Annotated in this window: 50 protein-coding genes and 1 riboswitch (1 of these 51 running past the window's edge); of the genes, 28 read left to right on the forward strand and 22 right to left on the reverse strand. The window is 71.2% G+C overall.

Annotated features, from left to right (window positions below; all coding sequences use genetic code 11):
* Positions 1-114: 114 nt before the first annotated feature.
* Complete coding sequence (gene glnA, locus ACV7NM_RS22765) at positions 115-1,524, forward strand: type I glutamate--ammonia ligase (RefSeq protein WP_463412007.1); 1,410 nt, start codon at positions 115-117, stop codon at positions 1,522-1,524.
* Positions 1,525-1,598: 74 nt separating this feature from the next.
* Positions 1,599-1,916, forward strand: coding sequence for a MazG-like family protein (locus tag ACV7NM_RS22770; RefSeq protein WP_463412008.1), 318 nt, complete (start codon positions 1,599-1,601; stop codon positions 1,914-1,916).
* A 13-nt stretch (positions 1,917-1,929) separates the two neighbouring features.
* Here ACV7NM_RS22770 and ACV7NM_RS22775 read toward each other — a convergent pair whose 3' ends face one another.
* Positions 1,930-2,583 carry a TetR/AcrR family transcriptional regulator gene (locus tag ACV7NM_RS22775; RefSeq protein ID WP_463412009.1) on the reverse strand — a complete coding sequence of 218 codons (654 nt, stop codon included), beginning with the start codon at positions 2,581-2,583 and terminating at the stop codon, positions 1,930-1,932.
* A gap of 88 nt (positions 2,584-2,671) precedes the next feature.
* On the opposite strand from ACV7NM_RS22775, the gene ACV7NM_RS22780 reads away from it, so the two are divergent.
* Positions 2,672-3,442 (forward strand): SDR family NAD(P)-dependent oxidoreductase, encoded by a 771-nt coding sequence (locus ACV7NM_RS22780; protein WP_463412010.1) that lies wholly within the window; start codon positions 2,672-2,674, stop codon positions 3,440-3,442.
* Between the two features lie 3 nt (positions 3,443-3,445).
* Here the strand turns inward: ACV7NM_RS22780 and ACV7NM_RS22785 are convergent, their stop codons facing one another.
* From ACV7NM_RS22785 to ACV7NM_RS22810, 6 genes are all read right to left on the reverse strand, one after another.
* Positions 3,446-3,964, reverse strand: coding sequence for a DUF4240 domain-containing protein (locus ACV7NM_RS22785; RefSeq protein ID WP_463414032.1), 519 nt, complete (start codon positions 3,962-3,964; stop codon positions 3,446-3,448).
* 160 nt (positions 3,965-4,124) lie between these two features.
* Positions 4,125-6,809, reverse strand: coding sequence for a pyruvate dehydrogenase (acetyl-transferring), homodimeric type (gene aceE / locus ACV7NM_RS22790; protein WP_463412011.1), 2,685 nt, complete (start codon positions 6,807-6,809; stop codon positions 4,125-4,127).
* 229 nt (positions 6,810-7,038) lie between these two features.
* On the reverse strand, positions 7,039-7,662 hold the full coding sequence (locus tag ACV7NM_RS22795) for a GntR family transcriptional regulator (RefSeq protein WP_136215598.1): 624 nt from the start codon (positions 7,660-7,662) through the stop codon (positions 7,039-7,041).
* Positions 7,663-7,876: 214 nt separating this feature from the next.
* Positions 7,877-9,661 carry a 2-oxoglutarate dehydrogenase, E2 component, dihydrolipoamide succinyltransferase gene (gene sucB / locus ACV7NM_RS22800; RefSeq protein ID WP_463412012.1) on the reverse strand — a complete coding sequence of 595 codons (1,785 nt, stop codon included), beginning with the start codon at positions 9,659-9,661 and terminating at the stop codon, positions 7,877-7,879.
* 54 nt (positions 9,662-9,715) lie between these two features.
* Complete coding sequence (gene lpdA / locus ACV7NM_RS22805; RefSeq protein ID WP_463412013.1) at positions 9,716-11,104, reverse strand: dihydrolipoyl dehydrogenase; 1,389 nt, start codon at positions 11,102-11,104, stop codon at positions 9,716-9,718.
* 295 nt (positions 11,105-11,399) lie between these two features.
* Positions 11,400-12,941, reverse strand: coding sequence for a leucyl aminopeptidase (locus tag ACV7NM_RS22810; RefSeq protein ID WP_463412014.1), 1,542 nt, complete (start codon positions 12,939-12,941; stop codon positions 11,400-11,402).
* 351 nt (positions 12,942-13,292) lie between these two features.
* On the opposite strand from ACV7NM_RS22810, the gene ACV7NM_RS22815 reads away from it, so the two are divergent.
* From ACV7NM_RS22815 to ACV7NM_RS22835, 5 genes are all read left to right on the forward strand, one after another.
* Positions 13,293-15,344, forward strand: a complete 2,052-nt coding sequence (locus ACV7NM_RS22815; protein WP_463412015.1) for a hypothetical protein — start codon at positions 13,293-13,295, stop codon at positions 15,342-15,344.
* 124 nt (positions 15,345-15,468) lie between these two features.
* Positions 15,469-17,034: a GT4 family glycosyltransferase PelF gene (pelF, locus tag ACV7NM_RS22820; RefSeq protein ID WP_463412016.1), complete on the forward strand. Its 1,566-nt coding sequence runs from the start codon at positions 15,469-15,471 to the stop codon at positions 17,032-17,034.
* Positions 17,031-18,557 carry a hypothetical protein gene (locus ACV7NM_RS22825; RefSeq protein ID WP_463412017.1) on the forward strand — a complete coding sequence of 509 codons (1,527 nt, stop codon included), beginning with the start codon at positions 17,031-17,033 and terminating at the stop codon, positions 18,555-18,557. Before pelF ends, ACV7NM_RS22825 begins: the two co-directional genes overlap by 4 nt.
* A gap of 67 nt (positions 18,558-18,624) precedes the next feature.
* Positions 18,625-19,275 (forward strand): spherulation-specific family 4 protein, encoded by a 651-nt coding sequence (locus tag ACV7NM_RS22830; RefSeq protein ID WP_463414033.1) that lies wholly within the window; start codon positions 18,625-18,627, stop codon positions 19,273-19,275.
* A complete protein-coding gene (locus ACV7NM_RS22835) occupies positions 19,272-20,105 on the forward strand; it encodes an endo alpha-1,4 polygalactosaminidase (RefSeq protein ID WP_463412018.1) in 834 nt (277 codons plus the stop codon). Before ACV7NM_RS22830 ends, ACV7NM_RS22835 begins: the two co-directional genes overlap by 4 nt.
* A gap of 39 nt (positions 20,106-20,144) precedes the next feature.
* Here ACV7NM_RS22835 and ACV7NM_RS22840 read toward each other — a convergent pair whose 3' ends face one another.
* From ACV7NM_RS22840 to ACV7NM_RS22860, 5 genes are all read right to left on the reverse strand, one after another.
* Entirely contained in the window at positions 20,145-21,371 is a 1,227-nt protein-coding gene (locus ACV7NM_RS22840) for a sensor histidine kinase (RefSeq protein WP_463412019.1), read from the reverse strand.
* 37 nt (positions 21,372-21,408) lie between these two features.
* Complete coding sequence (locus ACV7NM_RS22845; protein WP_463412020.1) at positions 21,409-22,137, reverse strand: hypothetical protein; 729 nt, start codon at positions 22,135-22,137, stop codon at positions 21,409-21,411.
* Complete coding sequence (locus ACV7NM_RS22850) at positions 22,134-23,993, reverse strand: phosphatidylglycerol lysyltransferase domain-containing protein (protein WP_463412021.1); 1,860 nt, start codon at positions 23,991-23,993, stop codon at positions 22,134-22,136. Before ACV7NM_RS22850 ends, ACV7NM_RS22845 begins: the two co-directional genes overlap by 4 nt.
* An 80-nt stretch (positions 23,994-24,073) precedes the next feature.
* Positions 24,074-25,138 (reverse strand): nicotinate-nucleotide--dimethylbenzimidazole phosphoribosyltransferase, encoded by a 1,065-nt coding sequence (cobT, locus tag ACV7NM_RS22855; RefSeq protein WP_463412022.1) that lies wholly within the window; start codon positions 25,136-25,138, stop codon positions 24,074-24,076.
* A 106-nt stretch (positions 25,139-25,244) separates the two neighbouring features.
* Positions 25,245-26,456, reverse strand: a complete 1,212-nt coding sequence (locus tag ACV7NM_RS22860; RefSeq protein WP_463412023.1) for a bifunctional adenosylcobinamide kinase/adenosylcobinamide-phosphate guanylyltransferase — start codon at positions 26,454-26,456, stop codon at positions 25,245-25,247.
* A gap of 117 nt (positions 26,457-26,573) precedes the next feature.
* Between ACV7NM_RS22860 and ACV7NM_RS22865 the strand changes: the two genes are divergently transcribed.
* Positions 26,574-26,786, forward strand: coding sequence for a hypothetical protein (locus ACV7NM_RS22865; RefSeq protein WP_361316079.1), 213 nt, complete (start codon positions 26,574-26,576; stop codon positions 26,784-26,786).
* A gap of 200 nt (positions 26,787-26,986) precedes the next feature.
* On the opposite strand, the gene ACV7NM_RS22870 is transcribed toward ACV7NM_RS22865, so the two are convergent.
* Positions 26,987-27,694: a class I SAM-dependent methyltransferase gene (locus ACV7NM_RS22870; RefSeq protein ID WP_463412024.1), complete on the reverse strand. Its 708-nt coding sequence runs from the start codon at positions 27,692-27,694 to the stop codon at positions 26,987-26,989.
* A 116-nt stretch (positions 27,695-27,810) separates the two neighbouring features.
* On the reverse strand, positions 27,811-28,419 hold the full coding sequence (locus tag ACV7NM_RS22875; RefSeq protein ID WP_401526461.1) for a DUF3043 domain-containing protein: 609 nt from the start codon (positions 28,417-28,419) through the stop codon (positions 27,811-27,813).
* A 349-nt stretch (positions 28,420-28,768) separates the two neighbouring features.
* Between ACV7NM_RS22875 and ACV7NM_RS22880 the strand changes: the two genes are divergently transcribed.
* A complete protein-coding gene (locus ACV7NM_RS22880) occupies positions 28,769-29,563 on the forward strand; it encodes a PspA/IM30 family protein (RefSeq protein WP_463412025.1) in 795 nt (264 codons plus the stop codon).
* 13 nt (positions 29,564-29,576) lie between these two features.
* Complete coding sequence (gene pspAA / locus ACV7NM_RS22885) at positions 29,577-29,855, forward strand: PspA-associated protein PspAA (RefSeq protein ID WP_463412026.1); 279 nt, start codon at positions 29,577-29,579, stop codon at positions 29,853-29,855.
* Between the two features lie 48 nt (positions 29,856-29,903).
* Here pspAA and ACV7NM_RS22890 read toward each other — a convergent pair whose 3' ends face one another.
* Positions 29,904-30,674, reverse strand: a complete 771-nt coding sequence (locus ACV7NM_RS22890) for a hypothetical protein (protein ID WP_463412027.1) — start codon at positions 30,672-30,674, stop codon at positions 29,904-29,906.
* Between the two features lie 123 nt (positions 30,675-30,797).
* Between ACV7NM_RS22890 and cobS the strand changes: the two genes are divergently transcribed.
* From cobS to ACV7NM_RS22905, 3 genes are all read left to right on the forward strand, one after another.
* Positions 30,798-31,619 (forward strand): adenosylcobinamide-GDP ribazoletransferase, encoded by an 822-nt coding sequence (cobS, locus tag ACV7NM_RS22895; RefSeq protein WP_463412028.1) that lies wholly within the window; start codon positions 30,798-30,800, stop codon positions 31,617-31,619.
* A gap of 26 nt (positions 31,620-31,645) precedes the next feature.
* Entirely contained in the window at positions 31,646-32,347 is a 702-nt protein-coding gene (locus tag ACV7NM_RS22900; protein WP_463412029.1) for a response regulator, read from the forward strand.
* A gap of 143 nt (positions 32,348-32,490) precedes the next feature.
* Positions 32,491-35,616, forward strand: coding sequence for an efflux RND transporter permease subunit (locus tag ACV7NM_RS22905; RefSeq protein WP_463412030.1), 3,126 nt, complete (start codon positions 32,491-32,493; stop codon positions 35,614-35,616).
* A gap of 124 nt (positions 35,617-35,740) precedes the next feature.
* On the opposite strand, the gene nadA is transcribed toward ACV7NM_RS22905, so the two are convergent.
* Positions 35,741-36,943: a quinolinate synthase NadA gene (gene nadA, locus ACV7NM_RS22910; RefSeq protein WP_463412031.1), complete on the reverse strand. Its 1,203-nt coding sequence runs from the start codon at positions 36,941-36,943 to the stop codon at positions 35,741-35,743.
* A 311-nt stretch (positions 36,944-37,254) separates the two neighbouring features.
* On the opposite strand from nadA, the gene erpA reads away from it, so the two are divergent.
* Positions 37,255-37,611: an iron-sulfur cluster insertion protein ErpA gene (gene erpA / locus ACV7NM_RS22915; protein WP_136217385.1), complete on the forward strand. Its 357-nt coding sequence runs from the start codon at positions 37,255-37,257 to the stop codon at positions 37,609-37,611.
* Between the two features lie 92 nt (positions 37,612-37,703).
* Here erpA and ACV7NM_RS22920 read toward each other — a convergent pair whose 3' ends face one another.
* Positions 37,704-39,167, reverse strand: a complete 1,464-nt coding sequence (locus ACV7NM_RS22920; protein WP_463412032.1) for a hypothetical protein — start codon at positions 39,165-39,167, stop codon at positions 37,704-37,706.
* A 128-nt stretch (positions 39,168-39,295) separates the two neighbouring features.
* Positions 39,296-39,511, reverse strand: coding sequence for a hypothetical protein (locus ACV7NM_RS22925; protein ID WP_463412033.1), 216 nt, complete (start codon positions 39,509-39,511; stop codon positions 39,296-39,298).
* A gap of 132 nt (positions 39,512-39,643) precedes the next feature.
* Here ACV7NM_RS22925 and ACV7NM_RS22930 point away from each other — a divergent pair, with 132 nt between their 5' ends.
* Complete coding sequence (locus ACV7NM_RS22930; protein ID WP_463412034.1) at positions 39,644-40,618, forward strand: carbohydrate kinase family protein; 975 nt, start codon at positions 39,644-39,646, stop codon at positions 40,616-40,618.
* Positions 40,619-41,573: 955 nt separating this feature from the next.
* Here the strand turns inward: ACV7NM_RS22930 and ACV7NM_RS22935 are convergent.
* Positions 41,574-42,953: an aminotransferase class V-fold PLP-dependent enzyme gene (locus ACV7NM_RS22935; protein ID WP_463412035.1), complete on the reverse strand. Its 1,380-nt coding sequence runs from the start codon at positions 42,951-42,953 to the stop codon at positions 41,574-41,576.
* Between the two features lie 282 nt (positions 42,954-43,235).
* Here ACV7NM_RS22935 and ctaC point away from each other — a divergent pair, with 282 nt between their 5' ends.
* From ctaC to ACV7NM_RS22955, 4 genes are all read left to right on the forward strand, one after another.
* The gene (gene ctaC / locus ACV7NM_RS22940; RefSeq protein ID WP_463412036.1) at positions 43,236-44,210 is read left to right on the forward strand and encodes an aa3-type cytochrome oxidase subunit II; all 975 of its coding nucleotides are present in this window, start codon (positions 43,236-43,238) and stop codon (positions 44,208-44,210) included.
* Positions 44,207-45,943, forward strand: a complete 1,737-nt coding sequence (ctaD, locus tag ACV7NM_RS22945; RefSeq protein WP_463412037.1) for an aa3-type cytochrome oxidase subunit I — start codon at positions 44,207-44,209, stop codon at positions 45,941-45,943. The genes ctaC and ctaD overlap by 4 nt, the downstream gene beginning before the upstream one ends.
* Positions 45,940-46,338: a cytochrome c oxidase subunit 4 gene (locus ACV7NM_RS22950; protein ID WP_136215173.1), complete on the forward strand. Its 399-nt coding sequence runs from the start codon at positions 45,940-45,942 to the stop codon at positions 46,336-46,338. Before ctaD ends, ACV7NM_RS22950 begins: the two co-directional genes overlap by 4 nt.
* 124 nt (positions 46,339-46,462) lie before the next feature.
* Positions 46,463-47,710: a L,D-transpeptidase gene (locus ACV7NM_RS22955; protein ID WP_463412038.1), complete on the forward strand. Its 1,248-nt coding sequence runs from the start codon at positions 46,463-46,465 to the stop codon at positions 47,708-47,710.
* 91 nt (positions 47,711-47,801) lie between these two features.
* On the opposite strand, the gene ACV7NM_RS22960 is transcribed toward ACV7NM_RS22955, so the two are convergent.
* Positions 47,802-48,203 (reverse strand): hypothetical protein, encoded by a 402-nt coding sequence (locus tag ACV7NM_RS22960; protein ID WP_463412039.1) that lies wholly within the window; start codon positions 48,201-48,203, stop codon positions 47,802-47,804.
* A 201-nt stretch (positions 48,204-48,404) separates the two neighbouring features.
* Here ACV7NM_RS22960 and ctaE point away from each other — a divergent pair, with 201 nt between their 5' ends.
* From ctaE to ACV7NM_RS22990, 6 genes are all read left to right on the forward strand, one after another.
* Complete coding sequence (ctaE, locus tag ACV7NM_RS22965) at positions 48,405-49,025, forward strand: aa3-type cytochrome oxidase subunit III (RefSeq protein ID WP_463412040.1); 621 nt, start codon at positions 48,405-48,407, stop codon at positions 49,023-49,025.
* Between the two features lie 75 nt (positions 49,026-49,100).
* Positions 49,101-49,910: a cytochrome bc1 complex diheme cytochrome c subunit gene (gene qcrC / locus ACV7NM_RS22970; protein WP_361135647.1), complete on the forward strand. Its 810-nt coding sequence runs from the start codon at positions 49,101-49,103 to the stop codon at positions 49,908-49,910.
* The gene (qcrA, locus tag ACV7NM_RS22975; protein WP_463412041.1) at positions 49,907-50,965 is read left to right on the forward strand and encodes a cytochrome bc1 complex Rieske iron-sulfur subunit; all 1,059 of its coding nucleotides are present in this window, start codon (positions 49,907-49,909) and stop codon (positions 50,963-50,965) included. The genes qcrC and qcrA overlap by 4 nt, the downstream gene beginning before the upstream one ends.
* Positions 50,962-52,593, forward strand: coding sequence for a cytochrome bc1 complex cytochrome b subunit (qcrB, locus tag ACV7NM_RS22980; RefSeq protein WP_463412042.1), 1,632 nt, complete (start codon positions 50,962-50,964; stop codon positions 52,591-52,593). The genes qcrA and qcrB overlap by 4 nt, the downstream gene beginning before the upstream one ends.
* Positions 52,594-52,758: 165 nt before the next feature.
* Positions 52,759-53,823, forward strand: coding sequence for an anthranilate phosphoribosyltransferase (gene trpD / locus ACV7NM_RS22985; RefSeq protein ID WP_463412043.1), 1,065 nt, complete (start codon positions 52,759-52,761; stop codon positions 53,821-53,823).
* A gap of 189 nt (positions 53,824-54,012) precedes the next feature.
* Positions 54,013-54,129: riboswitch (SAM riboswitch) on the forward strand.
* Positions 54,130-54,341: 212 nt separating this feature from the next.
* On the forward strand, positions 54,342-55,748 hold the full coding sequence (locus ACV7NM_RS22990; protein ID WP_463412044.1) for an aminotransferase class V-fold PLP-dependent enzyme: 1,407 nt from the start codon (positions 54,342-54,344) through the stop codon (positions 55,746-55,748).
* A 412-nt stretch (positions 55,749-56,160) separates the two neighbouring features.
* Here ACV7NM_RS22990 and ACV7NM_RS22995 read toward each other — a convergent pair whose 3' ends face one another.
* Both ACV7NM_RS22995 and ACV7NM_RS23000 read right to left on the reverse strand, forming a co-directional pair.
* A complete protein-coding gene (locus ACV7NM_RS22995; protein ID WP_007263678.1) occupies positions 56,161-56,442 on the reverse strand; it encodes an Lrp/AsnC family transcriptional regulator in 282 nt (93 codons plus the stop codon).
* Positions 56,439-57,164, reverse strand: a complete 726-nt coding sequence (locus ACV7NM_RS23000) for a rhomboid family intramembrane serine protease (protein WP_463412045.1) — start codon at positions 57,162-57,164, stop codon at positions 56,439-56,441. Before ACV7NM_RS23000 ends, ACV7NM_RS22995 begins: the two co-directional genes overlap by 4 nt.
* Before the next feature lie 149 nt (positions 57,165-57,313).
* Here ACV7NM_RS23000 and ACV7NM_RS23005 point away from each other — a divergent pair, with 149 nt between their 5' ends.
* Entirely contained in the window at positions 57,314-57,553 is a 240-nt protein-coding gene (locus ACV7NM_RS23005) for a hypothetical protein (protein WP_136215182.1), read from the forward strand.
* A gap of 40 nt (positions 57,554-57,593) precedes the next feature.
* A protein-coding gene (locus tag ACV7NM_RS23010; protein WP_463414034.1) for an NYN domain-containing protein crosses the window boundary here: on the forward strand, positions 57,594-57,671 show its start. Its footprint extends 1,287 nt past the window's final position; 78 of the gene's 1,365 nt are visible here — the first part of the coding sequence; the start codon lies at positions 57,594-57,596; its stop codon lies beyond the right edge, outside the window.

Below are 57,671 nucleotides of genomic sequence, written 5' to 3' on the forward strand. Positions count from 1 at the left end.
TCATGCTTGAGAAATCCCGTCTGCTTATGGTCGGGTCAGCGTGCGGCACCGCACTGACGCACCACGAGCTATACAGCCCGTCCCTGCCCCGGGGTCGGGAGTAGGAGGAGTTGGATGTTCCAGAACGCCGACGAAGTGAAGCAGTACATCGAGGAGAACGACGTCAAGTTCGTCGACGTCCGCTTCTGCGACCTGCCTGGTGTGATGCAGCACTTCACCATCCCGGCTCGGGCGTTCGACCCGGCCGAGGAGCTCGCCTTCGACGGCTCCTCGATCCGCGGGTTCCAGGCCATCCACGAGTCCGACATGGCTCTGCGTGCCGACATCACCACCGCGCGTCTGGACCCGTTCCGCAAGGACAAGACGCTCAACATCAACTTCTTCATCCACGACCCGATCACGGGTGAGGCCTACAGCCGCGACCCGCGCAACATCGCGAAGAAGGCCGAGGCGTACCTCGCCTCCACCGGCATCGCCGACACCGCGTACTTCGGGCCCGAGGCCGAGTTCTACGTCTTCGACAGCGTCCGCTTCGCGACCACCGCGAACGAGTCCTTCTACCACATCGACTCCGAGGCCGGCGCCTGGAACACCGGCTCCGAGGAGAACAACCGCGGCTACAAGGTCCGCTACAAGGGCGGCTACTTCCCGGTCGCCCCGGTCGACCACTTCGCGGACCTGCGCGCCGAGATCTCCCTGGAGCTCGACGCCCAGGGCCTCCAGGTCGAGCGCCAGCACCACGAGGTCGGCACCGGTGGCCAGGCCGAGATCAACTACAAGTTCAACACGCTGCTGGCCGCGGCCGACGACCTGATGCTCTTCAAGTACGTCGTGAAGAACGTCGCCTGGCGCAACGGCAAGACCGCGACCTTCATGCCGAAGCCGATCTTCGGTGACAACGGTTCGGGCATGCACGTCCACCAGTCCCTGTGGGCCGGCGGCGAGCCGCTGTTCTACGACGAGGCCGGCTACGCGGGCCTGTCGGACACCGCCCGCTACTACATCGGCGGCATCCTCAAGCACGCCCCGTCGCTGCTGGCGTTCACCAACCCGACGGTGAACTCCTACCACCGCCTGGTGCCCGGCTTCGAGGCCCCGGTCAACATGGTGTACTCGCAGCGCAACCGCTCCGCGGCCATGCGCATCCCGATCACCGGCTCGAACCCGAAGGCCAAGCGCGTCGAGTTCCGCGCCCCGGACCCGTCCTCGAACCCGTACCTGGCGTTCTCGGCCCTGCTGCTGGCCGGCCTCGACGGCGTCAAGAACAAGATCGAGCCGATGGAGCCGATCGACAAGGACCTCTACGAGCTCTCGCCCGACGAGCACGCGAGCGTCCCGCAGGTCCCGACCAGCCTGGACGCGGTCCTCAAGGCCCTCGAAGAGGACCACGAGTACCTCCTCGCCGGTGGTGTCTTCACCCCCGACCTGATCGAGACCTGGATCGACTACAAGCGCACGCACGAGATCGCCCCGATCGCCCTGCGTCCGCACCCCCACGAGTTCGAGATGTACTTCGACCTCTAAGCCGTGCCGCCGAAGCCCCGGCCTTCTCCACGGAGAAGGCCGGGGCTTCGCCGTTTCCGGGCTAGGTTCGGCGCATGGACGATTCCTGGAAGACCGTCGCCGCCCTGGCGGCCCGCTTCGACGAGCACGACCGGGCGCGCGGGGTGGCCCGCGAGGAGAGCGTCACGGTGCAGATCCTCAAGATCGGCGAGGAGTTCGGCGAGGCCGCGCAGGCCGTCATCGGGGCCAAGGGCAGCAACCCGCGCAAGGGGAACTCGCACACCTGGGACGACGTGGAGGCGGAGGTCGCGGACGTGATCGTCACGGCCATGGTCGCCCTCGCGCGGATGCGGCCCGACGCCCCGGCGTTCTTCGCCGCCCAGCTGCGGGAGAAGTCCGCCCGGTTCCTGTGAGGCGGCGCGGGCCTCAGCGCAGGAGGGGGGCGGTGCCGGTGAGGGCGTGGAGGCAGCGCAGGGCCAGTTCGGCCGGCGAGCCCGGTCCGGAGGTGGGGGCGTCGCTCGCCGACCAGAGTTCCAGGGCGATCCGGATCGAGTCGGTCGCGGCCGCGGCCAGCAGGCGGATGTCGACGGGGTCGGCGTCCGGGCCGGCGAGCCGGGCGATGACCGGGACCAGCCGCTCCTCGGAGTCCTGGTTGACCCGGTACCAGACCCCGCGCAGGGCCTCGTCGGTCGCCGCCGCCCGGAGCAGGCCGCGGGTGACCTCCAAGCCCTCCTCGACGGACTCCAGGTCGCTGAGCGAGCGGGTCACGGCGCGGTCCAGCGCCTCCGCGAGCGGGGTACCGGGTGCCTCCTCGGCGAGCAGCGCGCGCCAGGCGTCACCGCCACCCGCCAGGAGCGGGGCCACGGCCTCCTGCTTGTTGCGGAAGTAGCGGTAGAAGGTGCGCAGCGCCACACCGGCCCGGTGGGCGATGTCCTCGGCGGTGGTGCCGTCGGGGCCGTGCTCGGCGAAGAGTGCGCAGGCCGCGCGGGCGATGTCGAGTTGCGTGGCCGCCTTGCGGCGCTCGGTCAGCGACTGGGCTCCGGGGCCGGCCTGGGGGGAGTACGGACGAGGGGATCTCACGGGGTGAAGCCTACCGCCCCGGAGCCCGGCCGGTTGCATACTTTGACACGCTGGCAAAACGTGCCACAACGCGGGTAGGCTCCTCCCCATGAACCGTTACGAAGGACGTCGCGTCCTCATCACAGGCGGCGGCTCCGGCATCGGCCGGGCCACCGTCCACCGCATCCTCGCCGAGGGCGGCCGCGTCCACACCGTGGACGTCGGCGAGAGCGGCCTGAAGGCCACCGCCGAGCAGGCGGCCGCCGAAGGGCACGCCGACCGCCTGACCACCGCCGTACTCGACATATCCGACGAGGCGGCCGTGCGGGCCGGCGTCACCGCCGGCGTCGACGCCCTCGGCGGCCTCGACGTCCTGGTCAACGCCGCGGGCATCCTGCGCTCCGCGCACACCCACCAGACCACCCTGGACTTCTGGAACAAGGTCATCTCGGTCAACCTGACCGGCACCTTCCTGATGATCCGCGAGTCCCTCCCCGCCCTGCTGGAGGGCGACCAGCCGGTCGTCGTCAACTTCAGCTCGACCTCGGCCTCCTTCGCGCACCCCTACATGTCCGCCTACGCGGCCAGCAAGGGCGGCATCCAGTCGATGACCCACGCCCTCGCCGCCGAGTACAGCAAGCAGGGCCTGCGGTTCGTCTCCGTCGCCCCTGGCTCCATCGAGAGCGGCATGACCACCGGCAACGGCCCGGGCCTGCCCGAGGACACCGACTGGAGCCTGTTCACCAAGCTCGCCCCGGCCCTCGGCCAGGGCTTCGCCGGCCCGCAGACGGTCGCCGGCGTCGTCGCGATGCTGGGCTCCGAGGACGGCGCGTTCATCACCGGTACGGAGATCCGCGTCGACGGCGGCACGCACTACTGAGCGTCAGCTCCTGAACCGGTCCCACAGCCGGGGGAAGCGCTCCGCGAGCACGGCTTCGTCCTCGAAGTCCAGCGGCGCGCCCTCCGGCTCGGCCGCCTGTAGCGCGATGCCCAGGTCCGGCGCCACCGAGCCCGTCAGCTGCTCGTACGCCTCGTCGGCCGCGTACCCCAGTTCCTCGCCGTCCCCGTCGATCTCCTCGTCGAAGTCGGTCAGCAGCTCCGCGAGCGCGTCCGGGTCGTGCACCCCGCTCTCGAACACCTCCCGGCCCTGGCCGATCAGCCAGCACCGGAAGTAGTCGAAGGCGTCATCGCTCGCCCCGTCGAGCAGCACCCACGCCGCGCCCCACAGGTCCCATGTGTACGCCCGGTTGTACCGGGACTCGAAGTGTCGCGCGAAGTCGAGCACGGAGTCCGGGTCGAGCTGCGCCAGCCGCTCCACGAGCAGCTCGGCGTGCTCCTCCGGGTCGCCCTCGGCGGCCTCGCGGGTACGGTCGACGATCTCCCAGAACTCCGTCTCGTCCATCACGGCTCCAGCATCACGGGTCCACCCCCGCGCCGCCACCGCTCATACGGCCAAAGGCCGGTGAACGCCCCCCGCGTGGCCGCAAAAACCTCGCGGGGAAACGGCGAGGCGGCCCGCCCCCTCACGGGGCGGACCGCCTCACCGGTGTACCGCGCGGGGCCTACAGGCCGTAGCGCTCCCGGGCTTCCTTGACGGCGGACGCGGGCACCTCGCCGCGGCGGGCGAGCTGGGCCAGCGCGGCCACCACGATCGACTGCGCGTCGACGCCGAAGTGGCGGCGGGCGCCCTCGCGGGTGTCGGAGAGGCCGAAGCCGTCCGTGCCCAACGAGGTGTAGTCCTGCTCCACCCACTGGCTGATCTGGTCCGGTACCTGACGCATCCAGTCGGAGACGGCCAGGACGGGGCTGGTGACGCCCTCCAGCGCCCGCGTGACGTACGGGGTGCGCATCTCGCCGCGCAGCAGCGCCTCGTCGCACTCCAGCGCGTCGCGCCGCAGCTCGCCCCAGGAGGTGGCGGACCAGACGTCGGCGGCCACGTTCCAGTCGGCGGCGAGCAGCTTCTGCGCCTCCAGCACCCAGTGGATCGCGGTACCCGAGGCCATCAGCTGGATCTTCGGGGCGTCGGTGGCCGGGGCCGCCTCCGCCAGGTCCGCCGCCGTGTTGAAGCGGTAGAGACCCTTGAGGATGCCCTCTTCGACGCCCTCGGGCATCGCCGGCTGCACCTTCGGCTCGTTGTAGACCGTCAGGTAGTAGAAGACGTCTTCCGGCTTCTCGCCGTACATGCGGCGCAGACCGTCCTTGACGATCACCGCGATCTCGTACGCGAAGGCCGGGTCGTAGTTCAGCGACGCCGGGTTCGTGGAGGCGATCAGGTGCGAGTGGCCGTCCGCGTGCTGGAGGCCCTCGCCGGTGAGGGTCGTACGGCCCGCGGTGGCGCCGACGATGAAGCCCTTGCCGAGCTGGTCGGCGAGCTGCCACATCTGGTCGGCGGTGCGCTGCCAGCCGAACATCGAGTAGAAGATGTAGAACGGGATCATCGGCTCGCCGTGCGTCGCGTACGACGTGCAGGCGGCGATGAAGTCGGCCATGGCGCCGGCCTCGGTGATCCCCTCGTTGAGGATCTGGCCGTCCTTGGCTTCCTTGTAGTACATCAGCTGGTCGCGGTCGACCGGCTCGTACGTCTGACCCAGCGGCGAGTAGATGCCGGCGGACGGGAAGAGGGACTCCATGCCGAAGGTGCGGGCCTCGTCGGGGACGATCGGCACCCAGCGCTTGCCGGTCTCCTTGTCCCGCATCAGGTCCTTGACGAGCCGGACGAAGGCCATGGTGGTGGCCATCTCCTGCTTGCCGGAGCCCTTGAGCAGCGGGGCGAAGGAACGCTCGGCCGGCGCGGGCAGGGCCACGTGGTGCACCTTGCGGGCGGGGGCCGGGCCACCGAGGGCCGCGCGGCGCTCGTTCAGGTAGCGGACCTCGGGGCTGTCCGCGCCCGGGTGTCCGTACGGGACCTGGCCGTCGGCGAAGGCGCTGTCGGGGATCGGGAGGCCAAGGAGGTCACGCATGTCCTTGAACTCGTCGATCGTCAGCTTCTTCATCTGGTGGTTCGCGTTCTTCGACTCGAACCCGGCGCCCAGCGTGTAGCCCTTGACCGTCTGCGCGAGGATGACGGTCGGGGCGCCCTTGTGGTCCAGGGCGGCCTTGTACGCGGCGTACACCTTGCGGGGCTCGTGGCCGCCGCGGGAGCTGTGGAAGCACTCGGCGATCTTCGCGTCGGTGAGGACCGAGGCGAGCCGCACCAGCTCCGCGTCGGCGCCGAAGAAGTGCTCGCGGATGTAGGCCACGTCGCGGGTCGCGTACGTCTGGAACTGCGCGTCGGGTACCTCGCGCAGGCGGCGTACCAGGGCGCCCGTGGTGTCGAGCTGGAAGAGCTCGTCCCAGGCGGAGCCCCACAGCGACTTGATGACGTTCCAGCCGGCGCCGCGGAACTGGGCCTCGAGCTCCTGGACCACGCGGAAGTTGGCGCGGACCGGACCGTCGAGGCGCTGCAGGTTGCAGTTGATGACGAAGGTCAGGTTGTCGAGCCGCTCGCGAGAGGCGAGGGCCAGGGCCGCGGTCGACTCGGGCTCGTCCATCTCGCCGTCGCCCAGGAAGGCCCAGACGTGCGAGTTGGCGGTGTCCTTGATGCTCCGGTTCTGCAGGTAGCGGTTGAAGCGCGCCTGGTAGATCGCGGAGAGCGGGCCGAGGCCCATGGACACCGTCGGGAACTCCCACAGCCAGGGCAGGCGCCGCGGGTGCGGGTAGGAGGGCAGGCCGTTGCCGCCGGACTCCTGGCGGAACTTGTCGAGCTGCTGCTCGGAGACGCGTCCGTCGAGGAAGGCGCGGGCGTAGATGCCGGGGGAGGCGTGGCCCTGGATGTAGAGCTGGTCGCCCGATCCGTCGGCCTCCTTCCCGCGGAAGAAGTGCTGGAAGCCGGTCTCGTAGAGCCAGGCGGCCGAGGCGAAGGTGGCGATGTGGCCGCCGACGCCGTACTTGGAGCCGCGGGTCACCATGGCGGCCGCGTTCCAGCGGTTCCACGCGGTGATCTTGGCTTCCATCTCCATGTCACCCGGGAACTCGGGCTCCGCGGAGGTGGGGATGGTGTTGACGTAGTCCGTCTCCAGCAGCTTCGGCAGGGCGAGGCCCGCGGCTTCGGCGTGCTGGAGGGTGCGACGGAGCAGGTATTCGGCGCGGCGCGTACCGGCGGCCTTTGCGACGGCGTCGAGGGAGGCCGCCCATTCGGCGGTCTCCTCCGTGTCGCGGTCCGGGAGCTGGTCGAGCTCGCTCGGAAGCTTTCCTACGGGGTCGGACATCGGTGTGCGCCGCCTTCCGGACAAAGGAGAGGTGGTGAAGAAATCCCTGACGGGCAGGACAGGGTCGGTGGACCCGGGTAGGGGTCCGCGATGACTGTAAATCGCTGATCGATGATCGATCAAACGGAAGTGGCGAAGAAATGTCGATCCGGCGAAAGTCGGCACCGGGTGCCATGAAAATAGGCACCCAGTGCCGGTCAAACCAGGACAAGCCGACCGGTCCGACCGGTCAAGCGCGGGGCGCACACCCCAGGACGTGCCGCTTCACCAGCACGCCGATGTCCGGATCCTGATTGCGGAAGGCCTCCACCAGGGCCGCGTGCTCCTCCGCGTACGACTTCTGCACCGTCCCGAGCCAGCGGATGGACAGGGCCGTGAACACCTCGATGCCCAGGCTCTCCCAGGTGTGCAGCAGCACGCTGTTGCCGGCGGCCCGCACCAGCTCGCGGTGGAAGCCCACCGTGTGCCGCACCTGCGCCGTCCCGTCCTCGGTCCGGTCCGCCTCCCACAGCGCCGCCACGTGCGGCTCCAGGGCCGTGCAGTCCGCCGCCAGCCGCGGCGCCGCCAGTTCGGCCGCGATCTGCTCCAGGCCGGCCCGCACCGGGTAGATCTCCTCGAGGTCGGCGGCGGAGAGGTTCCGTACGCGGACCCCCTTGTTCGGCGCCGACTCGATCAGCCGCAGCGTCTCCAGCTCGCGCAGGGCCTCGCGGACCGGCGTCTGGCTGACCTCCAATTCGACGGCGATCCGCCGCTCGACGATCCGCTCGCCGGGCTTCCAGCGGCCGCTGACGATCCCCTCCACGATGTGCTCGCGGATCTGCTCGCGCAGCGAGTGCACGACGGGTGGGGTGATCATCGGCGCTTCATCTCCTGGGGCCGCGCGGGGCTGATGCGTAGACAATACGGCGGTGTCGGCCGACGCGATGCGTTCCTGGTCAGGGACCCGGGGTGAGGCTCGTTACAAGACCGGGCAGACGCCGGGACGGACGACGGCGCCCCCGCCCGGGAAGGTTCCGGACGGGGGCGCCGTACGCGACAGCTGTGCGGCTACCGCCGCGGCTGGTTCCCTACAGGCCGAGCTCGACCTCGAACTCGCCGGCCTCCAGGATGGCCTTCACGGCCGAGAGGTACCGGGCCGCGTCCGCGCCGTCCACCAGGCGGTGGTCGTAGGACAGGGTCAGGTACGTCATGTCGCGGACGCCGATGACGGTTCCCTCGGGCGTCTCGATGACCATCGGACGCTTGACGGTGGCACCGATGCCCAGGATGGCGACCTGGTTCGGCGGCACGATCACCGTGTCGAACAGCGCACCGCGCGAGCCGGTGTTGCTGATGGTGAAGGTCGCGCCCGACAGCTCGTCCGGCGTGATCTTGTTGCCGCGGACCTTGGCGGCCAGGTCGGCGGTCGCCTTGGAGATGCCCGCCAGGTTGAGGTCACCGGCACCCTTGATGACCGGGGTCATCAGGCCCTTCTCGGAGTCCACGGCGATGCCGATGTTCTCCGAGTCGAAGTAGGTGATGGTGCCCTCGTCGTCGTTGATCCGGGCGTTGACGACCGCGTGGGCCTTCAGCGCCTGGGCGGCGGCCTTGACGAAGAACGGCATCGGCGAGAGCTTGACGCCCTCCCGGGCCAGGAAGGAGGCCTTGGCCTTCTCGCGCAGCTTCATGATCTTGGTGACGTCCACCTCGACCACGGAGCTGAGCTGCGCCTGCGTGTGCAGGGCCTTCATCATGTTGTCGCCGATGACCTTGCGCATGCGGGTCATCTTGACCGTCTGACCACGCAGCTCCGACGCCGCGGCGGCCGGGGCCTGGACGGCGGCCGGGGCGGCGACGGCGGCCGGAGCCGGGGCGGCGGCGGCCTTGGCGGCCTCGGCTGCGGCCAGGACGTCCTGCTTGCGGATACGGCCACCGACACCGGTGCCCGAGACCGTGGACAGGTTGACGCCGGACTCCGAGGCGAGCTTGCGCACCAGCGGGGTCACGTACGCGCCCTCGTCACCGGCCGGGGCCGGGGCGGCGGGGGCGGGCGTGGCGACCGGGGCCGGGGCCGGGGCCGGAGCAGCCGGGGCCGGGGTGGCCTGGACCGGAGCCGGAGCCGGAGCCGGAGCCGGAGCCGGGGCGGCGGCCGGAGCCGGAGCAGTCGGGGCCGGGGCAGTCGGGGCCGGGGCAGCCGGGGCGGCGGCCGGGGCCGGAGTGGCCGGGGCGGCGGCCGGGGCCGGGGCGGCACCCGCGACGCCGATGACGGCCAGACGCGCGCCGACCTCGGCGGTCTCGTCCTCGCCGACCAGGATCTCCAGCAGGGTGCCGGCGACCGGCGCGGGGATCTCGGTGTCGACCTTGTCCGTGGAGACCTCGAGCAGCGGCTCGTCGGCCTCGACGGACTCGCCGACCTGCTTGAGCCAGCGGGTGACGGTGCCCTCGGTGACGGACTCGCCCAGCGCGGGCAGCACGACATCGGTGCCCTCGGCCGAACCGCCACCGGTGGCCGCCTCGGCCGTCGGAGCGGGAGCCGGGGTCTCGACCTCGGTCGACGGGGCGGCCTGCGGGGCCTCCGGCGCGGGGGCGGCGGGGGTCTCGGCGGCCGGAGCGGCGGCCTCGGCCGGCGCGCCCGAGCCGTCGTCGATGACGGCCAGCTCTGCGCCGACCTCGACGGTCTCGTCCTCGGCGACCTTGATGGAGGCCAGGATGCCGGCGACGGGCGACGGGATCTCGGTGTCGACCTTGTCGGTCGAGACCTCGAGCAGCGGCTCGTCGGCCTCGACGCGCTCGCCCTCGGCCTTCAGCCAGCGGGTGACGGTGCCCTCAGTGACGCTCTCGCCGAGCGCCGGAAGGGTTACGGAAACCGACATGGTTTCTGTTGCTCCTTACGAAAGTGCGGAAGTGGTCGTCGCGCCCGATGACGATTAGTCGTGGGAGTGCAGCGGCTTGCCGGCCAGGGCCAGGTGGGCCTCGCCGAGCGCTTCGCTCTGGGTCGGGTGCGCGTGGATGAGCTGCGCGACCTCGGCCGGCAGGGCCTCCCAGTTGTAGATCAACTGGGCCTCGCCGACCTGCTCGCCCATCCGGTCACCGACCATGTGGACGCCGACCACGGCACCGTCCTTGACCTGGACCAGCTTGATCTCGCCCGCGGTCTTGAGGATCTTGCTCTTGCCGTTGCCGGCCAGGTTGTACTTCAGGGCCACGACCTTGTCCGCACCGTAGATCTCCTTGGCCTTGGCCTCGGTGATGCCGACGGAGGCGACCTCGGGGTGGCAGTAGGTGACCCGGGGAACACCGTCGTAGTCGATCGGGACGGTCTTGAGACCGGCCAGACGCTCCGCCACCAGGATGCCCTCGGCGAAGCCGACGTGCGCGAGCTGGAGGGTCGGGACGAGGTCACCGACGGCCGAGATCGTCGGCACGTTGGTCTGCATGTACTCGTCGACCAGGACGTAGCCGCGGTCCATCGCGACGCCCTGCTCCTCGTAGCCCAGGCCCTGCGAGACCGGGCCGCGGCCGATGGCGACGAGCAGCACTTCGGCCTCGAAGGCCTTGCCGTCGGCCAGGGTGACGCGCACGCCGTTCTCGGTGTACTCGGCCTTGTCGAAGAAGGTGCCCAGGTTGAACTTGATGCCGCGCTTGCGGAAGGCGCGCTCCAGGAGCTTGGAGCTGTTCTCGTCCTCGACCGGGACCAGGTGCTTGAGGCCCTCGATGACGGTGACGTCGCTGCCGAAGGACTTCCACGCCGAGGCGAACTCGACGCCGATCACGCCGCCGCCCAGGATGATCGCGGACTCGGGCACGCGGTCCAGGACCAGCGCGTGGTCCGAGGAGATGATGCGGTTGCCGTCGATGTTCAGGCCCGGGAGCGACTTCGGCACGGAGCCGGTCGCCAGCAGGACGTGGCGGCCCTGGACGCGCTGCCCGTTCACGTCGACGGACGTCGGGGAGGAAAGCCGACCCTCACCCTCGATGTACGTCACCTTGCGGGAGGCGACCAGACCCTGGAGGCCCTTGTACAGGCCCGAAATGACATCGTCCTTGTACTTGTGCACACCCGCGATGTCGATGCCCTCGAAAGAGGCCTTGACACCGAACTGAGCGGCTTCGCGCGCCTGGTCCGCGATCTCACCGGCGTGCAGCAGAGCCTTCGTGGGGATGCAGCCGTTGTGCAGGCAGGTGCCACCGAGCTTGTTCTTCTCGATCAGCGCAACGTCGAGACCCAGCTGGGAGGCGCGCAGCGCCGCGGCGTAACCGCCACTGCCACCGCCGAGGATCACTAGGTCGAAAACGGTGCTGGCGTCGTTCGCCACGTCACGTCCTCCATGCATGTGCGCCGGGCACCGGTCCTCTGTGACCGGGCGGCGGCTGGTATTCGGCCGCTTGTTTCTTCGGCCCTGTGGTGGGGGCCCTGTCCTGCCGAGAACCCATCTTCGCATTTGTCGGGGGAACACGGGACGCCGGGCCCCGGCCGGCGAGGGCCGTTCTGCCGGAATGCGGGTTACCAGGGCGTAGAAAACTACTGATCGTCGAGATTTCGTCCAGAGCGAACGCGCCCCGGGACCTCGTCCGGGTCCCGGGGCGCGTGATCACGAGGAGGCCGCCGCGTCAGCCGAGGTCGCCGGTCGCCGTCCGCTCGGCCAGCCGCACGAGGGTGCGCACGGCGGAGCCGGTGCCGCCCTTGGGGGTGTAGCCGTACGGGGCGCCCTCGTGGAAGGCCGGGCCCGCGATGTCGAGGTGGGCCCAGGCGATGCCCTCGCCGACGAACTCCCGGAGGAAGAGGCCGGCCACCAGGCCGCCGCCCATCCGGACACCCATGTTGGCGATGTCGGCGGTGGGGGAGTCCATGGTCTTGCGCAGCTCCTCGGGGAGCGGCATCGGCCAGGAGGACTCGCCGACCTCCTCCGCGATCTCGTGGATCGAGGTGCGGAAGGCCTCGTCGTTGGCCATGATGCCGAAGGTCCGGTCGCCCAGGGCCAGCACCATGGCGCCGGTCAGGGTGGCGACGTCGACGATCGCGTCCGGGTTCTCCTCGGAGGCGCGGGTCAGCGCGTCGCCCAGGACCAGCCGGCCCTCGGCGTCGGTGTTGAGGACCTCGACGGTCTTGCCGCTGTACATGCGCAGGACGTCGCCCGGCTTGGTCGCGGAGCCGGAGGGCATGTTCTCGGCGAGCGCGAGCCAGCCGGTGACGTTGACCTGGAGGCCCAGCTTGGCGGCGGCGATGACGGCGGCGAACACGGCGGCGGCGCCGGCCATGTCGCACTTCATCGTCTCGTTGTGACCGGCCGGCTTGAGGGAGATGCCGCCCGAGTCGTAGGTGATGCCCTTGCCGACGAAGGCGAGGGTCTTCTCCGCCTTGGCGTGGGTGTAGGAGAGCTTCACCAGGCGCGGCGGGTTCTCGGAGCCCTTGCCGACGCCCATGATGCCGCCGAAGCCGCCCTTGATCAGCGCCTTCTCGTCCAGCACCTGGACCTTGACGCCGTTCTCCTTCGCGGTCGCGGTGGCGACGGCGGCGAAGGCCTCGGGGGTCAGGTCGTTCGGCGGGGTGTTGACCAGGTCGCGAGCGACGTTGACCTCGGTCGCGAGGACGGTGGCGCGCTCGGCGGCCGCCTTGTGCTCCTTGTCGCGCGGCTTGGCGCCGAGCAGGACGACCTCGGCGAGCGGCTGCTTGGGGCCGCCGTTCTTGTCGCCGCTGCGGGCGACCTTGTTGTCGCCGCCCTGGTAGGCGGTGAAGGCGTACGCGCCGAGCAGCGCGCCCTCGGCGACGGCGGTGACGGCGGAGGCGTCCTCAAGGGGGAGGGCGAACGCCGCCTTCTTCGAGCCGTGCAGGGCGCGGGCGGCGGCGCCGGCGGCGCGGCGCAGGGCCTCCTCGTCGTACGACTCGTCCTGCTCCGGTACGGAGCCGAGCCCGACGGCCAGCACGACCGGGACCTTCAGACCGGCGGGCGCGGGCAGCTTGGTGACCTCGCCTTCGGCGCCCGAGGCGCCCATGGTGTCGAGCACGGCGGCCAGCTTTCCGTCGAACGCCTTGTCCACGGCCTCGGCGCCCGCGGCGACGACAGGCCCCTTCGGGCCCTTCGCCACGCCGACCACGAGGGCGTCGGCGCGGAGCGTCGCCGCGCCGGCAGTGCTGAGAGTCAGAGCAGTCACGGTGGTGAAGTCTCGCTTCCGTTTGTGTTGGGTGCGCTGCGGTCGCGTCAGGGTCGCCGGCCGCTCCGCAGCGATCGTATTCGGGCGCGGCGGCACCCGGAAACGAGCGTACGCGTACGCGGTCGTCGTACGTCACTCGAAGGTTTGGCAAGTTGTTCGACGGGACCACTGACAGGTTCACCCATCTGTGGTCTGTGTTCCAGGTTTGCCCTTTAGACCTGACGAGGTCCGAGAGACTCGAGCCACTCTCGCAAGGGGGCGTGGGGTCCCTTTGCATGATTTCCACAGAGCCTCTCCGGTCGGCCGTCCGCCATGGCCGGCGCTGAGGGAGCCTGCGGGGGGAAGGCCGAAATGGTCAACAAGGCCGAAATGGTCCGTAGTAATAGGAACCGGATGAACAGGGTCGCCGCGGCGATGGCCGCGACCGCCCTGATGTCCGTGGTGGTGCCCGCGGCGACCGCCCAGGCGGCCACCGTCGTACCGCGAGTCGACCTGAGGGTGCTGGTCGTCGACGACGGCGGCAGCTCCGTCGCGGCGATCACCGCCGAACTCCGGGACACCGGAGTGCCGTACACCCGCATCGACCTGGGCAGCGGCAGCCGCCCGGTCATCAACGCGGCCTTCCTGAGCGACACCGTCGACGGGCGTCCGCGCGCCAAGTTCCAGGGTGTCGTCCTGCCCAACGAGAACCCCTTCGGCGCGGGCTCCGCCGAAGCGTCCGCCCTCAGCGCCTACGAGACGACGTACGGAATCCGCCAGGTCGACGCCTACACCTGGGCGCACCCCGAAGTCGGCCTGGAATACACCGACAACGGCGGCTACAGCGGCACCCTCGACGGCACCCAGGCGGCCGTCACCGCCGCCGGCAAGGCGGGCCCCTTCGGCTACCTCGGGGGCCAGGTCGCCTTCGAGGACAACTCGCCGCTGATCCCCGAGAGCTACGGGTTCATCGCCAAGCCCCGTGCCGGCTACACCAGCTACCTCGACGCCCCCGTCGGCTCCGGACGGGCCTCGTTGGTCGGCGAGTACGCACACGACGGGCGCAGCGAACTCGTGGTCACCTTCGGCTACAACCAGTACCAGCAGCAGTTCCGGCTGCTCGCCCGCGGCATCGTCGACTGGCTGACCCAGGGCGTCCACCTCGGCCAGGAGCGGAACTACTTCGCGGTCCACGTCGACGACGTCTTCGCCCCCGACGCCCGCTGGAGCAAGGACCTCAACTGCACGCCCGGCGACTACGCGTGCGCGGGCGGCGAGGGCAAGGAGAGCGACATCCGGATGACCGCCGCCGACGCCCAGTACGCGGTGCAGTGGCAGCAGAGCAAGAACTTCAAGCTCGACATGCTCTTCAACGCCGGCGCCGGGGAGGAGTGGAAGACGGAGAACGGCGGCACCGACGCCCTGACCGCGCAGCTCATCGCGGACCGGGCCCAGTTCCGCTGGATGAACCACACCTACACCCACCTCTTCCTCGGCTGCGTCCAGGACGTCACCACCGTGCCCTGGAGCTGCACGAAGGACGCGACGGGCGCGATCCGGTGGATGAGCCGCGCCGACATCTCCGCCCAGATCCGCGACAACAACAACTGGGCCGCCTCCAAGGGCATCACCACCGACCGCTCCGAGATCGTCACCGGCGAGCACTCCGGCCTCAAGACCCTGCCGCAGCAGCCCGTCGACAACCCGAACCTGGCGGGCGCGTTCGCCGACAACGGGATCAAGTGGGCGGGCAGCGACAGCTCCCGCGAGTCCGCGCAGCGCGGCGTCGGCGCCGCCCTGACCGTCCCCCGCTACCCGATGAACGTGTACTACAACACGGGCACCGACGCGGAGATGGCCGACGAGTACAACTGGATCTACACCAGCCGCGCCCAGGGCGGCAGCGGTGCCTGCGAGGACAACCCGGCCACCTCCACCTGCCTGCCGGCCCCCCTCGACAACGCCACGGGCTACCTCGACTACATCGTCCCGACCGAGGCCCGCACCGCGCTGCGGCACGTGTTGGCCAACGACCCGCGCCCGCACTACGTCCACCAGTCCAACCTCGCCGAGGACCGCACCCTCTACCCGGTCCTCAACCAGGTCCTCGACACCTACCGCACGCTCTACGCGCCCAGCGCCCCGATCGTGAACCAGAGCATGAAGGACACCGGCGTCGAGCTCAGCCGCCGCGCCGCCTGGGACGCCGCGCTCGGCGCGAACAAGGTCACCGCCTACCGCATCGGCAAGGACGTCACCGTCAAGGCGCCCTCGGGCGTGGTCGCCCCCGTCACGGCGCCCGTCGGAACCAAGAAGCAGCTCCTGCTCGGCACCGCCGACTTCGGCACCGCGTACGCAGGCTCCCGCTCCGCCTGGACGGCTCCCGAGCTGCTCCAGTCGGCGGTCACGCTCAAGCTGGCCTGACCGCCCTCCGGCCGTCCGCCCGGCCGGAACCGCTCCATCCGCACACGCACGCAGCACCACCTTGTGCCGGCGCTCCGCGAACCACGGGCGCCGGCCCCTTTTCCGTCCTGGGGGGACACACCGCATGAGCCATGGGCGTCATGTCACCATGCTCACCGAAGGCACCTACCCGCACGTCCACGGGGGCGTCAGCACCTGGTGCGACCAACTCGTCCGGGGAATGCCTGAAGTCGACTTCAACGTCATAGCCCTGACCGGCTCGGGACGCGAGCCGGTCACCTGGCAACTGCCGCGCAACGTCTACCGGCACACAGCCGTTCCGCTCTGGGGGCCGCAGCCGCCCCGCACGCTCCGGTCGGCCCTGCGGGGCAAGGCCCGGCACCGCTTCACCGACACCTACGAAACGTTCTTGCTGTCGATGCTCGACCCCACGCACGGCGGATTCTCCGGGGCCCTGCGCGAACTGGCACTGCTGGCCCGTTCCGGCCGCCTCGCCGCCGCCCTGCGCTCCGAGTCCGTGCTGCGCTTGCTGATGGACCTCTGGACCCGTCCGGGCGTGCCCACCGCCGAGGCCGCGCCCACCATCCACGACGCCCTCACCGCCACCGACCTGCTGGAACACGCCTTGCGCCCGCTCAGCGTGCGCATCCCGCGCGACAGCGTCTCCCACGCCGTCAGCAGCGGTCTCGCCACCCTGCCGGCCCTCGCCGCGAAACACCTCGACCACGTGCCCTTCCTGCTCACGGAACACGGCATCTACCTGCGCGAGCGCTACCTCGGCTACCGCACCGCCGAACAGCGCTGGCCCGTCAAGGCCCTCATGCTCGGCTTCTACCGCGAGCTGAACACCGAGGGCTACCGGCAGGCCGACCTGATCACCCCCTGCAACCAGTACAACCGCCGCTGGGAAGAGCGCGGAGGCGCCGCCTCCGACCGCATCCGCACCGTCTACAACGGCGTCGATCCGTACGCCTTCCCCGAGGCCGGCCCCGAACCCGAGGTGCCCACCCTCAGCTGGTGCGGTCGCGTCGACCCCATCAAGGACCTGGAAACCCTCATCCGTGCATACGCGTTCATGCGCGAGGAGGTCCCCGCCCTGAGGCTGCGCCTCTTCGGCCCGGTCCCGGCCGGATGCGAGGACTACAAGCTCCGCCTGGAGAAGCTCGCCGCCGAACTCGGGGTGGCCGACGGCGTCACCTTCGAGGGCCGCATCACGGAGGTCGCCCGCGCCTACGCGGCCGGCTCGGTCGTGATGCTCTCCTCCATCAGCGAGGGTTTCCCCTTCAGCATCATCGAAGCCATGTCCTGCGGTCGCACCACGGTCTCCACCGATGTCGGGGGAGTGCGCGAGGCCGTCGGCGACACCGGGCTCGTCGTCCCGCCCCGTGAGCCCGAGACCATGGCCCGCGCCACCCTCGCCCTGCTCCGCGACGACGAACGCCGCGCCGAACTGGGCCGGCTGTCCCGCAAGCGGGTCGTCGAGAAGTTCACCCTCCACCAGTCGGTGGACGGCTTCCGCCACATCTACCGGGAACTCGCCGGCCAGCCCGTCCTGCCGGTCCACCCGGGCGACGACTGGACCCAGCGGCTCGCCGACCCCTGGTACCGGGAACTCGCCGCGTGGGGGTCCCCCCGGATGGGGGTCCCACCGGCGGTAGCCGGGGGAGAGACCGGGGGAGGGGGCAGGTGAGCGGCTCCCTGTGGCTCAAGGTGCCGGGTGGCAACACCCTGCCCGCCATCCCCCGTCCCCGGCGGACGGCCCGACCGGCCGCCGACCCGATGGACGAACTCGTCGAACGGTTCGAGGGGTTCGCCGCCGCCGCCGTCCATCCCGACGAGATCGCAGCCATCCTCGAATCCGACGGGATGAACGACGAGTACATCCGCCTCACCTACGGCCGTCACGACTCCTTCGCGCTCGCCGAGGAGCTCTACGCCAAGGTGCCCCGCTCCTTCCCGGAGCCCCAGAGCGTCCCCGACCCCTGGAGGGTGTCCCTCACCGCCTGCCTGCTGCGCGGGGTGATCTTCGCCCTGCCCGGCCTGGCCTACCTGCTGGGCGCCCCCCTGCTGGAAGGTCCGCCCGACCGGCTCGGGCTGCCCGCCGGGACGCTCACCCTGCTCGCCGGCGCCCTGATCGGCTGGGTGTGGGACCAGACCCTGTCCCACCGGGCCTACTCCTGGCTCGGCCTCGGCGACCGGGCCGCCGCCGGGCGGACCCTGCTCGCCGGGGCCCCCGCCGGGGCGCTGCTGGGTACCGCCGCCGCACTGGCGGTGCCCGGCGGGCCGCCGTTCTCCTACGCGTTCGCCGCCGGGCAGGCGCTGTACGTCGGCGCCGCCACCGTGCTGCTGGTCCTCGGGCGGGAGCGTTTGTTGCTCGCCGCGCTCGGCCCGATGGCCGCGGGGGCGCTGCTCACCCTCCTTGTCGACCTGCCCTTGCCGCTGCGGGTGAGCCTGCTGGTGGTGTCCCTGCTGACCGCCTGCGCCCTGGCCGTCCGGGAACTGCCGGTGGTGGAGGGGGTACGGGCACTCGTACGCCGGGCCCGGGACCGGTCGCGGGCCCGCCCCGGCGGGGGCTCCGTCCGGTGGCGGACGCTGCGCCGCGTCGAGGAGGAGTACGCGCCGCGCGGGCCCCGGCTCGCGGACTCCGTGCCGTACGGCGTCTTCGGCCTGGGCACCGGCCTGCTCGTGCTGTACGCCGCCCTGGGGGAGGTGCTCGCCGGTGGCCCCGCCGAGGCGGTCGCCGCACCCTCGGCGGTGGCCCTCACCCTCAGCATGGGTCCGGCCGAATGGCTGCTGCACCGCTTCCGCAGCGGCAGCCTCGCCGGGCTGCGGGCGGCCAGGTCCCCCCGGGCGTTCCGGCGCCGGATGCTGGTCACCCTGGCCGGCTGCCTCGGCCGCTACCTGGTGGTACTGCCGGCGCTGGGTGTGGGCGGAACCCTGCTGTGGCCCGGGGCGCCCGGCCTGACCGGCGCCCGGGTGGCGGCGTTGTTGCTGCTCGGCGCCGTCATGTGGACGGGGCTGCTGCTCCAGTCCTTCGGGGCGGTCCGGCCCGCCGCGATCGTCTGCGCCGGCGCGGCGTTCGCCCAGAGCCTGGCCGTGCTGACCGGGCTCGGGCAGCCGCGACTGGTCCAACTGCTGGTGGCGGGATCGGCGGCGGCCGTCCTGTCGACCTTGGTCTGCCTGCTGTTGGGCCGCGCCACGGCCCACCGCTGAGCGCGCGGACCCGTAGGACACCGCGCACGTGACACCGTACGAGACGACGCACGAGAAGAAGGACGTCATGCTGCTGGTGCCCCTCTACGAGCACCCCGCCGACCGGCCCGAGGCGTGGGAGTCGCTGATCGCCTCGGCCGGCCGGCTGCACTCGGTGGTGCTCAACCCCGACAGCGGGCCGGGCGAGGCCCCCGACGAACGGTTCGCCGCCGTCGCCGGGCGGCTGCGGGCCGCCGGGGTGCCCGTCCTCGGGTACGCCGACACCGACTACGGACGGCGCCCGCACGCGGCCGTCGTGCGGGACCTGTTGCGCCACCGCGACTGGTACGCCACCGACGGCGCCTTCCTCGACCAGGCGTCCGCCGAGCCGGAACTGCTGGCGCACTACGGGCGGCTCGCCGTGGCCGCGCGGGCCGCGGGCGCCGGCACCCTCGTCCTCAACCACGGCGTCCACCCGCACCCGGGGTACGCGGCGCTCGCCGACCTGCTCGTCACCTTCGAGGGCCCTTGGGAGGCCTACCGCGACGCGGGCGCCGCCCCGAGGTGGACCGCCGACCACCCCGCCCAGAGGTTCTGCCACCTCGTGTACGCCGTCCCGCCGGGCGCGCCGGCCGCCGAACTCGCCCTGGAGCGGGGGGCCGCCGTGCACTGCGCGGTCCCCGGCTCCGGCGCGCACCCGTGGGGCACCCTCCCGTACGACCTGGAGGTCGGAGCGTGAGGCGCCGCGCACTGGCCTGGCTGCTCGTCGGCCCGCTCCTGCTACTCGCCTCCTGTACGTCGGCGCCCGAGCTGCCCGAACCCGACGACCTGTCGCCCGACCCCGCGCCGGGCCGGCTCTGGCAGCCCGCGCCGCGGGTGAGCTGGCAGTGGCAGCTGACCGGCACGCTGGACACCTCCGTGAAGGCGGCGGTGTACGACGTCGACGGCTTCAACACCACCGAGGAACAGGTGGCCGCCTTGAAGAAGACGGGCCGCAAGACCATCTGCTACCTCTCCACCGGCGCCTGGGAGGACTTCCGCCCGGACGCCTCGGCCTTCCCCAAGGAGTTGCTGGGCAAGGGCAACGGCTGGGAGGGGGAGCGCTGGCTGGACATCCGGCGCTCGGCCGAGCTGGAACCGCTGATGGCCAAGCGGTTCGACATGTGCAAGGACAAGGGCTTCAACGCGATCGAGCCCGACAACATGGACGGGTACGCCAATTCCTCCGGCTTCCCGCTCACCGCCGCCGACCAGTTGGCCTACAACCGGCTGATCGCGAGGCTCGCCCACGACAGGGGGTTGTCGGTCGGGCTCAAGAACGACCTCGACCAGATCCCCGAGCTGGTCGGGAACTTCGAGTTCGCGGTCAACGAGCAGTGCGCGGAGTTCGACGAGTGCGAGCGGTACCGGCCGTTCGTCGCGGCGGGGAAGGCCGTGTTCCACGTCGAGTACGAGGGTTCGCCGCGCGAGTGGTGCCCCGTCTCGCAGCGGGAGGGGCTCAGCTCGCTCCAGAAGAAGAAGGACCTGGGTTCCTGGCGCCGCTGGTGCCCGCCCCGGGGCGAGCCGTAGCCGGGCGCCGATCGAGGTCGTGTACGCAGACGCCCGGGACTACGCAGGCAGGACGGCGTGCACGCGGAAACCGCCGCCGTAGCGGGGCCCGGCGAAGCACGAGCCGCCCAGGGCCCCGGCCCGCTCCCGCATCCCCAGCAGGCCGTGGCCGCCGCCCGGGTCCGCCGGGCGGGGCGCGGAGTCCGCCGAGGTGCCCCCGTCGTCCAGCACGGTCACCTCCACCGACGCCCCCACCCGCACCACGCTGACCTCGGCCGTCGCCCCCGGCCCCGCGTGCTTGCGCACGTTGGTCAGCGCTTCCTGGATCACCCGGTACGCGGCCAGGTCCACGGCCGCCGGAAGGCTGTCCCCCTGCTGCCCCAGCTCGACCATCACCTTCACCGGCAGCCCGGCGTTGCGGAAGGTGTCCGTCAGTTCCTCCAGCACCCCCAGCCCCGGCGCCGGCTCCGTCGGCGCCTCCGGATCGCCGGACTGCCGCAGCAGCCCCACCGTGGCGCGCAGTTCGTTCAGCGCGGAGCGGCTGGCGTCGCGTACGTGGGCCAGCGCCTCCTTCGCCTGGTCGGGACGCTTGTCCATCACGTGGGCCGCCACCCCGGCCTGCACGTTGACCAGGGCGATGTGGTGGGCCACCACATCGTGGAGGTCGCGCGCGATCCGCAGCCGCTCCTCGGCGACCCGGCGCCGCGCCTCCTCCTCCCGGGTGCGTTCGGCACGCTCGGCCCGCTCCCGGATGGCGTCGATGAACGCGCGACGGCTGCGCACCGCGTCCCCGGCGGCAGCGGCCATGCCGGTCCAGGCGAAGACGCCGATGTTCTCCTGCGAGTACCAGGGCAGTGGCCCGGCCAGCATGGCGACGCCCGTCAGCCCCGCCATGGTGAGCAGGCCGACCTTCCAGGTGGTGGGCCGGTCGGTGCGGGCGGCCAACGTGTACAGCGCGATCACCGTGCACATCGCGACGGGCGCCCGGGGCTCACCCGTGGACAGCTCCAGCAGGGACAAGGCGATGGTCGCGGCGAGCACCGCGCGCGGCCGGCGGCGCCGGAAGACGAGGGCCACCGAGCCCAGCACTATCAACACGAACGAGAACGGCTCGGGGGCGCGGGTGCCGAAGGTCGGCCCGTGCGGCCCGTGCGGGTCGGCGAAGGAGCCGACCACCATGGAGACGAGCGCACCGAGCGCGAGGACGCAGTCGGTGGCCGGCGGATGGAGCCGCAGCCACCGCCGGACCGCACAGAAGCGTCCCTGCAGGGTGGGGTCTGTCGTCACGGGAAGCTACGGTACGGCCTCCTCCCGCGGGCCCGGGTCAGTCCCGGCGCACGGGGGGCGACGGCGCGGGCGGAGGCCTGCGGCCCAGCGGTGTCCGGGAGCGCTCGGGGCCCCACTTCGCGCGGGCCGCGCACACGGCCATGACGGCGGCGATGGCCGCGAGGTGCTCCTTGCCCGCCAGGTTGTCCTTGATCAGCACCTCGCCGATCATGACGGCGATCACGATGCCCCCGGTCAGGTACGCCCGGTAGCGCCAGCAGACGAAGATGGCGAGCCCCACCACCGCCGCCGACGGCCCGGTGTCGTTCACGACGCGGTCGGACACCGGCAGGCCGAAGGGGTGTTCGGGGCCCAGCGAGAGCCCGATCCGGGCGTACGTGGTCCCGGCGAGCGTGGCCACGTAGCCGATCACCAGGGTGCGCCACCAGCCGATGCAGATCTCGGAGATGCCGAAGACCAGCAGGATCTGCGCGAGCGCCCCCCACACCGGCAGGTCGAGTGCCGGCACGAACAGGGAGAGCGGGGTCCGCAGGAGCGCCAGCCAGAGCGGGTCGGCGGCCTTGACCGAGCCGAGGTCCTGCACGGGCTGGAAACCCCAGTGGGTGTTCTGGATGATCTGGAACAGCGAGGTCAGGGCGACCGCGCCGATGGTCATCGGGACCGCCCGCCACTTGTCGTGGACGAGCGTGTCCCGGATCGTCCGGAACAGGGGCCCCCACTCGCGGCGGGCGAACCGCCGCGGTGAGGGTTTCGACCACGCTGTCAACGACGCGTCTCCAGATGTCTGCGGTGCAGCCACTTCGGCAGGCCGGGTGCCTCCAGGAAGCCCTCGGCCCGGCCCGCCGCGATACCGATCCGCAGCAGGTCGGAACTCTTCTCGAAGAGCATGAACCGCGGTTCCCAGATCGGCCGGTATTTGGCGTTGGCCCGGTAGAGGGACTCGATCTGCCACCAACGGGAGAAGAAGCTCAGCAGCGAGCGCCACATGCGCAGCACCGGACCCGCGCCGAGCTTGGACCCCCGTTCGAAGACGGAACGGAACATCGCGAAGTTCAGTGAGACCTGTGTGACGCCGATCTCCTTCGAGCGCTCCAGCAGTTCGATGACCATGAACTCCATCAGGCCGTTCTCGGAGTCCCGGTCACGGCGCATCAGGTCGAGCGACAGACCCTTGGGGCCCCACGGCACGAAGGAGAGGAGGGCGCGCAGCTCGCCCTGCCCGTCGAAGCACTCCAGCATCACGCACTGGCCGTCGTCCGGATCGCCCAGCCGGCCCAGCGCCATGGAGAAACCGCGCTCGGTCGCGCCGTCGCGCCAGTCGTCCGCCCGCTTGAGGAGGTTGTCCATCTCGTCGGTCGGGACGTCGGCGTGGCGGCGGATGCGAACGGTGTACCCGGCCCGCTTGACGCGGTTGAAGGCCTGCCGGACGGTCCGCATGGCGCGGCCGTCCAAGGTGAACTCGTCGGTCTCGACGATCGCCTCGTCACCCAGCTCCAGCGCGTCCAGCCCGTGTCGCGCGTAGATCTGCCCGGCCTCCTCACTGGCGCCCATCACGGCCGGGATCCAGCCGTGCTCGCGGGCCTCGGCCAGCCAGGGCTCGATGGCACCCGGCCAGGCCTCCGGGTCGCCGATCGGGTCGCCGGAAGCCAACGAGACACCGCCGACGACGCGGTAGGTGACGGCGGCCTTGCCGGTGGGGGACCAGATGACGGACTTCTCCCGGCGCAGCGCGAAGTAGCCCAGGGAGTCGCGGTCGCCCTGCTTGGCGAGCAGCGCCCGCAGGCGCTCCTCGTCCTCGGGGGTCAGCGGGTCGACGGCGCGGCGCGCGCGGAACGCCGCGAACAGCACGGCGAGCAACAGCATCATCGACATGACGTTGATGGAGACGTCCACCCAGCCGGGCGTGGCGATCCCGTCGTAGGCCCGGTCGTTCGGCTCCAGGGTGACCAGTCGCATCACGCCGTACCGCCAGCGGGCCAGGAACGTCGCCTGGGCGCGGTCCGGGTCGGTGTTGGTGGCGCCGACGAGGAGGGCGGCGACAAGCGAGGTCAGCAGCAGGCCGACGGCGCCGACGGCCGTGGCGAGCCTGGGGTTGGACCGGTCGCCCTTGGCGTAGAACTCGTGGCGGCCCAGCACCAGGGCGCCGACGAAGGCGGCCGTCAGGATCAACGACACCCAGTTCTGGGCGTGGTCGCGGAACTCGGGATAGCAGAAGTTGAACTCGCCGCCCGTGCACGGGGCGAAGGCCGCGGTGGCGAAGGCGAACAGCAGCATCCCGCTGATCACCAGGTTGAGGATCCAGGCGGCCCGCTTGCGGCGGCCCATGGTGACCGCGAGGATCAGCGAGAACAGTCCGGACGCGAATCCGGCCGTGAGCAGGTACGGGGTGTAGAAGTCGGCGGTGTTGTGTCGGCGCAGGTCCTGCCCGAGCGAAAGCCACACCGCGCTGAGGAAGTTCACGAAGGTGACGGCTCTCAGGTACCAGACCGCGAACGCGGCCCCGCGCCGCGAGGGCGCCGTCCCCCTGCGGTTCGCCGCCTTGTCGGCGGCACCACCGCCGGGTTCTTTCCTGCCGTTGGTTACCGTCGTGGTTTCTACGCTGGTCAAGCGGACCTCTCCCATGGAATGCGATGGTATGGGGCGTCACCGTCCACGGGCGGTTCGAGCACCCCGGACTGCTCAGGCCCGTGGCGCCCGTCGATTCAGTCCTTCGGTTCCTCCGCCGCCCGCTCGGGCAGGTCCGCCGCGAGTGCGGCGGCCGCCTGGACGAGGGGGAGGGCCAACAACGCCCCGGTTGCCTCACCCACTGTGACGCCGTGGTCGAGCACGGGGTTGAGCGCCATCCGGTCCAGGGCTTTGGCCTGGCCCGGCTCCCCGCTCGTGTGGCCGGCGAGCCACCAGTCCGGGGCGCGGAACGCGGCCCGCTGTGCCACCAGCCCGCAGGCCGCCGACACGACGCCGTCGAGGATGACCGGCGTACGGCGCACCGCGCACTGGAGCAGGAACCCCGTGATGGCGGCGACGTCCGCGCCGCCGACCGCGGCGAGCAGGGCCACCTGGTCGCCGAGGACCGGGCGGGCCCGGCGCAACGCGTCGCGGATCGCCGCGCACTTGCGCATCCACGTCAGGTCGTCGACGGGAACCCCGCCGCGGCCCGTGACGACCGAGGCGTCCGTGCCGCACAGGGCCGCGATCAGTGTCGCGGCCACCGTGGTGCCGCCCACGCTGAGGTCACCGAGCACGACGAGGTCGGTCCCCGCGTCGGCCTCCTCGTCGGCGACGCGCATCCCGAGCCGGAGCGCGGCCTCGGCCTCCTCGGGCGTCAGCGCGTCCTCCACGTCGATGCGACCGCTGCCGCGCCGGACCCGGTGACGGGTGACGTCCGCCGGAAGCAGCCCGGGGTCACAGTCGAGTCCCGCGTCGACGACGCGGATCGTGGCGCCGAACCGACCGGCCAGGACGGCGACGGGGCTCGTCCCCTCCAGCACCCCGCGCACCAACTGGTGGGCGGAGCCGGCGGGCCTGGCGCAGACCCCCGCGGCGGCGATCCCGTGGTCGGCGGCGAACAGCACGACGCGCGGCCGCTCGATCGCCCGGACCGGTACCCGACCCTGGGCGGCGGCCAGCCACTCGCCGAGCTCGTCGAGCCGGCCCAGCGCGCCGGGCGGCACGGCCAGCCGTTCGCGGCGATCCTCGGCATCACGACGGACGCCCCCGTCGGGGCGTTCGATCAGATCGGAGAACTCGTCGAGGTTCAGCGTGGTCATCTGCCAGAGCGTACAGGCGGTGAGGCCTTCACCAAGCCCCCGATCCGGCCTGTCCGTCATGCCGCGCCGGGCTCCCGTCGGGGGATCGGTGACCCCTGCGCCACGGTCAGGGCTTCAAGACCGACGCCTGGCCCGCCACGACCAGCAGCACGTGCTCGCACTCGGCCGCCACCGCGCTGTTCAGCCGGCCCAGCTCGTCGCGGAAGCGCCGCCCCGAGGCCGTCGCGGGGACCACACCCGCGCCCACCTCGTTGCTGACGAACACCACCGGTCGACGGGTCGCCCGCACGGCGTCCACCAGCGCGCCGGTCCGCTTGCGCAGCTCGGTCAGGCCGCCCGCCGCCCACACCGAGTCGTCCCAGGCCCCCGCCCGGTCCATCGCGTCCGTCAGCCACAGCGCCAGACAGTCCACGAGCAGCGGCGGCCCCGCCCCGTCCTCCAGCAGCGGCACCAGCTCACACGTCTCCACCGTCCGCCAGCTCGCCGGACGCCGATCCCGGTGCAGGCCCACGCGCTGCGCCCACTCCGCGTCCCCGTCCCGGGAACCGCCGGTGGCGACGTAGACCACCTCCGGGAACGGCGCCAGCCGCCGCTCGGCCTCGAACGACTTCCCCGACCGGGCACCGCCCAGCACGAGCGTCCGTCGCGGGACCTCCGGGAGCGCCCGGTACTCGCCGGTCACCACCGTGGTGCCGTCCGGGACCGTCCGCGCGCCGACGGCCGCGCACCGGCGCTCCAGCTCCCGACCCGGCGGGGTGTCGTGGTCCAGGTGCACGGCGATCACATCGGTGGCCGGGCCCACCGCCCCGCTCGCCCGCAGCCTCGCCAACGCCTCCGGGCGGCCCAGCACGTCCGCGAGGACCACGTCGTACGGGAGCTGTCCGCTCGCGGCGGCGCCCAGCCCGGCCGGGGCCCCGCCCGGAGGCAGGTAGAGCAGCCGGCCGCCGTCCGGGCCGACGACCTCGTACCCCGTCCCCGGCGCGTCCATCGGCACGGCCCGCACCCGGTGTCCGCTGATCACGGCCAGCTCACGCCCGTCCGGGACCCGGCCGGCGGCGGGCAGCCCGGGCGGCAGTTCGACCGCCGGGCCGTCGTGCGGATGGGTGAGCAGGACCTGCCGTACGCCCGACAGCGAATGTCCCGCCCGGGCGCCGGCCAGGACCGCCCCCGGGGTCAGGTCCAGCAGCAGTGCGCCGTCCACGAGGACGGCGGTCGCGGCGCGGGCCGACGGGCCGACGGCCAGGGCGCAGCCGGCGCAGGGACAGCCCGGGTGGGGCAGTCCTTCGGGTGTTCCGGTACCGAGGAGAGTGAGTTCCACGCAATGATCCTCCCGCGTCGCCGGGACTGCTGCGCGCCCGGCTACTCTGCGGGCAGACTCAAGGCGGAGTACGCGCGCGAGCGACAGACGAGCGGCGGACGAGCAACGGAGGCGGACATGGCGTGGACGTGGCGGTTCGAGGCGGCCGACGGTGGCGAGACCAACCCGTCGGTGGAGCCTGAGGAGTTCACCACGCAGGGGGACGCGGAGTCCTGGATCGGGGAGTACTGGAAGGACCTGCTGGAGGGCGGGGTCGAACGGGTCAAGCTGTCCGACGACGGCGGCGCCGAGTTGTACACGATGAGCCTGCGCGAGGCGCTGGACGCGTGAGCGCCTGATCGCGCGAGGCGAGGGCGGTGTGCGGGGCCGGTCCCGCACACCGCCCTCGCGCGCCGGCCCCCACGGTGGCTCCGGTACGTCGGGCCGGACAGCGGCTCCGGTACGTCGGGCCGCCGTGCCGCTCGGCTCCGCTACGTCGGTCTCGCACGGCCGGATCGGGTACGTCGGGCCGGTACGGCGGGTCGGGCGTGTCAGCCCCGTACACCGCACAGGTGCAGCAGCGCCGCCACCCCGCGGTAGGGGTCGGTCCGGCCGGCCCGGTCCTCGGCGGCCAGCAGCCGCTCCAGTTCCGCCTCCCGCGGCAGGCTCTCGCCGGCCTCGGTGCCGTCGGTGAAGACGCGGACGCCGTACCAGGCCTGGAGCGGGGCGCCGATCCCGGACAGGGTCGCGGTCAGATCGGCCAGCCGGTCCGCCCGTACTTCCAGACCGAGCCGGTTGGTGTAGTCGACGGTGTCGAAGGCGGCCAGAGCGGCGCTCCAGTCCCCCTCCAACCCCGGTCGCATCGCCAGGGCGTCGCCGTTGCGCACGAGCAGGGACAACAAGCCGCCCGGAGCGAGCATGCGGGCCAGCCCGGCGAGCATCGCGTCCGCCTCGGGCACGTACATCAGGACGCCGTGGCACAGCACCACGTCGAAGCTGCCGGGCCCGAAATGGGCTCCGGTCTCGCGGCCGTCGCCCTCCAACAGCCGGACCCGTTCCTGGATGCCGGCGGGCTCGGCGGCCAGCGCGGCGTGCGCGACCGCGAGCATGTCGGGGTCCTGCTCCAGGCCGGTGACCATGTGCCCGGCACGGGCCAGGCGCAACGCCTGGGTGCCCTGGCCCATGCCGACGTCGAGCACGCGCAGCCGCTGCCCGACGGGGAAGCGGTGCACGATCTGCTCGTCGACCTGTCGGCCCACGAGTTCCTGGCGGACCGCGTTGCGCAGTCCGCCCAGTCCCTCCAGCCACAGCCGGGCGCCCCCGGCGAAACCTTGGTTCCCCTCCCCTGACGCCCCTGAGCGGGGCGTCGTTCGGCTCAGGGCCGTTCCCCGCGCTTGACCTGCGGCTTCGGGAGGCGCAGGCGGCGCATCTGGAGGGTGCGCATCAGGCCGTAGGCGACGGCGCCGCGCTTCGGCTCGTCCGGGAAGCGCGTGTTGACGGCCTTGCGCAGACGGATGAACAGGCCGACGGAGTCCAGGAGGATCAGGACGATCACGCCGAGCCACAGCAGCAGCGCGATGTTCTGGATCGAGGGGATCCGGACCATGCTCAGCACCAGGATGATCACCGCGAGCGGCAGGAACATCTCGGCGACCGAGTAGCGGGAGTCCACGTAGTCGCGGACGAACTTGCGGACCGGGCCCTTGTCGCGGGCGGGCAGGTAGCGCTGGTCGCCGTTGGCGAGTGCCTCGCGCTGCTTGGCCAGCTCTACGCGGCGATTCTCACGGGCACGCTTGGCATCCTCCTTGCGGTTGCCGGTCGAGGCCACCACTGCCTTGCGCTGCGACTGGGCAACAGCACGCTTCGGCGTCGGGCGGCCCTTCGGGGCCTGGGGGTGACGGGGCTGCGAAAGGCCGGCGCCCACCTTCTCGGTGGCGGCGTCCTTGTCTTCCTTGGAGGAACGGCTACCAAACACAAAACCCAAGCGTACGTGCTCGTGAGCGCCCGCCCCACCTCCGCGGGGAACGATCCGGCAACGGCGGGCGTCTTCCCTGTGCACGGTTCTTACGACGGTCGCACCTCCCGCGCGGACGTCCCGGGAGCCCACGGGAACCACCCGTGTCCCGGGTGTCTCCTGGGATCACCTACTCCTCACGCCTGACTCGGCGCGGGGGGTAGTCGTCCTGGAGGAGGAGCGCATCCGCACCGGAACAGTGCGGTAATGGAGACAGGGCCCGTACTGTGGGTCCTGCCGGCGGCCGTCCCGGGAGACCGGGCACCGCCGTGGCTGTGACCTGGAGCGAAGTCCGTCTAGAAGGGGGCGCGCGAAGCCCATGAGCGGTGTCATGAAGCGTATGGGGATGATCTTCCGCGCGAAGGCGAACAAGGCCCTTGACCGGGCCGAGGACCCGCGCGAAACCCTCGACTACTCCTACCAGAAGCAGCTGGAGCTGCTTCAGAAGGTGCGCCGGGGCGTCGCCGACGTGGCGACCTCCCGCAAGCGACTGGAACTGCAGCTGAACCAGCTCCAGGGCCAGTCCGCCAAGCTGGAGGACCAGGGCCGCAAGGCGCTCGCCCTCGGTCGCGAGGACCTGGCGCGCGAGGCCCTGGCCCGCCGTGCCTCCCTCCAGCAGCAGGTCAGCGACCTGGAGGTGCAGCACCAGACCCTCCAGGGCGAGGAGGAGAAGCTGACGCTCGCCTCCCAGCGCCTCCAGGCCAAGGTGGACGCCTTCCGGACGAAGAAGGAGACCATCAAGGCCACCTACACCGCCGCCCAGGCGCAGACCCGGATCGCCGAGTCCTTCTCCGGCATCTCGGAGGAGATGAGCGACGTCGGCCTCGCCATCCAGCGCGCCGAGGACAAGACCGCCCAGCTCCAGGCCAGGGCCGGCGCGATCGACGAGCTGCTCGCCTCCGGCGCCCTGGACGACCAGAGCGGCCTCGGTGCCAGGGACGACATCCAGGCCGAGCTCGACCGCCTCTCCGGCGGCACCGACGTGGAACTGGAGCTCCAGCGGATGAAGGCCGAGCTGGCGGGCGGCCCGTCCGCGCAGCAGCAGGCCATCGAGGGCGGCGCCCCGGGCACCGACCGGCCGTCGCAGACCCAGCACCGGTTCGACAAGCAGTAGGACGGGGCCCGTCATGATTGTCCGCATCATGGGGGAGGGCCAGGTGAAGCTGGCCGACGGTCACTTCGCCGAGCTCAACAAGCTGGACGACGACCTCCTCGCGGAGATGGAGTCCGGTGACGAGCAGGCCTTCCGCGACACGCTCGGCGCGCTGCTCGAAGCGGTCCGGCGGCTCGGCGAGCCGCTGCCGGACGACGCGCTGGAGCCGTCGGAACTCATCCTGCCCGCCCCGGACGCGACGCTGGACGAGGTCCGGGAGATGCTCAGCGACAACGGTCTGATCCCGGGCTGAGGCCCTCGCTCGCGCGGGGGAAGGGCTCGCCGCCCAAGGGCTCGCCGCTCAACGCGGCGGGCCCTTCCGCATGGAGATCCGCTCCGGGTCCGGGGTGCCGCCGATGAAGTTCTCGAACCTGCGGCGCGGCGCGGCCCAGCGCCGGTCGTGGTGGAAGGCGCGCAGCCCGGCCCTGGCACGGGCCCGCGGGCGCCGGGCGTAGAACCGTTTCGCGTACGGCGAACCGGGCCGGGCCAGCCGGATCGCGCCGATCAGCGCCACGAAGGGCACGACGATCCCGAACAGCGCGGTGCGCGGCTTGCCCTTCCACAGCGCGACCAGCGCCAGGACGAAGTTCCCCGCCATGTTCAGGACCACCAGGCCGCGGCTCTGCCGCTCCCCGGGGCTGAGGTCGTTGACCCCGAAGGGCAGGAATCCGCCCAGTACCAGCGTCACCAGGGCGGCGGTCAGGACCACGACCTCGACGCTCTTGCGGCCCTGTTCGCTCCAGTACACATCGTCGAGGTGCAGGATCAGCGCGAACTCGTCCAGCACCAGACCCGCGCCCACCCCGAAGAGCACGGCCGAGGCCAGTGCGCCGAAGCCGCCCTGGCCGCTGGCGATCGCCCCGAACCCGCCGATGATCACGAGGACCACCCCGGGCACCACGTGGTGGATGTGCAGGCCGCCCGGTGAGACGTTGCGAAACGGCCCTCTGCCCGCCCGGATCAGTCGGGTGATCACCCGGGTGACCAGGAACGACAGCACGAAGGACAGCAGGGCGAGCAGCAGGGGCAGCTTCCCCGGTTCGACGATGTTCCGATACCACCAGTGACCCATGCCGCCGACCCCTTTCTCCCGCCCGCTCGCCTCCGAGCAGGTGCTCCCGATCCGGCAGGTGCTCCCGGTTTAGCAGGTATGCGGCAATTTACCGGTCGCCGTGAGCGGGTAGCGTTCGCGCCGATGACAGATTCGTACGAAGATCCTCCGACCGCCCCGCCCGGGGAGCGCGCCCGGCTGGGCGACGGCATCCGTTTCGCCTTCGGCACGCTCACCGTGCTGCCCGCCCGCGTCACCCGCTGGGACCGGCCGGCCGCCCGCACCGGGATGGTGTGCGCCCCGCTCGCCGGCCTCGTCGTAGGGGCGTTCGCGGCGACGGCCGGGGCGCTCCTGCTGCTCCTCGGGGGCGGTCCGCTGCTGGCGGCGGTCGTCGCCGTCGCCGTCCCGGCCGCGCTGACCCGGGGGCTGCACCTCGACGGGCTGGCCGACACCGCCGACGGGCTGGGCAGCGCCAAGCCGGCCGAGGAAGCGCTGCGGATCATGAAGCAGTCCGACATCGGCCCCTTCGGCGTGATCTCCCTGCTCCTCGTCCTGCTCGTCCAGGTGGCGGCCCTGGCCGACGCGTACGCGGACGGCCCGGCCCGGGGCGCCCTCGCCGCCGTGACCGCCGCCGTCACCGCGCGGCTCGCCATGACCCTCGCCTCACGCGAAGGCGTCCCCGCGGCACGTCCCGGGGGCCTGGGCGCGGCCGTCGCGGGCGTGGTGCCGCGCCGCTCGGCCGCGACCGTCGTCGCCCTCGTCGTGGCGGCGGCCGCCGTCGCGGCCCTCCCGCTGGGCCTGCCCGCCGCCGCGCAGCACGCCGCGGCGGTGCTCCTCGCCCTGGGCGCCGCCGAACTCCTGCTGCGCCGCTGCGCGCGCCGCTTCGACGGGGTCACCGGGGACGTCTTCGGAGCCCTGTCCGAGGTCGCGGCCACCGTGGTGCTGCTGACCCTCGCCCTCGGCTGAGGGGAGGGGCCCCGTACGCTCGGGGCGTGGAAGAGACGCCGACGCCCATCAGGGTGCTGCTCGCCGACGACCAGGCGCTGCTGCGCAGCGCGTTCAAGGTGCTCGTCGACTCCGAGCCCGACATGCACGTCGTGGGCGAGGCCTCGGACGGAGCCCAGGCCTACGCACTGGCCCGCGATCACCGGGCCGACGTCGTCCTCATGGACATCCGCATGCCGGGCACCGACGGCCTCGCCAGCACCCGCATGATCACCGCTGACCCGGAACTCGCCGCCGTCCGCGTCGTCATGCTGACCACTTTCGAGGTCGACGAGTACGTCGTGCAGGCGCTGCGGGCCGGCGCCTCCGGCTTCCTCGGCAAGGGCGCCGAGCCCGAGGAACTGCTCAACGCCATCCGTGTCGCCGCCGCCGGCGAGGCGCTGCTCTCCCCGACCGCCACCAAGGGACTGATCGCCACCTTCCTGGCCCAGGGCGCCCACAGCGACGCCCCCGCCCCCGGCTCCGCGCACGCCGAACGGCTCGCCGCGCTGACCGGTCGCGAGCGCGAGGTCCTCGTACTCGTCGCGGCGGGCCTCTCCAACGACGGCATCGCCGCCCGCCTGGAGGTCAGCCCGCTCACGGTCAAGACCCACGTCAACCGGGCCATGGCCAAGCTCGGCGCCCGCGACCGGGCCCAACTGGTCGTCATCGCCTACGAATCGGGTCTGGTCCGGCCCCGCGCGGACTGAGCGGCGGACCGGCCCGCAGTAGGGCGGCGTACTGCGGGCGCGGTATGCGGGGCGTGAGGACGGCACCTGGGAGCGACGCGCGCCACCGGGGCGCGGGCGAAGCTGAGGGGCTCGCGTCGGAACCTGCAGAGAGATCCTCAACCATGTCGTGGCTGTCCCGCTTCAGCCTGGCCCAAAGAGCACTGATCGGCCTCGTGTCGATCGTCGCGCTCTTCTTCGGCGCCATTGCCATCCCGCAGCTCAAGCAGCAACTGCTGCCCTCCATCGAACTGCCGATGGTGTCCGTGCTCGCGCCGTACGAGGGTGCCTCGCCCGACGTGGTGGAGAAGCAGGTCATCGAGCCGATCGAGGCCACCCTCAAGGGTGTCGACGGCATCACCGGCATCACCTCGACCGCCAGTGAGGGCAACGCCCTGATCATGGCGCAGTTCGACTACGGCGACAGCGGCACCAAGCAGCTCGTCGCCGACGTCCAGCAGGCCGTCAACCGGGCCCGCGTCCGGATGCCCGCCGACGTCGACCCGCAGGTGGTGGCGGGCTCCACCGACGACATGCCGACCGTGGTCCTGGCCGCCACCTCCGGCAAGGACCAGCAGGCCCTCGCCGACCAGTTGGACAGCTCAGTCGTCCCCGTCCTCTCCGACATCCCCGGCGTCGGCCGGGTCACCGTCGACGGCGTCCAGAAGCTCCAGGTCAGCGTCACCCCGGACCCCGCGAGGCTGGCGGCCGCCGGCCTCGACGGCGCCGCCGTCGCCAAGGGCCTCCAAGCGGGCGGCGCGACCGTCCCCGCCGGTTCCTTCGACGAGGAGGGCAAGAACCGCACCGTCCGCGTCGGCGCCGGCTACACCTCCCTCGCCCAGCTGGAGGACCTGCGGCTGAGCGCCGGGCCCGGCAAGCCGGCCGTGCGCCTGGCGGACGTGGCCTCGGTGAAGCAGGAGCCCGCCAAGGCCGTCTCGCTGACCCGCACCAACGGCAAGCCCAGCCTCTCCGTCACGCTGACCATGGACAAGGACGGCAGCGCCGTCGCGATCTCCGACGCGGTCAAGGACAAGCTGCCCGGGCTGCGCTCCACCCTCGGCTCCGGCGCCGATCTGACCGTGATCATGGACCAGGGCCCGGCCGTCGCCAGGTCCATCTCGGGCCTGACCACCGAAGGCGCGCTCGGCCTGGTCTTCGCGGTGCTCGTGATCCTGGTCTTCCTCGCCTCGCTGCGCTCGACGCTGGTCACGGCGGTCTCCATCCCGCTGTCCGTCGTCCTCGCGCTGATCGTCCTGTGGACCCGGGACCTGTCGCTCAACATGCTGACGCTCGGCGCCCTCACCATCGCCATCGGCCGGGTCGTCGACGACTCGATCGTGGTCCTGGAGAACATCAAGCGTCACCTCGGCTACGGCGAGGAGCGCGAGGCCGCCATCATCACCGCGGTCAAGGAGGTGGCCGGGGCGGTCACCTCCTCCACCCTCACCACCGTCGCCGTCTTCCTGCCGATCGGTCTCGTCGGCGGCATGATCGGCCAGCTGTTCAGCTCCTTCTCGCTGACGGTCACCGCCGCCCTGCTGGCGTCGCTGCTCGTCTCCCTGACCGTCGTGCCCGTCCTGTCGTACTGGTTCCTGCGCGCCCCCAAGGGCGTGGCGGAGGAGGCCGCGAAGGACGCGGCCCGCGCCCGGCGCGACGCGGAGGAGAAGGAGGCGCGCAGCCGGCTCCAGCGGTCCTACGTCCGCGTCCTGGGCTTCGCCACCCGCCGCAGGCTGACCAGCGTCGCCCTCGCGGCGGCGGTCCTCGTCGCCACCTTCGCCATGACCCCGTTGCTGAAGACGAACTTCTTCGACCAGGGCGAGCAGGACACGCTGACGGTCAAGCAGACGCTGGCCCCGGGTACCTCGCTGGCCGCCGCGGACGAGGCGAGCCACAAGGTCGAGCGGGTCCTCGCCTCGGTCGACGGAGTCAAGGACTACCAGGTCACCGTCGGCTCCTCCGGCTTCATGGCGGCGTTCGGCGGTGGCACCGGCACCAACCAGGCCTCGTACCAGGTCACCTTGGAGAACTCCGGTGACGCCGACTCCGTCAAGGGGCGCATCGAGAGCGAGCTGGGCAAGCTCGACGGCGTCGGCGAGACCCGCATCCTGGCGGGCGGCGGCTTCGGCAGCTCCAACCTGAGCGTGGTCGTCAAGGCCGGTGACGCCGGCGTGCTCGCCAAGGCCGCCGGTCAGGTCCAAGCCGAGGTGGCCGAGCTGAAGGACGTCACCGACGTCCAGAGCGACCTCTCCCAGTCCGTGCCCCGCATCTCGGTCACCGCCACCCCGAAGACCGCCGAAGCGGGCCTGGACCAGGCCGCCCTCGGCGCGCTCGTCGCCCAGGCCGTACGGGGCACCCCGGCCGGCAAGGCCGTACTGGACGACACCGAGCGGGACATCGTCGTCAAGTCCGCCAAGCCCGCCACCACCTTGGCCGAACTCCAGGCGTACCCGGTCGGGCCGACGGCCAGGCTCGGCGACATCGCCGACGTGAAGGCCGTCCCCGGCCCCGTCGCGATGACCCGGATCGACGGCGCCCGCGCCGCCACCATCACCGCCCGGCCGGTCGGCGACAACACCGGCGCCGTCAGCAGCGCCCTCCAGAGCCGGATCAAGGCCCTTGACCTGCCCGCCGGCGCCACCGCCTCCATCGGCGGTGTCTCCCAGGACCAGAGCGACGCCTTCGGCTCCCTGGGCCTGGCGATGCTCGCGGCCGTCGCGATCGTCTTCATGCTGTTGGTCGCGACCTTCCGCTCCCTGGTCCAGCCGCTGATCCTGCTGGTCTCCGTCCCCTTCGCGGCGACCGGTGCCCTCGGCCTGCTGATCGTCACCGGCACCCCCATGGGCGTCCCGGCGATGATCGGCATGCTGATGCTCATCGGCATCGTGGTCACCAACGCGATCGTCCTGATCGACCTGGTCAACCAGTACCGCCGCCAGGGCCTGGGCGTCGTCGAGGCCGTCGTCGAGGGCGGCCGGCACCGCCTGCGGCCCATCCTGATGACCGCGCTCGCGACGATCTTCGCGCTGCTCCCGATGGCGCTCGGTGTCACCGGCGAGGGCGGCTTCATCTCGCAGCCGCTCGCGGTGGTGGTCATCGGCGGCCTGATCAGCTCGACGCTGCTGACCCTGCTCCTGGTGCCGACCCTCTACACGATGGTCGAGCTGTTCAAGGAGCGGCGCCGCGCCAAGAAGCGGGCCCGTCTGACGGCGGTCCCCGCCCCGAGCGAGGGGGAGACCCCGGCGAGGGTGTGAGCGCGGGACCGCGTACACGAGGACCGCGTACACGACGGCCGCGTACACGACGGCCGCGTACACGCCGAAGGGGCGCCTCCCGCCGGGAGGCGCCCCTTCGGGCGTGTGAGGGTCGGCGGCCGGGCTACGGCAGCGCCAGCATCCGCTCCAGGGCGAGCTTCGCGAAGCTCTCCGTCTCCTTGTCGACCTGGATCCGGTTGACGAGGTTGCCCTCGGCCAGGGACTCCAGGGCCCACACGAGGTGGGGGAGGTCGATGCGGTTCATGGTCGAGCAGAAGCAGACCGTCTTGTCGAGGAAGACGACTTCCTTGTCCTCGGCGGCGAATCGATTCGCCAGGCGCTGGACCAGGTTCAGCTCGGTGCCGATGGCCCACTTGGAGCCGGCCGGGGCCGCCTCCAGCGTCTTGATGATGTACTCCGTCGAGCCCACGTAGTCGGCGGCAGCCACGACCTCGTGCTTGCACTCGGGGTGCACGAGCACGTTCACGCCGGGGATGCGGGCGCGGACGTCGTTGACGGAGTCGACCGAGAAGCGGCCGTGCACCGAGCAGTGCCCCCGCCACAGGATCATCTTGGCGTCCCGCAGCTGCTCGACGGTCAGGCCGCCGTTCGGCTTGTGCGGGTTGTAGAGCACGCAGTCGTCCAGGGACATGCCCATGTCGCGCACGGCCGTGTTGCGGCCCAGGTGCTGGTCCGGCAGGAACAGCACCTTCTCCCCCTGCTCGAAGGCCCACTCCAGGGCCTTCTTGGCGTTGGACGAGGTACAGATGGTGCCGCCGTGCTTGCCGGTGAAGGCCTTGATGTCGGCGGAGGAGTTCATGTAGGAGACGGGCACCGTGCTGCCGGCGATCCCGGCCTCGGTCAGCACGTCCCAGCACTCCGCGACCTGCTCGGCGGTGGCCATGTCGGCCATCGAGCAGCCCGCCGCGAGGTCGGGCAGGACGACCATCTGGTCGTCCGTGGTGAGGATGTCGGCGGACTCGGCCATGAAGTGCACGCCGCAGAAGACGATGTACTCGGCCTCCGGCTTGCCGGCCGCGTCCCGGGCCAGCTTGAACGAGTCACCGGTCACGTCCGCGAACTCGATGACCTCGTCGCGCTGGTAGTGGTGGCCGAGGATGAAGACCTTGTCCCCCAGCTTCTCCTTGGCCGCGCGGGCGCGCGCCACCAGGTCCGGGTCCGACGGCGAGGGCAGGTCGCCGGGGCATTCGACCCCGCGCTCGCTCTTGGGGTCGGCTTCGCGGCCGAGCAACAGCAGGGCGAGCGGCGTCGGCTGGACGTCCAGGGGCTGGGTGTCCATAGGCTGGGCGGTGGTCACGACACGCACCCTTTCTGTTCTGCGACAAGGGACTTCTGAAGACGTTCGGAGCGACTTCTCGTCTATTTGACGCTATCTATCATAGCCGCTTCACGTCAGTTTGACGATGCCGATAGTGTCGATGTGACGAATTCGCCCCGTTCCGCACGTCTCACGTCCGTCATGTCCGCGCCCCGGCCCCGGTGTGCGAGCATGAATATCTGGAACAAGGAGCGGGACCCCGGAATGAATCCGCGGTCGCGCTGGTTGCCACCGACGGCAAGAGTCCGACGTATCCCCAGCCTCCGGCGGGGAGCCGCCCACTTCGGGAGTGAATGCAGATGTCCGTACAGGACGAAAAGACCACTGTGAGCGACGGCATCCTCCTGTCCGACGCCGCCGCCGAGAAGGTCAGGACCCTGCTGGAGCAGGAAGGCCGCGATGACCTGGCGCTGCGCGTCGCCGTCCAGCCCGGCGGCTGCTCCGGCCTGCGCTACCAGCTCTTCTTCGACGAGCGCTCCCTCGACGGTGACGTCGTCAAGGACTTCGACGGGGTCAAGGTCGTCACCGACCGCATGAGCTCCCCGTACCTGCACGGCGCGTCCATCGACTTCGTGGACACCATCGAGAAGCAGGGCTTCACGATCGACAACCCGAACGCCACCGGCTCCTGCGCCTGCGGCGACTCGTTCAGCTAGGCCGCGGCCTGCGCGAGGCCTGTGACGAGGGCCCGGACAGCGAACGCTGTCCGGGCCCTCGTCGTACTCCGGGCGAGGCCTGCCGACGCGGCCTACTGGCGGGGGAGCGGCTTGCCGGACGTCGCGTCGACCACCTTGCGGTCGCCCAGCGGCTTCTGCAGCGTCACCGTGCGGGACATCTCCTTCGCCAGCATGATGCAGGCCTGCCCCGGCTTGTTCGGGGTGTCGGTGATCTTCACTAGCACGTCGGTCCCCTCCTCCCGCGCCTCCACGGCGTAGGTGCTGCACACCCCGCCCCAGAAGTTCACGGTCAGCTTGCGATCGGTCTCGGCGTACGAGAACCCGGGCACCGTCCGGGCCCCGGCGCTCGGCGCGACGGTCTCGCGCGACGAGGCCGGCTCCACCACGGTGTGGGCCGGTGCGCCCTCCTTGGCGACCGCTTCGAAGAGCCAGGCCGGGACCAGGCCCCGCCCACCGTCGTCGAGCGTGCCCGCGGCGAGCCCGAGCACGGCCCCCCGTACGGTCTCCGTCCGCGGCGGCTTCATCGGGCGCGGCTCCGGGTTGCAGGGCAGGGTGTCCGTCGCGCCCGTCGGCGTGTCCGGGGTGAGCGGGACGGAGGTCGCGCAGCCGCTCGGCCCGGGGCCGGACCCGCCCGACCCGCCGCTGCGGGCGTTGAGCCGGGCCAGCGCGTCCACGGCCGTGACCACCGGCTCCTCGGCCGCGCGGACCGGAGCCTTCAGCTCGCCGCTGCCCGCCACCACCGTGCCGTCGGGGCCCACGCTCACCTTGCTGGACCAGCCCTGGGTGGGCAGGCCGCCGATCACCGGGTCCGCCGTCACCACCCGGACCGCGCCCTGGGTGAGGCGGGCGTCCAGCGCGGCGTCGGCCTGGCCCGCGCCCGCGAGCACCGGGGCGGCCGCGGTCTTGGCCGCCTGCTCGGAAACGGGATCGGCCGTGTCCTTCGCGCCCTGGGGGAGGGTGGCCGGGCCGCAGGTGTCCTGACCGGGCTTGCAGTTGTCGCCGCCGGAGCCGGAGCCGGAGCCCTTGCCGGCGCCGTTGCCGTCGCCGCCCGGCTGGAAGCGGGCGAAGTTCCAGGTGCCGGGGGCCGTACGGGTGACCGTGAGCCGGGGTCCCGAGCCGTCGGCCGCCTCGCCGGCCAGCCACTGGTCGCCGGTGAGCCGGGGCGTGCCGGGAATCCCCAGGGCCGCCGCGAGCCGGGCCACCTCCTCGGAGGTCACCTCGCCGGTCGCGGCGAAGCTCGGAGCGGTGGCCGGGCCGTCGGGGAGCTTGCCGGCGGCCCGGTAGGTCACCCCGCCGCCCGAGGGGTCCGGCTCACCGGGGGCGATGCCCGGGCCCGGCGGCGTCGGCGCCGCGGCGCGGGGCGCGGAGGCCGCGGTGTCACCCGTCCGGTGGCCGCCCGAGCCGTCGCCGTGGGCCGTGGACGCCCAGTAGGCGGTACCCCCGCCCGCCAGGAGGACGGCCGCCGCGACCGAGCCGACGGCCCAGCCCGGCCGCCGTCGGGTGGGGCGTGATGTGTCGCCTTGTTCGGTGGTCACTGATCGCTCCTTCGCCTGTCCCGCGTGTCTCGATGCGGGTGTGACGGAGCGGACCGCGAACCGGTTCCCGTCGGACCTGTTCCTGTCGGACCGGTTCCCGTATCGGACCGGTCGGCGTCGAGGCCGCCTCAGTCGCCGTACTCCGCGGTGGAGGCGATGAGGCGCGCCGAAGCGGGCGGGACGCTGACGCCGTGGATCTGCGAGGGCGCCACCGGCGCGGGCCGCGGATCCGTCGGGACCGCCCAGTGCGGGGCCATCCTGGCGCAGTCGCCCAGCAGCCGCGCCAAGCCGGGCCGGGCCGCGGCGGGGTGTTCGGCGTACCCGAAAGCATCGGTGTAGGTCATGGAGGGCACGTTAGGCCTGGGCCGCGCGACGAGAAAGACCTACTACGGGGTAGTTTCGACGGGTCGGCCCGGAGCCGTCGACCGGGTAGTTTTGACTGTCCCCTCGCCGTCCCCCGCAGGAGCATCCACGCCGTGCGTATCGCAGTCACCGGCTCCATCGCCACCGACCACCTGATGACCTTCCCGGGCCGCTTCGCCGACCAGCTGGTCGCCGACCAGCTCCACACGGTCTCCCTCTCCTTCCTCGTCGACAACCTCGACGTCCGGCGGGGCGGTGTCGGCCCGAACATCTGCTTCGGCATGGGGCAGCTCGGCAGCCGCCCGATCCTGGTCGGCGCCGCCGGCTACGACTTCGACGAGTACCGGGCCTGGCTGGACCGGCACGGCGTCGACACCGAGTCCGTCCGGATCTCCGAGGTGCTGCACACCGCGCGCTTCGTGTGCACCACGGACATCGACCACAACCAGATCGGCTCCTTCTACACGGGCGCGATGAGCGAGGCCCGCCTCATCGAGCTCAAGGCCGTCGCCGACCGCGTGGGCGGCCTGGACCTCGTCCTGATCGGCGCCGACGACCCCGAGGCGATGCTGCGCCACACGGAGGAGTGCCGTACGCGCGGCATCCCCTTCGCGGCCGACTTCTCGCAGCAGATCGCCCGGATGGACGGCGAGAACATCCGCACCCTGATGGAGGGTGCGACGTTCCTCTTCTCGAACGAGTACGAGAAGGGCCTCATCGAGTCGAAGTCCGGCTGGACCGACGCGGAGATCCTCTCCAAGGTCGGTACCCGCGTCACCACGCTCGGCTCGAACGGCGTGCGCATCGAGCGCGAGGGCGAGGAGCCGATCGTCGTCGGCTGCCCGGAGGAGAAGGCGAAGATCGACCCTACGGGCGTCGGCGACGCCTTCCGCGCCGGCTTCCTGACCGGCCTCGGCTGGGGCGTCGGCCCGGAGCGGGCGGCGCAGGTCGGCTGCATGCTGGCGACCCTGGTGATCGAGACCCTGGGCACCCAGGAGTACACCCTGGCCCGCGCGCACTTCATGGAGCGCTTCGCCAAGGCCTACGGCGACACCGCCGCCGCCGAGGTACAGGCCCACTTGGCCTAGCCGCCGGCGGAACCGACCCGCGCCCCCCGCCGGCACCCGGCCTCCGCCTCGGCCCGACCCCGCCGGTGCTCGACCCGGTGTACGGGGGGCGGGGTTTGGGTGGGGGTCGGCCTGGCCGGTGCTCGGGCGCGGGCCCGAGCAGAGCCCGTCACCCCGGCTCCGCCGGTGCTCGGCGCATGCCCGAGCGAGGCCCATTGCTTGGCTCCGCCGGTGGTCGCGGTGCGGTGTTCGGGTGGGGTTCCGCCTGGCCGGCCCCCGGGTGCGGGCCCGAACAGAGCCCGTCACCCGGCCCCGCCTGTGTTCGGGTGCGGGCCCGAACAGAGCCCGTCACCCCGGCTCCGCCGGTGCTCGGCGCATGCCCGAGCGAGGCCCATTGCTTGGCTCCGCCGGTGGTCGCGGTGCGGTGTTCGGGTGGGGTTCCGCCTGGCCGGCCCCCGGGTGCGGGCCCGAACAGAGCCCGTCACCCGGCCCCGCCTGTGTTCGGGTGCGGGCCGGAGCAGAGCCCGTCACCCGGCCCCGCCTGTGTTCGGGTGCGGGCCGAGCAGAGCCCGCCACTCTGCCCGCCGGTGCTCGGTGTGCAGGCCGGGGCGGAGCCCGTCACCCGGCCCCGCCTGTGTTCGGGTGCGGGCCTGGGCGGGGCGTGCCATTCAGCTCGCCGGCGTTTGAGGTGCGGGTCCGGGCGGAGTCCGGGGAGGAACGGTGCAAGGGCGGGTAGGGGACAGCCCCGCGCAGCGGCAAGCCCCTGCCGAGCGTCCGGCCTCGCAGCGGCACGCCCCCGGCGGCCCCGCCGACTGTCCGGCCCCGCGCAGCGGTGTGTCCCGGCCCCGCCCGCCCCGGTTCCGGCCCGCGCAGCGGCGGCCCCGGCCCCCGCGCAGCGGCAAGCTCCCGCCGAGCGCGCGGCCCCCGCGCAGCGGTGTGGCCCCGGTTCCGGCCCGCCCGGCCGGGGGGCGGGGCGCTATGTCAGGCGGCGGACCGTGTACGCCGCCCCCACCGGGCGCGGGGTCTCGCCCACGTACGCCTGGCCGCGCATCACGCACCACGCCGGGATGTCGAGCCGGGCCACCTCGTCGTCGGACACCACCGTCACCGTCCCGCCCACGGGCACCGTCCCGATCGCCCGTGCCAGTTCGATGACCGGCTGCGGGCACCGCAGGCCCAGCGCGTCCAACTCCACCGACTCCGCGACCGGGACCGCCTCCTGAGCCGGCGGCACCCCCAGGCGCGCCCGTATCCCCGACACCGCCCTCGGCAGCGCCTCCAGGAAGCCGTTCACCTCCTCGGCCGTGGTCCCCGACGGCAGTGACACCCGCACGTTCCCCTCCGACAGCACGCCCATCGCCTTGAGGACGTGCGACGCCGTCAGGGTGGAACTGGTGCAGGACGAGCCCGACGACACCGAGTAGCCCGCCCGGTCCAGTTCGTGCAGCAGGGTCTCCCCGTCGACGTACAGGCAGGAGAAGGTGACCAGGTGCGGCAGCCGTCGCTCGGCGTCGCCCACCACCTCCACGTCCGGGACCAGTCGGGCGACCCGACGTCTGATCCGGTCCACCAGCACCCGCAGCCGGGCCGCCTCCGCGTCGGCCTCGGCCCGTACGGCCCGTAGCGACGCCGCCGCCGCGACGACGGCCGGGAGGTTGCCGAAGCCGGGGGAGCGGCCCGACTCCCTTTCGTCCGCCGGGCCTTGGGGGGCGAACCTGACGCCCTTGCGGACCACCAGCAGCCCCACCCCGGGGGGCCCGCCCCACTTGTGGGCGCTCGCGGTCAGCAGTGACCAGGCACCCTCGACCGGCCCCCAGCCCAGCGATTGGGCCGCGTCCACCAGCAGCGGCACCCCGGCGGCCCCGCAGACCTCCGCCACTTCCGCCACCGGCTGCACCGTGCCCACTTCGTGGTTGGCCGACTGGAGGCAGGCCAGAGCGGTGGTCGGGTCGAGGGCGGACGAGTACCCGTCGGCGGAGACCGCCCCCAGGCGATCCACGGCAACCTCCGTCACCGCGCCGCCGGAAGCCGCATGCGTCTCGGCCGCATGGAGGACGGAACTGTGTTCGACCGCCGACACGACCAGCCGGTTCCCGACCCGCCGCCGCCCGGCGAGCGCCCCCGCGACACCCGTGTGAACCGCGTGCGTCCCCGAAGGAGTGAAGACGAGCTCGTCGGCGCGGCACCCCACCGCCTCGGCGGCCGCCTCCCGGGCCGCGTCCAGCAACAGCCGGGCGCGCCGCCCCTCGCGGTACAGCCGGGCGGGGTCGGCCCACCCCTCGTCGAGGGCGGCCAGCAGCGCCTGCCTGGCCACGGGGTGCAGCGGGGCGGCGGAAGCGGAGTCGAAGTACGGCATACGGGCACGCTAACCGGCCCCGCGCCCCACCCGGGTCAGGGCCCGTCAGAACAGGTGTCCCGGCCGCCGTTCAGGGCCGGATGGCCCGTCCCCCGGACGGCGCATCCATCCCTTCGGGGGCAGTAGCGGCGCGTTGGGCACCCTCCCCGCGCGACCCCAAATAGCGTCCAGTAGGGTTTGGTCCGCATAAACATCCAAACCCCTGCCTGCGTCAGGGCCGGCGACCGACCCGAACACGGCCGCGGCCGGCCGCGCGGGCCGAGACTCTCGGGAAGGCGCTACGTGAGTCCCTACGGCTCCGACCGCTCGCCGCGGCGCCCGATGCGGCGGAAGCTGCTGCAGGCGCTGACTGCGGGCGCGGTCCTGGCGACCGCCACTGGTTGCTCGTACAACTGGCAAGACTTCCCCCGCCTCGGAATGCCCACCCCGGTCACGGAGGAGGCGCCCCGCATCCTGTCCCTGTGGCAGGGGTCGTGGGCAGCCGCCCTCGTCACGGGCATCCTGGTCTGGGGCCTGATCATCTGGAGCATCGTCTTCCACCGGCGCAGCCGGACGAAGGTGGAGGTTCCCCCGCAGACCCGGTACAACATGCCCATCGAGGCGCTGTACACCGTGGTTCCGCTCATCATCGTCTCGGTGCTCTTCTACTTCACCGCGCGTGACGAGTCGAAGCTGCTGTCCCTCTCCGCCAAGCCGGCCCACACGATCAACGTGATCGGCTACCAGTGGAGCTGGGGCTTCAACTACGTCGAGAACGTCGACGGCGACGGGGCCACCCCGAAGGCGGGCGAGGTTCCCAAGAACCTCGCCAACATCCCGGACCGCTTCACCAAGGACTTCCCCGCGGGCGCCGAAGGTGTCTACGACAAGGGCGTCCCCGGCGAGCGGAACCCGCAGAACAACAACCCGGGGCCGACCCTCTACCTGCCCAAGGGCGAGAAGGTCCGCTTCATCCTGTCGTCGAACGACGTCATCCACTCCTTCTGGGTGGTGCCCTTCCTGTTCAAGCAGGACGTGATCCCCGGTCACACCAACGTCTTCGAGGTCACCCCGGATCAGTTCGGCACCTACAGGGGCAAGTGCGCCGAGCTCTGCGGCGTCGACCACTCCCGGATGCTCTTCAACGTGAAGATCGTCTCGCCCGCCGAATACCAGGCGCACCTCAAGGAGCTGGCCAAGAAGGGGCAGACCGGCTTCCTCCTGGCCGGCATCAACCAGACGGACTCGGCCCGGAACGCGGAGACGAACAAACTGTGAGCATCCTCAACGAACCTCAGGGTGCCGCCGCAGCCGACTCGTACGAGAACGAGCTGCCGGTACGGCGCAAGCAGCCGGGCAACGTGGTCGTGAAGTGGATGACCACGACCGACCACAAGACCATCGGTACGATGTACCTGGTCACGTCGTTCGTGTTCTTCCTGATCGGCGGCGTGCTGGCGCTCTTCATGCGCGCCGAGCTGGCCCGTCCGGGCTCGCAGATCATGTCGAACGAGCAGTTCAACCAGGCGTTCACCATGCATGGCACGATCATGCTGCTGATGTTCGCCACCCCGCTGTTCGCGGGCTTCGCGAACTGGATCATGCCGCTGCAGATCGGCGCGCCCGACGTGGCGTTCCCGCGGCTGAACATGTTCGCGTACTGGCTGTACCTCTTCGGCTCGACCATCGCGGTGGCCGGCTTCGTCACGCCGAACGGCGCTGCCGACTTCGGTTGGTTCGCCTACTCCCCGCTGTCGGACGCGGTCCGCTCGCCGGGCATCGGCGCCGACATGTGGATCATGGGTCTGGCCTTCTCGGGCTTCGGCACCATCCTCGGCTCGGTCAACTTCATCACCACGATCATCTGCATGCGCGCCCCGGGCATGACGATGTTCCGCATGCCGATCTTCACCTGGAACGTGCTGCTGACCGGTGTTCTGGTCCTGCTCGCCTTCCCGGTGCTGGCCGCCGCGCTCTTCGCGCTGGAGGCCGACCGGAAGTTCGGTGCGCACGTGTTCGACGCCTCGAACGGCGGAGCCTTGTTGTGGCAACACCTCTTCTGGTTCTTCGGCCATCCAGAGGTGTACATCATCGCGCTACCGTTCTTCGGCATCGTCTCCGAGATCATCCCGGTCTTCAGCCGTAAGCCGATGTTCGGCTACATCGGTCTGATCGCCGCGACGATCGCGATCGCCGGTCTCTCGGTGACCGTGTGGGCGCACCACATGTACGTCACCGGTGGCGTGCTGCTGCCGTTCTTCTCCTTCATGACCTTCCTGATCGCGGTTCCGACCGGTGTGAAGTTCTTCAACTGGATCGGCACCATGTGGAAGGGCTCGCTGTCCTTCGAGACCCCGATGCTCTGGACGATCGGCTTCCTGGTCACCTTCACCTTCGGTGGTCTGACCGGCGTCATCCTGGCCTCGCCCCCGATGGACTTCCACGTCTCAGACTCGTACTTCGTCGTCGCGCACTTCCACTACGTCGTCTTCGGCACCGTGGTCTTCGCGATGTTCGCCGGCTTCCACTTCTGGTGGCCGAAGTTCACGGGCAAGATGCTGGACGAGCGCCTTGGCAAGATCACCTTCTGGACGCTGTTCATCGGCTTCCACGGCACCTTCCTGGTGCAGCACTGGCTCGGTGCCGAGGGCATGCCGCGTCGTTACGCGGACTACCTCGCGGCCGACGGCTTCACCACGCTGAACACGATCTCCACGATCAGCTCGTTCCTGCTCGGCCTGTCGATGCTGCCCTTCATGTACAACGTCTGGAAGACGGCGAAGTACGGCAAGAGGGTCGAGGTCGACGACCCGTGGGGCTACGGCCGTTCGCTGGAGTGGGCGACCTCCTGCCCGCCGCCGCGGCACAACTTCCTCACCCTGCCGCGGATCCGCTCCGAGTCCCCGGCGTTCGACCTGCACCACCCGGAGATCGCGGCCCTCGACCACCTCGAGGACCACACCGCCGGTGCCACCAAGGCCCTCACCGGCGACAAGGAGGCCGGCAAGTGAAGATCCAGGGCAAGCTGTTCCTCTGGCTCTCCTTCTTCATCCTGATCATGGCCGTCGTGTACGGCGTGTGGTCGAAGGAGCCCGTAGGCACCACCGCGCTCTTCCTGGCCTTCGGCCTGAGCGTCATGATCGGCTACTACCTGGCCTTCACGGCCAAGCGCGTGGACGAGATGGCCCAGGACAACCTGGAGGCCGACGTCGCCGACGAGGCGGGCGAGCTGGGGTTCTTCTCCCCGCACAGCTGGCAGCCGCTCTCGCTGGGCATCGGCGGCGCGCTCGCGTTCATGGGCGTCATCTTCGGCTGGTGGCTCATGTACTTCTCGGCCCCGATCATCGTGATCGGCCTGTGGGGCTGGGTGTACGAGTACTACCGCGGTGAGAACCAGAACCAGTAGCGGCACCCCGTAGGACCCGAAGCACGACACCAGGGGCCCGGACACCTCCAACGGAGGAGTCCGGGCCCCTCGTTTGCAGTCACCCCGCGCGCCGTAATTGTCATACCTTCTTAGCGTTGGCTCCATGAAGCACTCACCGCGTCTTTGGACGGTACTCAGCTGCTCCCTGCTGGTCGCGTCCCTCGGGGCCGGCGCCACCGCGTGCGGGGGGTCCGATGACAACCCGCTGTCCGCCCGCCCGTACGACGCGGGCGACCACATCGCTTTCAACCAGGCCTCCGGCGGGCGCCCCGTCGACCCCGGCAAGCCCCTGGAGGTGACCTCCAAGGGCTCCGGGAACCGGATCACCGACGTGACCGTCGTGGACACCCACGGCCGCCGCCTGGCGGGCGAACTCTCCGCCAAGGGAGACCGGTGGCACAGCACCGCCCCGATGGCCGCGGGCGTGCGCTACACGGCCACCGTGAGCACCGAGAACGAGCGGGGCGCCCCGGGGCAGCGCACGCTGACGTTCGACACCACCCCGGCCAAGAAGGTCCTCCAGGTGGAATTCGGCCCGGACGCGGGCAAGTACGGTGTCGGACAGCCCCTCACGGCCGAACTGAGCGAGCCGGTCCACGACAAGGCGGCCCGCGCTCTCGTGGAGCGCGGCCTGGTCGTGGACGCGCCGTCGGGCGTCGAGGGCACCTGGCACTGGGTGGACGACAAGAAGCTGCACTACCGCCCCAAGGACTACTGGCCCGCCCACTCCACCGTCTCCGTTCGGAGCAATCTGGAGGGGGTCAAGGTCACCGACGACCTCTACGGGACCGCCAGCAAGCCGCTGAAGCTGGAGATCGGGGACCGCGTCGAGGTCACCACCGACGCCGCGTCCCACTACCTCACGTTCAAGCGCGACGGAGAAGTGATCAACACCATTCCGGTGACCACCGGAAAGCCCGGCTTCTCCACCCGCAACGGCATCAAGGTGGTCCTGGGCAAGCAGTACTACGTCCAGATGCGCGGCGACACGGTCGGCATCGGCGGCAGCGAGTACTACAACCTGCCCGTCTACTACGCGACGCGCGTCACCTGGAGTGGTGAATACGTCCACGCCGCGCCGTGGTCCGTCGGCTCCCAGGGCTACGAGAACGTCAGCCACGGCTGTACGGGCATGAGCACCGCCAACGCCGCCTGGTTCTACGAGAACATCAGCGAGGGCGACATCGTCAAGGTGATCAACAGCATCGGCGAGGACATGGACACCTTCGGCAACGGCTACGGCGACTGGAACATGGACTGGAAGGACTGGCGCGAGGGCAGCGCGCTCGTCGGCGGCACCCAGGAAGGCCGCAGCGCGGTCGACCAGGCCCGACTGCGCCCGCAGGTCTGAACCGCCCCGGCAGGTACGCCCGGCGGCCCCGAACCGGCCCCCGTGAGCCCAGAGGCTCCCGAGGGGCCGGTTCCGCTTGAGCGGCGCCCGGTTACGCGTCCAGGGACAGTCGGGCGCGCAGCAGACGCGCCAGGGCCTCCGGGAACCCCACAGGGTCAACCGGAAGGGTGACGGCCGCGTCCGCGCGGCTCCAGGTGGCCAACCAGGCGTCCTGAGGGCGCCCCATGAGCAGCAGCACCGGGGGACACCGGAAGATCTCGTCCTTGATCTGCCGGCACACGCCCATGCCGCCCGCCGGAACGGCCTCGCCGTCCAACACGCACGCGTCCACACCGCCTTCGTCCAGCGCCTTGAGGACCGCCGGCAGCGTCGCGCACTCCAGGAACTCCACCGGCGGCAGGTCCGCGGCCGGCCTGCGTCCGGAGGCCAACCGCACCTGCTCCCGGGTGCCCGCGTCGTCGCTGTAGACCAGAACTCGCGCAGTCGCCCGCATTTCGTTCCTCCACGTGTGCCCGTGAATCACGTTGATGTTGCGCGGGATGCTACTCCGTCCGACCCGTTGTCAACATCGGTTCGCGCACCCTCGCGGGCACCCGCCGGTAAGCCGATCTGATGGGCCGTTCGGGCCTTGCACACCCCTCTGACACTCCGAACGGCACCCCCCGGGGTGAGGGCGGGATAAGCGACCGACATAATGTCGGTCGTGGCGACAGCAACGACAGTAGATACCGGGCACGCGCACCCGACGGTCAACCGGCCGAACCTCGTCAGCGTCGGAACCATCATCTGGTTGAGTTCCGAGCTGATGTTCTTCGCGGCCCTCTTCGCGATGTACTTCACCCTGCGATCCGTGACGGGCGCCGAGTACTGGACAGAGCAGGCTTCGGCCTTGAATCTGCCCTTCTCGGCGACGAACACCACGATCCTGGTGCTCTCCTCCCTCACCTGCCAGCTCGGCGTATTCGCCGCCGAGCGCGGTGACGTGAAGAAGCTCAGGACGTGGTTCATCATCACGTTCGTCATGGGTGCGATCTTCATTGGCGGCCAGGTGTTCGAGTACACCGATCTGGTCAAGGAGGAGGGGCTCTCCCTCAAGTCCGGACCGTACGGATCGGTGTTCTACCTGACCACCGGCTTCCACGGTCTGCACGTGACGGGCGGTCTCATCGCCTTCCTGCTGGTCCTCGGCCGGACGTACGCGGCCAAGAGGTTCACCCACGAACAGGCCACGTCGGCCATCGTCGTGTCCTACTACTGGCACTTCGTCGATGTCGTCTGGATCGGCCTCTTCGCCACGATCTACCTGATCAAGTAGCGAACACGTCACCGGGCATGCCCGGCAATCCATCCAGAAACACCGACGCAGAAGATCCTGACACCGGGGTAATCCGTGAAAAAGCTCTCCGCACGACGACGCCATCCGCTGGCGGCGGTCGTCGTTCTACTCCTCGCGCTGGCGGCCACTGGGGGGCTTTACGCCGCCTTCGCCCCCGCGGGCAAGGCGCAGGCCGATGAAACCGCCCAGTCCCTCGCCATCGAGGAGGGCAAGAAGCTCTACGCCGTGGGCTGCGCAAGCTGCCACGGAACCGGCGGACAGGGTTCCACTGACGGCCCCAGCCTGGTAGGCGTCGGCTCCGCGGCCGTCGACTTCCAGGTGAGCACGGGCCGCATGCCCGCCCAGCAGCCCGGCGCGCAGATCCCGGCGAAGCCTCCGGTCTACACGCAGGCCCAGATCGACCAGCTGGCCGCGTACATCTCCTCCCTGGGAGCCGGCCCGTCCGTGCCCACCCAGAAGCAGGTCGACCCGGCGGGTGCCGACATCGCGAAGGGTGGCGAACTGTTCCGCAACAACTGCGCGCAGTGCCACAACTTCACCGGCGAGGGCGGCGCCCTGACGCACGGCAAGTACGCCCCCAACCTGGCGGACGTCTCGCCGAAGCACATCTACGAGGCCATGCTCACCGGCCCGCAGAACATGCCCTCCTTCCCCGACAGCACGATGCCGGAGAAGCAGAAGAAGGACATCATCGCGTACCTCCAGAACGTGAACGGCGACAAGTCGGTCAGCCCTGGCGGCCTGAAGCTCGGTGGCCTCGGCCCCGTCTCCGAGGGTCTGTTCGGCTGGATCTTCGCTCTGGGTGCGCTGATCGCTGTCGCCGTCTGGGTCGCGGCCCACACCGCTAAGGCCAAGAAGTCATGAGTAGCCAAGACATTCCCGAAGAGAAGCACCTGCCGAGCGAGCAGGGCGACGCCCACCACGGTGGCGTGGCAGTCGCGGACGATCCGTTCGCCGACCCGGGCATGCCGGTCCACAGGCCGCGCATCCAGGACATCGACGAGCGGGCCGCCAAGCGGTCCGAGCGCGTGGTCGCGATGCTGTTCACGCTGTCGATGCTGGCCACGATCGGCTTCATCGCCGCGTACGTGACCATCCCCGTCGACAAGTACGTCTACATCTTCCCCATCGGGAAGGTGAGCGGCCTGAACTTCGCCCTCGGCCTGACCCTGGGCACGGCCCTCTTCTGCATCGGCGCGGGCGCGGTCCACTGGGCCCGCACCCTGATGTCCGACGTGGAGGTCGCCGACGAGCGCCACGCCATCGCGGCGCCGCCGGAGGTCAAGGCCAAGGTCCTCCAGGACTTCGCCGACGGTGCGAGCGAGTCGGCCATCGGCCGCCGTCCGCTGATCCGCAACACCATGCTGGGCGCCCTGGCCATGCTGCCGCTCTCCGCCCTCGTGATCATGCGCGACCTGGGCCCGCTGCCCGAGGAGAAGCTGCGCAAGACCCTGTGGGCCAAGGGCAAGCTGCTCATCAACCAGAACACGATGGAGCCGCTGCGTCCCGAGGACGTGGTCGTCGGTTCGCTGACCTTCGCCATGCCGGAAGGCCTGGAGGAGACCCAGCACGACTTCCAGAACCAGATCGCCAAGGCCGCCCTGATGATCGTCCGGCTCCAGCCGCAGGACATCAAGGACAAGCAGGAGCTGGCGTGGTCCCACGACGGCATCGTGGCCTTCTCCAAGATCTGCACCCACGTCGGCTGCCCGATCAGCCTGTACGAGCAGCAGACGCACCACGTGCTGTGCCCGTGCCACCAGTCCACCTTCGACCTCTCCGACGGCGCCCGAGTCATCTTCGGCCCCGCTGGTCACGCGCTTCCGCAGCTGCGGATCGGCGTCAATGACGAAGGCTTCCTCGAAGCGCGCGGCGACTTCGAAGAGCCCGTCGGTCCTGCATTCTGGGAGCGCGGATGAGCACTGCCACCACCACCGACAGTCAGCGCAAGGCGCCCGCCGGCGAGCGGGTAGCGGACTGGGCCGACGGCCGCCTGGGCATCTACAGCCTGGCCAAGTCGAACATGCGCAAGATCTTCCCGGACCACTGGTCCTTCATGCTCGGTGAGATCTGCCTCTACAGCTTCATCATCATCATCCTCACGGGTGTGTACCTGACGCTGTTCTTCCACCCGAGCATGAACGAGGTCGTCTACCACGGCCCGTACGTGCCGATGCAGGGCGTCCAGATGTCCGAGGCCTTCGCCTCGACGCTGGACATCAGCTTCGACGTCCGCGGCGGTCTGCTCATCCGGCAGATCCACCACTGGTCGGCGCTCATCTTCGTCGCGGCCATGGTCGTGCACATGATGCGCGTGTTCTTCACCGGCGCGTTCCGCAAGCCGCGTGAGGTCAACTGGCTCTTCGGCTTCCTGCTGCTGGTCCTCGGCATGTTCACCGGTTTCACCGGTTACTCCCTGCCAGACGACCTCCTCTCGGGCACCGGTGTCCGCTTCATGGAGGGCGCGATCCTGTCCGTGCCGATCGTCGGCACGTACCTGTCGTTCTTCCTCTTCGGCGGCGAGTTCCCCGGCGGCGACTTCGTCGCGCGGTTCTACTCGATCCACATCCTGCTGCTGCCCGGCATCATGATGGGCCTGCTGGTGGCCCACCTGATCCTGGTCTTCTACCACAAGCACACCCAGTACGCGGGCCCCGGCAAGACGAACAACAACGTCGTCGGCATGCCGCTGCTGCCGGTCTACATGGCCAAGGCCGGAGGCTTCTTCTTCCTGGTCTTCGGTGTCATCGCGGCCATCGCGGCGCTCGCCTCGATCAACCCGATCTGGGCGATCGGCCCGTACCGCCCGGACCACGTGTCCACCGGCGCGCAGCCCGACTGGTACATGGGTATGCCGGAAGGCCTGATCCGTGCCATGCCGGGCTGGGAGATCAACCTGTGGGGCCACACGCTCGTCCTGGGCGTGTTCATCCCGCTGCTGCTCTTCCCGCTGGTGCTGGGCGCGATCGCCGTGTGGCCGTTCATCGAGTCCTGGGTCACCGGGGACAAGCGGGAGCACCACCTGCTGGACCGCCCGCGCAACGTCCCGACCCGTACGGCCTTCGGTGTCGCCTGGATCGCGGAGTACATCGTCCTGCTGATCGGCGGTGGAAACGACATGTTCGCGCAGTACTTCCACCTCTCGATCAACAACATCACGTGGTTCGTCCGGATCGGCTTCTTCGTCGTCCCGGTCCTGGCCTTCATCGCCACCAAGCGCATCTGCCTCGGCCTCCAGCGCCGGGACCACGACAAGGTGCTGCACGGTCGCGAGACCGGCATCATCAAGCGGCTGCCGCACGGTGAGTTCGTCGAGGTCCACGAGCCGCTGCCGCAGGCGAAGCTGCACACGCTCACCTCGCACGAGCAGTACCGGCCGATCGAACTCGGCCCGACGGTCGACGAGAACGGCGTGGAGCGCAAGCCGAAGGCCACGGAGAAGCTCCGCGCGAAGCTCAGCAAGGGCTTCTACGCGGAGAACAACCAGATTCCGAAGCCCACGGCGGAGGAGTACAAGGAGATCCAGAGCGGCCACGGCCACCACTGATCCCGATTGACCGCTTGAGGGATTGATTCAGGTCAATCCTGGTGTCGCCACGGCGAGAGCCCCGTCCAGGGTCTGGACGGGGCTCTTTGCCGTCCGCCCAGGCTGGATAGGCTGGGCTCCTCACCCCATTCGACGTGGAACTTTCCCGAGCAGCAGGAGCGGACCATGAACGTTGTGACCCCGGCAGGCGGCGACAGCGTGGCGGTCCGCGGTTGGCCCGGCGTACTCGACGCCCTGCTGACCGGCCGGGACCTGAGCACCGACGACACGGCATGGGCCATGGACCGGATCATGCGCGGGGAAGCCACCGACGCCCAGATCGCCGGCTTCGCCGTCGCGCTGCGGGCCAAGGGGGAGACGGTCGCCGAGATCAACGGCCTGGTGCGGGCCATGTACGCGCACGCCAACCTGATCGAGGTCCCGGGCCGGACGGTGGACATCGTCGGCACCGGCGGCGACGGGGCCAAAACGGTGAACATCTCGACCATGTCCGCGATCGTGGTGGCCGGTACCGGCGCCAAGGTCGTCAAGCACGGCAACCGGGCCGCCTCCTCCGCGAGCGGGGCCTCCGACGTCCTGGAGAAGCTCGGCGTCAACCTCGACCTGACCCCGGCACGGGTGGTGGAGGTCGCGGAGCAGGCCGGCGTCACCTTCTGCTTCGCGGTGAAGTTCCACCCCGCGCTGCGGCACGTCGCCGCAGCCCGCAAGGAGCTGGGCATCCGGACCACCTTCAACTTCCTGGGCCCCCTCACCAACCCGGCCCGGGTCAGGGCCCAGGCGACCGGCGTGGCCGACGCCCGCGTGGCACCCATCGTGGCGGGCGTGCTCGCCGAACGTGGCTCCTCGGCCCTGGTCTTCCGCGGCGACGACGGCATGGACGAGCTGACGACGACGGCCACGTCCCGGGTGTGGTGGGTGCGCGACGGCGCGGTGAAGGAGCAGCCCTTCGACCCGCGTGACGTCGGGATCGACCTCGTGGACGTCTCCGCGCTGCGGGGCGAGGACGCCTCGTACAACGCGGACGTGGCGCGTCGGCTGCTGGCGGGCGAGACCGGTCCGGTACGGGACGCGGTGCTGCTGAACTCGGCGGCCGCCCTCGTGGCGCTCGACCCGGGCACCGGCTCCCTGGAGGAGCAGATCGGGGCGGGAATCGCCCGCGCGGCCGAGGCCATCGACTCGGGTGCGGCCCGGGCGGCCCTGGAGCGCTGGGTGGCGGCGAGCAACGCGTAGGCACCGGCCGGGCGGCGGACGGGGCCCATCCCGCCACGGGTTCGGCGGCCGGAGGCCGGCGCAGCCGTTCGAGGCCCGGGAGGCCCGCTGCGGCCGAGCGGTGCGAGAACGGCGTGAAAGAGGTGACCCCGGTCCAGCATGCGGACCGGGGTCTTGCGCGTGAGGGATCTTGTGGCAGGATGCTGACCAGGTCACGAGTGACAGCGTTTTGGCCCCGGCTCGCTGTCCGGCAACCCTCCTTCCGTGGCGGGGTGCCCCGGGTGATGACCAGGCCGTAGGCAGTGAGGTCTACGGCAAGCGCGGATCCCTCGACACCAGGGATCCTGGTCCTCGAGGAGCGTTTTCCGTGAGCAAGCGAATGCGATAGGGCGTCTCCGCCCCTTCTTCACCCTCGGAACAGGGTCGCTTCCGCGTACCCGGACCCCGAGGCATCCCCGTACCCCGGACGGCCGCCGAGCCGTACCCGCGTACGGGCAGAACCCGAAGCCATTCAGCCCTGCCTGCCGGGAGATACCGCCATGTCCGCATCCCTGAACGCCACCGCCGAGCACGCCCGCGTGGAACACGCCGACGACCTGGTTTCCGCCGACGCCGTGTGTGCCGAGCCGCTGGCCGTACTCGGCCGGGACGTCACCGTCCCGCTCGTCACCGGCGGGGAGGTCACCTACGCGGCCCTGGACTACGCGGCCAGCGCGCCGGCGCTCCAGCGGGTCTGGGACGACGTGGCCGCGTACGCCCCGTACTACGGCAGCGTTCACCGCGGCGCGGGGTACCTCTCGCAGCTCTCCACCGACCTGTTCGAGCAGAGCCGGGTCACTGTCGGGGAGTTCCTGGACTGCCGCCCCTGCGACCAGGTGATCTTCACCCGGTCCACGACCGACTCGCTCAACCTGCTCGCCGCCGTGCTCCCCGCCGGCTGCCAGGTCTTCGTCTTCGAGACCGAACACCACGCCTCGCTGCTGCCGTGGGGCGACGCTCAGGTCACCTACCTCGACGCGCCGCGCACGCCGGACGAGGCCGTCGCCACCCTGGAGCGGGCGCTGGCCGCGCGGGACCCCCACGGTCCGGCGCTGGTGTGCGTCACCGGCGCGTCCAACGTCACCGGTGAGCTGTGGCCGGTGCGGGAACTGGCCGCGGCGGCGCACGCCCACGGCGCGCGGATCGTCCTGGACGCCGCCCAGCTGGCGCCGCACCACCCCGTGTCGGTGCGGGAGCTGGACGTGGACTGGGTCGCCTTCTCCGGGCACAAGCTGTACGCGCCGTTCGGATCGGGCGTGCTGGCGGGGCGGGCCGACTGGCTCCAGGAGGCGGAGCCCTACCTGGCCGGCGGCGGGGCCTCGCGCAAGGTCGCCCGGCGCGAGGACGGCGGCGTGGACGTCGAGTGGCACACCACGGCCGCCCGCCACGAGGCCGGCTCCCCGAACGTCATCGGCGTCTATTCCATCGCCTCCGCCTGCCGGGCGCTGACGGAGGCGGGCTTCGAGGGTCTGGTCGCCCGGGAGCGGCAGCTGATCGCGAAGGTCCGCGAGGGCCTGGCGGGGGTCCCGGAGGTCCGGGTGCTGTCCCTGTTCGGCGACGACGCCCCGCGGGTCGGCGTCATCTCGTTCGTGGTGGACGGCTGGAACAGCTCCCACTTCGCCGCCGCGCTGTCGGCCGAGTACGGGATCGGCGTCCGCGACGGCCTGTTCTGCGCCCACCCGCTGGTGCGGACGCTGCTGGGCAGCGAGCCGCAGGCCCAGGGCGAGTGCGGAGCGCCGGAGGTGGCGCCGGGGGAGAGGTCGCTCAACGCGATCCGCGTCAGCTTCGGCGCGGGCACCCCGGACGAACACGTGGACCGCTTCGTCCGCGCGGTACGGGAACTGGTCGCGGACGGGGCGAAGTGGAGCTACCGCACGGAAGAGGGCCGCTGCGTGCCGGTGTCCTGACGCGCCCTCGCACCGCACCGTTTCCTGACGCGCCCTCGCACCGTTCGGCCTTGGCGGCCCTCCCGGGCTTCGTGCCGCTGCGCCGGACTCCGTCCGTCGCCGCTGGGTCCGTCCGTCGACGCCGCGCGGCGGTCGGCAAACCGCTTGCCCCGCGCTCCCACGGCTCCGGGGCCGTGACACTTACGCGGTGATCCGCGCTGCGGAGTGCGATCCGTTGGGCGGCTATGGGGAGGCGACCGCGGCCTCGGCGGCCAGCTGCGCGGGTACGTCTTCCGGCCGGCGAAGGGCGGGTGGCCCGGCCGGGGGAGAGCCGGCCTGAGCTGTGAGGCGGGACCGGAGGCCGGCGGGGGCGGTCCGGCGCCGAGGCGCGGGGGCCGGGGCGGAAGCCCCGCCCGGCAGAACCCCGGCGGGACTACGCGTCGAGGCCGATGGCGAAGGCCGCTTCCAGGTCGTGCTGGGAGTACGTGCGGAACGCCACGTGGGTGTCCGTCGCCTCCACGCCCGGGATCTTGCTGATGCGGCCCGGGATGATGTCCGCCAGGTTCTCGTGGCGGGCGACGCGGACCAGCGCGATGAGGTCGTAGGTGCCGGTGACGGAGTAGACCTCGCTGACGCTGTCCAGCTGCGCGATGGACTCGGCGATCTCGGGGATGCGGTCCACGCTGGTCTTGATGAGCACGATCGCGGTGATCACGGTTGGCTGTCTCCCTCGCTGGCCGTCGCTGGTCGCCTCACTCTAGTCGTACGCCGATAGCGCACCCAGGCGTAGGCGAACCCGACGGAGAACCCCACCACGTGGGCCAGGTAGGCCACCCCCGGTCCGCTCGCCGCCCGGTGCGCCGCCAGCCACTGCAGGACGAACCAGAACATCAGCACGATCCACGCGGGGAACCGCAGCGGCAGGAAGAAGAGGAACGGGAACAGGCTCGTCACCCGGGCCCGCGGGAACAGGCACAGGAACGCTCCCAGCACCGCCGAGATCGCCCCCGACGCGCCGACCAGCGTCTGGTCGGAGGAGGCGTTGGCCGCCGCGTACGCCGCCAGCGCCAGGTAGCCCGTGGCGACGTAGAAGACGAGGAACGCCGGGCGGCCCATCCGCTCCTCCGCCATCGCGCCGAACACGTACAGGAACAGCATGTTGCCGAGCAGGTGCAGCCAGCTCCCGTGTACGAACAGGGCCGTCAGCGGTGTCAGCAGGGCCCCGGCCGTCCCCCCGAACAGCTCGTCCGGGACCACGCCCCAGCGCCGGAAGTACGCGGTCCCCGTCTCCAACAACAGGTCACCCGTCCCGTAGACCGGGTTCAGCCCCGAGGCGGGGCCGAGGACGAACACCACACAGCAGCCCGCGATCAGCGCGCGGGTGACCACCGGGCCCCGCACGGCCTCCCCGAGGGCAGCCTGCCACCTTACGATCATGAGACAGAGCATGACGCAGCAGAGCCCCCGTCCGGGCGGTGCCAGGCCGTAGGGTTACGTGCTGCGGTCCGCGGAAAAGGCCGTCACACGCCCCGACGGCTGCGGCGGGCGGCTTTAATTGAAAGAGCTACGAAGGAGAGAGCGGCCTGATGACGGTTCCCCTGCCGACCGACACCACCCGGTGGCGCTGCACCCTGTGCGGCAACCTCACGCGCTTCGACGTCACCCGTTCGTCGAAGGTCGTCGAGTACGTCCACCTGGACCTCGCCGGGGAGCCCACGGTCGAGGAGCGCGAGGTGGTCAATGAGACCATCGAGTCGGTCCGCTGCCGCTGGTGCAACGCGGTGGACCAGATCGAGCTCGTGGACAGGCCGGGCGCGGACTCCTGACGGGAGCCGGGCCCACAGTAGATCACGGTAGGGGTGACGGATTGTGGAGCCAGCAAGCGGCGCTGAGCCGGCCGACGCGGCCGGCGACGCCGCGGAGGTGCTCGACCGCCCGCTGCCG

The organism is Streptomyces sp. Tek67B01 (assembly GCF_055231995.1).

Excerpts from the sequence above, each read along its gene's own strand:
- glnA (WP_463412007.1), top strand. The coding sequence starts at position 115 with ATGTTCCAGAACGCCGACGAAGTGAAGCAGTACATCGAGGAGAACGAC.
- ACV7NM_RS22770 (WP_463412008.1), top strand. The coding sequence starts at position 1,599 with ATGGACGATTCCTGGAAGACCGTCGCCGCCCTGGCGGCCCGCTTCGAC.
- ACV7NM_RS22780 (WP_463412010.1), top strand. The coding sequence starts at position 2,672 with ATGAACCGTTACGAAGGACGTCGCGTCCTCATCACAGGCGGCGGCTCC.
- ACV7NM_RS22785 (WP_463414032.1), bottom strand. The coding sequence starts at position 3,964 with ATGGACGAGACGGAGTTCTGGGAGATCGTCGACCGTACCCGCGAGGCC.
- aceE (WP_463412011.1), bottom strand. The coding sequence starts at position 6,809 with ATGTCCGACCCCGTAGGAAAGCTTCCGAGCGAGCTCGACCAGCTCCCG.
- sucB (WP_463412012.1), bottom strand. The coding sequence starts at position 9,661 with ATGTCGGTTTCCGTAACCCTTCCGGCGCTCGGCGAGAGCGTCACTGAG.
- ACV7NM_RS22815 (WP_463412015.1), top strand. The coding sequence starts at position 13,293 with ATGGTCAACAAGGCCGAAATGGTCCGTAGTAATAGGAACCGGATGAAC.
- pelF (WP_463412016.1), top strand. The coding sequence starts at position 15,469 with ATGAGCCATGGGCGTCATGTCACCATGCTCACCGAAGGCACCTACCCG.
- ACV7NM_RS22830 (WP_463414033.1), top strand. The coding sequence starts at position 18,625 with ATGCTGCTGGTGCCCCTCTACGAGCACCCCGCCGACCGGCCCGAGGCG.
- ACV7NM_RS22850 (WP_463412021.1), bottom strand. The coding sequence starts at position 23,993 with ATGGGAGAGGTCCGCTTGACCAGCGTAGAAACCACGACGGTAACCAAC.
- cobT (WP_463412022.1), bottom strand. The coding sequence starts at position 25,138 with ATGACCACGCTGAACCTCGACGAGTTCTCCGATCTGATCGAACGCCCC.
- ACV7NM_RS22865 (WP_361316079.1), top strand. The coding sequence starts at position 26,574 with ATGGCGTGGACGTGGCGGTTCGAGGCGGCCGACGGTGGCGAGACCAAC.
- ACV7NM_RS22880 (WP_463412025.1), top strand. The coding sequence starts at position 28,769 with ATGAGCGGTGTCATGAAGCGTATGGGGATGATCTTCCGCGCGAAGGCG.
- pspAA (WP_463412026.1), top strand. The coding sequence starts at position 29,577 with ATGATTGTCCGCATCATGGGGGAGGGCCAGGTGAAGCTGGCCGACGGT.
- ACV7NM_RS22890 (WP_463412027.1), bottom strand. The coding sequence starts at position 30,674 with ATGGGTCACTGGTGGTATCGGAACATCGTCGAACCGGGGAAGCTGCCC.
- cobS (WP_463412028.1), top strand. The coding sequence starts at position 30,798 with ATGACAGATTCGTACGAAGATCCTCCGACCGCCCCGCCCGGGGAGCGC.
- ACV7NM_RS22905 (WP_463412030.1), top strand. The coding sequence starts at position 32,491 with ATGTCGTGGCTGTCCCGCTTCAGCCTGGCCCAAAGAGCACTGATCGGC.
- erpA (WP_136217385.1), top strand. The coding sequence starts at position 37,255 with ATGTCCGTACAGGACGAAAAGACCACTGTGAGCGACGGCATCCTCCTG.
- ACV7NM_RS22925 (WP_463412033.1), bottom strand. The coding sequence starts at position 39,511 with ATGACCTACACCGATGCTTTCGGGTACGCCGAACACCCCGCCGCGGCC.
- ACV7NM_RS22935 (WP_463412035.1), bottom strand. The coding sequence starts at position 42,953 with ATGCCGTACTTCGACTCCGCTTCCGCCGCCCCGCTGCACCCCGTGGCC.
- ACV7NM_RS22955 (WP_463412038.1), top strand. The coding sequence starts at position 46,463 with ATGAAGCACTCACCGCGTCTTTGGACGGTACTCAGCTGCTCCCTGCTG.
- ACV7NM_RS22960 (WP_463412039.1), bottom strand. The coding sequence starts at position 48,203 with ATGCGGGCGACTGCGCGAGTTCTGGTCTACAGCGACGACGCGGGCACC.
- ctaE (WP_463412040.1), top strand. The coding sequence starts at position 48,405 with ATGTCGGTCGTGGCGACAGCAACGACAGTAGATACCGGGCACGCGCAC.
- qcrA (WP_463412041.1), top strand. The coding sequence starts at position 49,907 with ATGAGTAGCCAAGACATTCCCGAAGAGAAGCACCTGCCGAGCGAGCAG.
- qcrB (WP_463412042.1), top strand. The coding sequence starts at position 50,962 with ATGAGCACTGCCACCACCACCGACAGTCAGCGCAAGGCGCCCGCCGGC.
- trpD (WP_463412043.1), top strand. The coding sequence starts at position 52,759 with ATGAACGTTGTGACCCCGGCAGGCGGCGACAGCGTGGCGGTCCGCGGT.
- ACV7NM_RS22990 (WP_463412044.1), top strand. The coding sequence starts at position 54,342 with ATGTCCGCATCCCTGAACGCCACCGCCGAGCACGCCCGCGTGGAACAC.
- ACV7NM_RS23000 (WP_463412045.1), bottom strand. The coding sequence starts at position 57,164 with ATGATCGTAAGGTGGCAGGCTGCCCTCGGGGAGGCCGTGCGGGGCCCG.
- ACV7NM_RS23005 (WP_136215182.1), top strand. The coding sequence starts at position 57,314 with ATGACGGTTCCCCTGCCGACCGACACCACCCGGTGGCGCTGCACCCTG.